Raw genomic sequence first — 56,476 nt, forward strand, 5'->3', positions numbered from 1 at the left:
CTCCAGGCGGACCATTTCGATGATCTGATGGACCGCCTTCTCCTTGAACTCGACGGAATACTTTCTAGGCATAGTTCAATCCTTCCTTAGCTGAGGTAGGAACTAAACCCAGGACGCTTCAGTTGGGGTAAGCCACGGCTAGTTGGTTGATGGCTTGTTTCCATCCGGTGGCTTTCGCTCCTTCAATATAGCCGTTGCACTCAATGTTGCGCTTTGCTTTCTTCGCTCGCTGGGCAGCGCGCTTGTCTTCGATGTTGCAGATCATCAGCCACAGCGTCTTTAGTGCGGCTGTATCGTTCGGGAATTGGCCCCGGTTACGGGTAGCTTTACGCAGTTCGGCGTTGAGCGATTCGATCGAGTTGGTGGTGTAGAGCACCCGGCGTGCCGCCGGTGGGAACTGCAGAAACGGTACGAACCGCTCCCAGGCGTCGCGCCAGACTTTGACCGACTGGGGGTATTTCCGGCCAAGTTCACTGGCCTCGAAAGCATCCAGGCTGGCACGTGCGGTGTCCTCGTTAGCGGCTGTGTAGACCTCACGCAGCGCGCGGGAGACGCCTTTGCGGTCCTGGTAGGACACCCACCGGTTCGCAGCCCGAATCAGGTGCACGATACAGGTCTGCACCATGGAATTCGGCCAGGTTGCCTCCACGGCTTCCGGCAGGCCTTTGAGCCCGTCACAGCACACGATGAACACGTCTTGGACACCGCGGTTGGCCAGATCCGCACACACCGATGCCCAGAATGCGGCGCCTTCATTGTCCGCGATCCACAATCCCAGGATGTGTTTGATGCCGTCCATATCGACACCAACCGCCATGTAGCAAGCCTTGTTGACCACGCGGTGGCCGTCACGGATCTTGACGCGTAGCGCGTCGAGGAAGATCACCGGGTAAAACTCGTCGAGCTGGCGGTTTTGCCAGATCATGACCTCGTCCAAGACCGCATCGGTAATGGTGCTGATCGTATCCGGACTCATATCCACCCCAAGGGTGGTTGCGAGATGGTGCTGAATATCGCGCACGGTCATCCCACCGGCGTAGAGCGAGATAATCATGTCGTCGAGCTCTGTGAGCCGACGTGCACCCTTGGGCACCATCCGGGGAGTAAACGTGCCGGCACGATCCCTGGGCACGGTCACCTCAACTGCGCCGTAGCCAGAATTGACGGTCTTGGTGTACGACCCGTTACGGTGATTATTCTCCTGTGTGGTTTCGACCTGGGATTTCGCTTTGCGGTCGCAAAGGCCGTAGCCCAAGTGCGCATCCATCTCCGCCTTAAGACCAGCGTTGATCGATGCTTGCAGCAAGCCTTTGACCAGCTCGCTTGCATCATCAGCGGAGCTCGACAACTCGCTGATCAAGCTGGCGAGCTCAGGGGTTTCCATCAGCTTCTCGCTGATCTCGTTGACCCTCGCCGGGTCATGGTTTTTCTTCGGTGACACCGTAGTCATTATCGGTGAAACTCCTTCTAGATCAGAGCCTCACACACAAACTTCCTGACACCCTCCTAAACGGCGCCCAATCTCACGCAGTGGCACATCTTCGCGGAGAAGATCGGCGATAATGACGCGTTCTTCGAAGCAAATGTAGCGATTGCTGATGCGTTTATACGGATCTACCCCGCTAGGTAAGGCGGGAGGGGCAAGCCTTCCGGATTCGATGACATCATGGCGTTGGCGCAGCGCTTTCATAAGTCTGTTATACGTGCTGGCGTCTTCGCCGACGGGTATGAACTCTTCTCGTCGACCCTGGGATTTGGTGAGTCCTTTTTCGAAATCTAAACGCAGTCGACGATCAATTCCTACTGCCGCGCCAGCATCACCACCAGGCAGGCTCGCCAGCCGAAGGCGCAGATATTCCACTCTTAACTGCGTCTGGCGGACTTTCCGAGCATACTGACTCAACCGGATATGGCACCCAGCTTCCGTAGCTACGGCATAAGCCGCAGAAAGATGCATCCCACATCTTTTAGCAGCTTGGCGTACCGACAGTCCGCTTCGGACTAGCTCTACAAGCTGGAAAGCCTGGCTACCGCGGCGATCAACTCGTTTGGCTTTAAACACGACTGGCAATCCAAAGGCATGACAAAAATTCAAAGCATGCCCGTAATGACAACCAAGCTCACCAGCCGCCGAACGGACACTACGCCCACTGCCAACCAAGGCAACTAAGCCACGACGATCCGATTCAGACAACGAATGAAACGGGCCAATAATCTCAGACACAACAACACCCTCCTAAGGGAAAGTGTTGCAACGACCCTCTGAACTCAAGGGCCGGCGGAACCGGCAGGCAGGGCCGGTGAGACTTAGGCGGGGTGCTTAGGCCAGTTCGTCGTTGAAGTAGTCTTCGAAGATGGCGCCGGCGTTGTGGAAGGCGTCGGCAAGCGAAGTGCCGCCACGGGTTTCCACGAAGGTCTCAAAGGCGGTCACGAACTGGGTGTGGATGATATTGACGGTCGGCGTGAGACGCGGATCGGAGGACTTCCAGCCCTCGCGGGCCTGCACCGCCTGGCGGACGCGCTGAATGATGCGGCTATTGCGCTGACAGTACAGGGCGCGCAGCTTCGCGTCCTTTGCCAGCGCCTGGGCCGTAAGCTGGGAGATTTCGGGGAAGAACTCATCTCCTACGGCACGGTTAAACTCGGCCATCGCCATAATTTCGGAATCTTCGCGCAGGCTTCCGGTGGGCAATCCTGCGGCGAAATTTTGGAGTTGGTTCTCCACTTCCTCCGACATTTCGGGTCCTAAAACTGCCGATTCTTTGTCTTTTATGTAATTAAAAAGCGTACGACGGGAAACGCCCACTTCGTGAGCGAGCTCTTCCATGGTGAACCCGTCATAACCGTTCTCGATAACGAGGTTGAGCGCAGCGACTCGGATTTTTGATATACGCGGCATAAATGCCCCTTTCTGTCCCGACGCTCTTCAAGCTTCAGTTTCTTTTCTTTCTCCCTAAGAAATTGTGAGGAAATTATATTTTGTCTACAAACTAAGGGATTTTGAGGCGATTTTATTACCTTATATTCGGTCAGAGAAACCGCCATGCACACCACGGGAATTCCCCACCGACACGTCTGCGCATTTTCGCCCGTCATAGCACCATTCGACAAAACTGTGACGTTAGACAACCAAGGCGCTAAGCTCGCCCGGCCGCGCACTCGATTTATCCGCTCGCACGTTCGAAAGCCCGATGGTGCTTGTGTCCGGTAGGGCGGCTAAGATGAGTCAACGATGAAAAACGTTAAGCCACTGGTGAAATGGGCGGGCGGGAAGCGCCAGCTCTTGCCGCATATCCACGCCGCCCTGCCGGCGGAGAACCCGCGGCGTTATTATGAACCCTTCATCGGTGGCGGCGCGGTGCTTTTCTCTCTCGAACCGGCCAGCGCACGGGTCAACGATCTCAATAGTGAGCTCATTAACCTCTATGAGGTGGTGCGCGGCGGCGTCGATGAGCTCATAGAGGAACTCGCGGGCTACCCCAATGAGGCAGAGTTTTTCTATGCGCTTCGCGCAGTGGACCGGGATGCCCACGAGTTTGCCGCCCTCTCCCCCGTTGAGCGCGCCGCGCGGACGCTTTATCTCAACCGCACCTGCTATAACGGCCTGTATCGCGTGAACGCGGCCGGCCAATTTAATGCCCCGTTTGGGCGTTATAAGAATCCCACCATCTGCGATGAAGACACGCTGCGCGCGGTGCACCGCTATTTTGCGGATAATGATGTGGCCTTCTCGCAGGGTGATTTCGCCGCGGCGGTAGTAGAGGCGCGCGAAGGGGACTTCGTGTACTTCGACCCTCCTTATGACCCGGTGAACGTGACAAGCTCGTTTACCGGCTACCAAAAGGGCGGCTTTGACCGTGCGGAACAACAGCGCCTCAAAGAGGTCTGCGATGACTTGGATAGGCGCGGGGTGAAGTTCCTGTTGTCTAATTCGGCCACCGAGTTCATCCGCGAGCTTTATGCGGACTATGAAGTAGGAATCGTGGGGGCAACGCGGGCGATTAACTCCGTTGGTTCGAAACGCGGCAAAGTCGACGAGGTCCTGGTGCGCAATTACGAGGTCCGCGGTGACTAGCGGGCCGGAAGCGCCGGAGCTGCGGGCGCGCTTTGGTGTGCCGGAGTCGGTGAAGCTCGGCGTCAATGACTGGGGGTGGCTGCGCATCCTGGCGGCGGGATACGACGCGGAGCTGGAGCGGCGCGGGTATTTCTATATCGGCGCGCGGGAGCTAGAACGGCTCTCGGGCCGGCAGCCGCGGCTGATGGCCAAGCATGATTTTTCTACGTCGCGGCCGTGGATTTTTCAGCGTCTCCAACTGGGAATCTTACCGGTCAGCCGCAGCGAATATCTGGTGGGGCGATTCAACCTGTACGAGCAGTTTCCACAAACGCAGCGCGGCGAGGTACGCACGCTGGAGCTGCCGGCGGGTCTGGACACTCTTTCGTTGGAGGGGGTGAGCTCGGAGGCGGTGGCGTTAAATGGGGCGTCGGCAAGCGGGATGCTAGAGGATTTCCTGGGGTGCGGGCCGTTGCAGGCGACGGTGGCGGGTCGTATGTCCACGCGCGGGCTTAAGGTGCGGCTGCCGGACTTGGGTGTAGATGTGGCAGTGGACCGCGCGCAGATGGAAATCGACGGCGGCTTTGAATCGCTCGAGCACCTGGTGCTGGTGGAGGCGAAGAATCACCTTTCGGATGATTTCAATATCCGGCAGCTATATTTTCCCTACCGGCGCTTCCAGCAGCGCCTGGCCAAGGATGTCGTGCCGGTCTACCTGGTGTATTCCAATGGTATTTTCCACCTGTACCGCTATGAGTTTCGGGACCCGGCGGATTTTCGCAGCATTGCGCTGGTGGATAGCGCCCGCTACGCGCTGTCCGCCTCGCATCTGGACCCCCAGGCGGCGCTCGACATTGTGCGGGCGGTAGAGCCCGAACCCGAGCCGGCCGTGCCCTTCCCACAGGCTAATAGCTTCGAGCGGGTGGTCAACCTGCTCGAGCTCATGGCGCTGCAGCCGCTAAGCAAGGCGGAGATTACCCACCGCTATGACTTCGATCCGCGGCAGGCGGATTATTATGCCAACGCCGCGCGCTACTTGGGCCTGGCGGAGCCGGTGGAGGACATGTGGGAGCCGACGGAGCACGGGCGGCGGGTTATCGAGCAGCCGCAGCGCGATGCCCGGAATGCGGCGCTCATACGGGCGCTGGCGGCGCGGCGGGTTTTCCGCGAAGTCCTAGAGCTCAGCTTGGCCCGCGGCGCGGTGGCCAGCACCGCGGAGATTTGTGCGGCCATGGAGGGGCTGGGGCTGAGCTTGGCGACGTCCCGGCGGCGTGCCTCCACCGTCGCCCGCTGGACCCAGTGGGTGCTAGACACGGTGGCCGAGGGCACGCCGCGCCTGTTTTAGGCAAGCAGGTTCTGCCCGCCGGAGATGATGAGGACGATGCCGGCGATGATGAAGAAGAGGCCAGAGCCGATGTCGATCCACGGGCCGGCGGCGATGAGCTTGCGGCGCACGGCATTGGTGGAAATTACTGTGGCGACGACGAGGAAGAAGAGGAAGGCCGACAGCGAGAGCGAAAGTGTCAGCGCAATGGCCAACCATGCGGGTGGGCTGGCGGGAAGCAGCGGGGCGATCATCGCGGCGAGGAAGAGCACGATTTTCGGGTTGGACATATTCGTGGCCAGGCCGACCTTGAAGGCGGTGCGCAGGCGGCCGAGCTGGGCGGCGGCGTCTTCTAAGTCCACGGGCGGGTTGGCGCGCTGGGCGATGCCGCTGCGCAGCGCGCGCGAACCCATAAATACCAGGAAGCAGCCGCCGACGGCTTGGACCGCGCCGAGGATTTCCGGGAAGGCCGTCAGCAGCGCGGCGGCGCCGAAAACGGTGGCGGCGCACCAAAAGAGCACGCCGATCTGAATGCCGGCGGCCGCCGCAATGGCATGGCGGCGCGAGCGGGTGGCGTAGCGGGTCACCAAAATGATGTCCGGTCCCGGCGAGGCGACGCCCACCAGGTTCATCAACAAGAGGGTGAAAAAGGATGTCCAGGTCACTCCCCCGCCTCGCTTTCGAGGCGCGGGATGAGGTCCTCGCGGCCGAACAGGCGGGCGGAATCCAGCGCGGAAGGCTGGCCGACGGTGGGGTCGGCGTGGGCGGAAAGGAGGGCGTCGATAACCGCGTCTTCCTTCTTAAAGATGGCACCGGCCAGTGGGGACTGGCCGCGATCATTGAGCAGGTTGACGTCCGCGCCGGCGCGGGCAAGTGCGGCAACTAGCTCGGCGTGGCCATGATAGGCGGCGAGCATGATAAAGGACTGGCCTTCGTGGTTGACGAGGTCGATATTCACGCCGTGGTCGATATAGGCGAGGAGGTCTAGGTCGCCCTCGCGCGCCATGTCAAAGAGCCGACCGGCGAATTCTTGCACTTGCGTCTCAGACATGGTTTCTAGCTTATCGCGCCAGTTCCGCGACGCGTTTGACGGCCGCTTCTATGGCGAATTCGGGCTCACCGCCTTGGCCTTTGACGGCGGCATCGAGCTCTGAGACGAGGATGACAGCCTTGGTGACATTATCGGCGGACCAGCGGCGGGCCACCGGCTGGGTCATTTTGACCACGTAGGGTGCTAGGCCGGTTTGGCTCGCCAGCGAGTATTGGTCCCCGCGCGCGGAGTAGAGGCGGGCGACGGCGCCGACCTTATTGGCTAGCGCGGCGGCAATCGCTACGGGGCTCGCGCCCAGTTGGAGGGCGCGGCGGCAGGTGGATACGGCGGCTTCGACGCGGCCGGCGACGGCGGCGTCGGCAATGTCCCAGTTGGCCACCTCGGCCACGCCGACGTAGTAGTTTTGCACCGCCTCGCGGGTGACATTGCCGCCGGTATCGGAGACCAGCTGGGAGATGGCAGAAGCTAGCTCGCGCAGGTCAGAGCCCACTCCCTCGAGCACGGCGTGGATAACGTCCGGGGTGGGGCGCACGCCGTGGCTGGAAAATTCGCGGGTGGCCCATTGGCCCAGCTCATTGGGGTAGAGCGAAAAGACCTCGTGGACCTCGGCAATCTTGCGCAGCTTGGCCACGAGCTCGGGCTGTTTCTTCTTTTTCTTCAGAGTCTTGGCCGTCACGGAGTAGATGATGACCATGGTCATGCCCGGCGCGGGATTGGCGCAGGCGCGCAAGATGATATCGACTACTTCTTTGCCGGCGCGCTCGCAGTCGCTGATGACGATGACGCGGTTATCGCCAAACAGCGACGGGCTGGTGGCCTCGAGGATTTCGCCCTCAGAGACCTCGGAGGCTTTTAGCTTCGTCAGCTCGGGGCGGGCACCGGTGGGTCCGCTCTCCTCGGCCGCGGCGCGCTGGATGTGCAGGCGGGCGCGTTCGGTGAGGAATTCATCGTCGCCGAGGATGAGGTGTACTGGAGGCATGCCCGCCATTCTAGCCTGCGGCCAGGCCGAGCCAGGCGATGCCCGCCAGCGTCAGCACCAGGGTGAGCCACGGGCGGTGATAGAGGAGGCCGGCGATAATCCAGGCGTAGGCAAGCAGCGTAAAAAGCGGGTTGGCGGGGATGGTGACCACGGGCAGGTGGGCCGCGCCGTGGGCGATGGTATTAATCCACCACGAGAAGGGCTCAATCAGGCGGAGCAAGCCGGCGCCCAGCACGTCCAGCGGGCCGAGCTGGGCAAAGATGGCGGCGATAAGCCCCACGATGGTAATCGGCACGGTGGCAGGCTCGACGAGGATATTGGCCGGCACGGAAACGACGGAGACCTCACCGGACATGAGCGCGACCAGCGGGAGGGTGACGATATCGGCGGCGATGGCCACGGCGACCGCGCGCAGAAAGATGGCGGGCCAGCCGGTCACGGCTAAGTGCTTATAGATGAGCGGGCTCAGCGCCACGATGCCGAGCGTCGCCGCGCAGGATAGGGCGAAGCCGAAGTGCACGGCGAGGTCGGAATCCACAAAGAGCAGCGCGATGATGCCGAGGCTGAGCGCATGGATGGGCTCCATGCGCGTGGAATTGAGCACGGCAAGCAGGCCTACTACCCCGGCGACGGCCGCGCGTTGGACGGAGGGCTCGAAGCCCACAAGCAGAACATAGGTAGCAAGGGCGCACAGGGAGGCGGCCACGCGGGTGCGGGGACCGAGCGCGAAGGCGGCGCAGACCACGGCCGCGGCGGAGCAGACGATGGCCACATTGGCGCCAGATACAGCGCTCAAGTGCGAGAGCCCAGTGGCGATATACAGGTCGCGCTCGGCGGAATCTTGCAGCGCGGTATCGCCGAGCACCATGCCGGGGATAAGGCCCTGGCTGGAAGGACCGACGGTATCAAGGACCAGCGCGCGGAAATTCTCGGCCACGCTGGCCGCCCAGCCGTCCAGGCCTTCGGGCTCGGCGGTCACCTGCACCTCGGTGGCATTGGCGCTGAGGTTTCCGACGCCCGCCCTATCCGACTCCCCTACCCGCACCCCGACCGTAAGTTCGGCGCCAGCAGCCGCCGGGACTGGTTCCGGGCTAAAGACCGGCAGCTGGGTGGGGTATCCCGGAACCTTGAGCTTGAGCAGCCAGCCACCCGTACTCGTCTGCGTCGGTGCAGTGACAAGGCGCCCGGTGACTTCGGTGCCGAGGTCGAAGGCGGCAGCACGAGCCTGGCGCACCGCGGCGACGAACGCCGCACCCCCAGCGACCGCCCCGCAGAAGAGCGCTTGGCCCCACTGACGGGCAATGAGGCACAGCGCGACGACGACTGCGATGAGTGCGATAGCCCAGCCGCGGCCGGCAAGCAGTACGGCGATGACGGCCAGCCAGGCGGTAGCCGCGCCGGGGACGAGCCGCAGTTCTCGCATCGCACGCTCGAATACGAACTAGAGCTGGACTTGGTCTTTAAGCTGCGCCAGCTTCGCCGGCCCGATGCCGGAGACCTCTAGGAGCTCTTCCACGTCCTTGAAACCGCCGTGCTCCTCGCGGTAGGCCACGATGGCGTGCGCGGTCACCTCGCCGACGCCCTTGAGTTCGGTGAGCTCCTCGGCGGTGGCGCTATTGAGACTCACGCCGCTGCCGCTAGCGCTGCCGCCGGGGCTGCTGGAGTTGTCGCTGGCTGGGGCAGGTTCGCCGGGTGCGGGAGGTGGAGCGGCGCCGGAGGGCAGGATGTGGAGCTGTTGGCCGTCGGAAAGCCGCTGCGCATGGTTGAGAGCCATAGTCTCGGCGCCTGGTAGCGGCTGGGCGGCGTCGAGGGCATCGGCCACACGCGCGCCGGGCTCGAGTGTTTTCAGCCCGGGCTCTGCAACTTCGCCGATGACCGAGACGATGATTTCGCTGGGCTCCTCGCTAGGGGCATCGCTTAATGCCGCGGGCTCGGGCATGCCGGAGGATTCGTCCGAGCGTGCATTGATGCCGAGCCAGACCACCACGCCGATGACAAGGAGGACAGCCATGGCGCAGGCCTGCCAGGAGCTGATGCGCAGTCGCGGGCGCGGGTAATCGACGGCGAGGAGCTCTTCCTCGCCGATGGGTTGGGTAAATTCGCGGAGTCGTTCGCTGATCTTGGGTGCCGCCATGGCGCTGAGGCTAAGCGCAGGCGCAATTTAGCGGTAGGTCAAGCGAAGGTAGCCTGTGGATAACTTGTTGTGGGCATCAACGAACCCGGCGCGGTGGGCCTAGTTATCCACAGATCGGCGCGGCGGGAAGGCGCGGGGTCGACCACGTGTGTGAGAATGCACAGGTTCCACGGGCGGCTCGGAGCTAAACACGGCGGAGACGCCAATGGCGGAGGGGCCGGCGTGGACAGCGAGGACGTCGTTAAGCGGAGTGCAGATAAAGGACGAGCCCTGCGGCAGCGCCGCTTCAAGGAGCGCCTCCAGCTTGGCAGCCGCGTCTTCGGCCTGGTTGTGCTGAATGGCGACGAAGGCCGGCTCGCCGTCCGCGCGGGAGGCGATGAGGTCCACCAGCTTGGTAAAAGCCTTGGTCTGGGTGCGGGTCTTGCCCACCAGCTCCAGCTTGCCGCGGGTAATCGACATAATCGGCTTGGTGGCCAACAGCGCCGTAGACAGCACTGCCGTGGCCGGGGAAAGGCGGCCAGAGCGGCGCAGATCCTCCGTGGAATGCAGGTAAACCCAGGTAGCCGCGCGTTTGAGGGTATCGATGGCCGCTGCGTAGCACTCGTCCAAGCTGGCGCCACGGGAGGCGAGCTTAACCGCGGACATGGCGGCCGCGCCCATGGCCATACCGGCCGAACCGGAGTCAATCACCCGGACCGTGTGCGGAAAGACGCCGGAGGCCGATACCGCGGCGGAATAAGTGGAAGATAGCTCTTTGGACAGGTGAATGGCCACCACTCCCTCATCTTGGGCGCGCTCCATTTCGCGGCCGTAGGCGGCGGCCAGCTCCAGCGCGCTCAAGCCCGAGGTGGAGCGCTCCAGGCCATCTTTGCCGTGGCTTTCCATGAGGTGGAGGTCAACGACCGTGATGGATAGCTGCTCCGCCAACTCTGGCGGCAGGCCTGCGGAGGAATCCGTAATGACGCGAACCGTCACTAGATATCCGCCCCGCCGTCCCCGGTGACCTCGCCGCCCATATTCCAGCCGTCGAAATACCACTGGGCGCTGCCCACATTGTCTGGGGTGAACTCCAAGGAAGATAACGGCGTTTCCGGGTTAAAGTCCGGGCGGGCGGTCAGCTGCGACCAGTGGGTATTTTTCAATCCGGAAAGGATCCCGTACTGCGCATGGTCAAGGCCCAGCAGGTGGCAGGTCAGCGCCGAGATAGCGCCGCCATGGGCCACGATGAGGACGGGGCCTTGGTCCCAGCCAGCGAAGTCTGCCATGAGCTCATCGACGACAGGCCGGGCACGCTCGGCCACGTCCACGCGGGATTCGCCCTGCGGCGGGGCCCAAGTGGGGTCGTGGCGCCAGATGGCGCGCGCGCCGGGGAACTCGGTATCTACCTCGGCGGAAGTTCTGCCCTGCCACTGGCCTAGGTGCGTCTCGCGCAGGCGGGCATCCGTGGTGAAATCCATGCCGAGGGCCTCGGCGACCACGCGCGCAGTTTCGCGCGCGCGGAGGAGATCGGAGGCGACGATTTTAGACACGCACTGATCCTGCAGCAGGCGCGCGGCGGCGCGGGCCTGCTCATAGCCCAGCTCGGACAGCTCGGTATCCAAGTGGCCCTGCATGCGGCCGGTGGCGTTATAGGTAGTTTGTCCGTGGCGGATCAGGATCAGGCGGCGGCTCATGCGGGTTTAAAGCTCCTCGTCCTCACCAGGGACCTTATCGGCCAAGGGGAGCTCGTCGATGGAATCAACTTCACGCGGGTTAACGCCATTGGTCCATTCGCCCGGACGCTCTGGGGCCTCGATGCCCTCGATCTCCAGTGCCGGGCAATCGTGGTACAGGCGGTCTAGGCCGTAGAACTCGCGCTGGTCATTGCGCTGAACGTGGACGACGATATTGCCATAGTCCAGCAGCACCCAACGGTTCTCGCGGTTGCCTTCGCGGCGCTGCGGCTCGAAGCCTTGCTTAGTCATTTCGTCTTCGACTTCATCCACGATGGAGGCCACTTGGCGCTCGTTGTCTGCAGAAGCGAGTACGAAGACCTCGGTAATGGCGAGGACATCGGAGACATCAATGGCCGCGATATTGGTGGCCAGTTTTTCTTGCGCGGCGTGGGCCGCGGTTTCTGCCATGCGGCGGGCGAGATCAGAAGTAGACAATGTGTAAAAATTCCCTTTTCGCGTCTGAATATATTCGGTATGAACTATCTCTATTGAGAGTCTATTCTTGCACGTTTAGCAGGCCCGTGCCCAAAATCTGGGGAAGGCTGCGGAAGTTTCTACAGGGGCTTATCTGGGTTAGGCCCGTAGAGATTGTTCTTGGTGATGTACTGCACCACCCCATCCGGAACTAGGTACCACACGGGCTGGCCTTGAGCGGCGCGTTCGCGGCAAGCGGTAGAAGAGATAGCCATCGCGGGAATGTCGATAAGATCGATATCCTCCTGCGCATCGGCGGGCAGCATATCTGCGCTTAGCTCATAGCCGGGGCGGGTCACGCCCACAAAGTGCGCCATCTCCAGCATCTCTTGCCAGTTATGCCAGCTCATGATGGAGGCCAGCGAGTCAGCCCCGGTAATGAAATAAAACTCCGCCTCCGGGAAGAGTTCGCGCAGGTCGCGCAGCGTATCGATGGTATAGGTGGGCCCCTCGCGGTCAATGTCTACGCGCGAGACGGTAAAGCGCGGGTTGGATGCGGTGGCCACCATCGTCATCAGATAGCGGTGCTCGGCCGCCGTGACGTCGCGGTGGGACTTTTGCCACGGCTGGCCGGTGGGAACAAAGACGACGGTATCGAGGGCAAACCGGTGAGCGGCCTCGCTGGCCGCTACCAAGTGGCCATTGTGGATGGGATCAAAAGTGCCACCCATGATGCCGATGCGCTGTGGGCTAGTCATGGGTGGTGATTATAGTCGCACTACTAGGGGCGGGTCTGACCGGTACCCTGCAGGATCCACTTGGTAGAGGTCAGCTCCGGCAGCGCCATCGGGCCGCGGGCATGCAGCTTCTGGGTGGAAATGCCGATTTCCGCACCCATGCCGTAGACCTCACCATCGGTGAAGGCGGTAGAGGCGTTGAGCATGACTGCCGCGGCATCCACTTCGTTGCCGAACTTCACTAGGACGTCGGCGTCTTGCGCGGCGATGGCCTCGGTGTGGCCAGTGGTGAACTCGGCGATGTGGGCGATGGCGCCATCGACGCCGTCGACCACCTTGGCGCAGATATCCATGGACAGCGACTCCTCGCGCCAGTCCTCATCGGTGGCTTGCACGGCATCCTTGACGCCGAAGGCCTCGAGCTCAGCGACGTCGCCGTGGATGGTCACGCCCGCCTCCTGCAGCGCGGTGATGATGCGCAGCTTGGCGGAGTCGTCCAAGGCGGCGTCGATAAGCACGCACTCCGTGGAGTTGCATACGGAGGTGCGGCGGGTCTTGCCGTTGATGACCATGTCGATAGCCTTGTCCAGGTCCGCAGAGGCATCCACGTAGAAGTGACAGTTGCCGGTGCCGGTCTCAATGGCCGGGACGGTGGCGCCGGTGACCACGGCTTCAATAAGCTTGGCGCCACCACGCGGAATGACCAGGTCCACCAGGCCACGAGCGGTGATGAGGTCCTGGACGGAATCGTGGGTCTCGCACGGCAGGAGCTGCACGGCCTCACGCGGTAGATCGAACTCGGCGAGGGTATCCTGCAGGATTTCTACCAGCTTGGCATTGGAGTTGCGGGCAGACTTGGAACCGCGCAGCAGCGGCACGTTGCCGGACTTGATGGCCAGGCCAAAGGCGTCCACGGTGACGTTCGGGCGGGCCTCATAGACCATGCCCATCACACCGAGAGGGACGCGCACCTGCTTCATCTGGATGCCGTTGTCCATGGTGCGGCCCTGCAGGATCTCCCCTACCGGGTCCTGGAGGCCGGCAACCTGGCGCAGGCCGCCAGCGATGCCCTCCACGCGGGCGGCGTCGAGGGATAGGCGGTCAATGAGGGACTCGGACATGCCGCGCTCGCGGCCAGCATCGATATCTTGCTTATTAGCGGCGAGGATATCCTCGGTGTGGGCGATAAGGTTTTCGGCTGCGCGCTGCAAGATTTCGTTCTTGCGCGGCGTGGAAAGCTGCGCCACGACGGGCGCAACATCCTTGGCAGCACGGGCTTTGGACAGAACTTCTTCGCGTTCAGTGTTGCTCATGCCATACCAGCCTAACGAAAGGCCACGCGCATTTCAGCGACCTCAGCCGCGGTGGGGTTAAGCTGGCCATCGTCAGCGCGGCTACCGGGACTATCCATCAGTAGCCGGCTTCAGTATCTACTTCCGTGGGGATTGCCTCACCAGCGGCAAAGCGCTCCATGGCCTTTGCTGCATGCGCGCCGATGCGGCGGCGCACCGAATACGGCGGATTGGCAAGGTGCGGGGTAATGACCACGTTGGGCATCTCCCATAGCGGGTGGCCATCAGGCAGCGGCTCGGGGTCGGTGACGTCCAGGCCGGCTCCGGCGATCTGGCCGGCGCGCAGGGCGTCGACCAGCGCATCGGTATCCACTAGCGGGCCGCGCCCAACGTTAATGACCACGGCGTGATTGGGCATGGAGCGGAAAGCGGCGGCGTTAAAAAGCTGACGGGTCTGTTCCGTGAGCGGAGCGAGCGCCACAAAATAGTCGGCGGCCGGCCACACGCGCTCGATATCGGAGGTGGAATAGGTTTCATCGGCGCCTTCAACCGGGTTACCGGAGCGATTGACCGCAATAATGCGTGGGCCGAAGCCTTCTAGCATGCGGATGAGCCGCTTTCCGATGCCCCCGGCACCCACCACCGCCACCGTCTTATCCTCAAAAAGGAAGCTGGTGTGGGCCTCGACCTCATCGCGGTTATCCCAGCTGTTCCCCACGCGCTTGTGCGCGTGCAACTGCGCGAGTAGCAGCGCAATGGTGGATTCGGCCACGGTGGCGTCATACAGCCCTGCCGCGTTGGACCAGCGGGCGGTGGTATCGCGCATGACCTCGAGCAGGTGGTCCACCCCGGCAAAGGGAACCTGCACCAAGCCGACGCTTGGCGGGAGGGGCTGCGGGAAATCATCGGGACCGCCGTTGAAGATGAGCACCTCGGCGTCGTCCAGCGAGACACGCTCGTGGCCGGCAGCATCGAGGGCCTGCAGGGTTTCCTCCCACGGGGTGGGCGACATTGCGTACTTCATTAGTAGCCAGCCTCCGCATCCACGCGGGTGGGCATGGCCTCTCCCCTCTCCCACGCCGCAGCATTGGCGTTGAAGATGGCGCCTAGGTGATATTGAGCTACGTGCGCAGAGGCGGCCATGTGGGGCGTCATGGTGCAATTGGGCAGGTCATAAAGCGGATGGCCATCGGGCAGCGGCTCGGGATCCATAACCTCCAAGCCGGCGCCGGCGATGTCGCCGCTGCGCAAGGCTTCCACGAGGTCATCGGTTACTACGGTGCTGCCGCGGCCGACGTTGATGAAGATGGCGGAGGGCTTCATGGCGCGGAAAGTGGCGGCATCGATAAGCCCCTCCGTGTCTTTGGTCGCCGGGAGGATACAGAAAATAAAATCCGCCTCGCTCCACACGTGCTGGGCTTTATCCATGGGCACGACCTCATCGGCGCCTTCCACCGCGCGGCCGGAGCGATTGACCGCAGTAATGTGCACGCCAAAGGGCTGCAGGAGCTTAATGAGCTGCTTGCCGATGCCCCCAGCGCCAAAGATCGCTACCCTCTTCGGTCCTTGCTGGTTATAGAGCCAGGCCTGGGATTCATCCAGCTCCTTGGCCACCGACCAGGTAGCAGTTTGGGCGAAAGCCTTGTGGTGGTGCGCCTGGGAAAGGGCTAACCCGAGTGCGGACTCGGCCACGGGCTGGGCAAAGGCGCCGGCGGAGTTGCACCATGGCACGCCGTCTGGGGTAATGACGCCTGCATCGATGAGCTGATTGACGCCGGTATAACAATGCTGCACCCAGCCGATATTCGCCGGCATCTCCGGGATGCGGCGCGGGTTGGGCGCATTATTGATATAGACCTCGGCGTCCTCGATGCTGCTTACGCGTTGGTGCCCGGCAGCCTCGATGTCTTCTACCATCGGCTGCCAGGTTTCCGGTCCCATGAAATACTTCATGCCCCAACCATACGGGGAATCTCGGACTCGGGTTTAGATGCGGGAGGCGAAATTGGAGAGATAATCCGCGTGGACGACGGAACGGCGCTGCTCCTCAGGAAGCTCTTCCATCTTCTTGCCCTTAATGGCGTGCAGCTCCTCGGAATCGAAGCGCACTTCACCGCGGCCGATGACCTCACCATTCGGGCCCAGGATGTCGATGATTTCTCCCTTGTTGAACTCGCCTTGCACATCGGTAATACCAACGGCGAGCAGCGAGGTGCCGCCCTTGGTGACGGCCTCCTTGGCGCCTTCATCGAGGCGGACGGCTCCACCGGTATCGGCGCAGTAGAGAGCCCAGAACTTCCAGGCAGACAGCTGGCGTTCCTCGCGGGTGTGGAAGACGGTGCCCACGGAGGCGTCGGCAAGCGCGGGCCCAATATTGTCCGTGGAGGTCAGCAGCACTGGAATGCCGCCGCGGGTAGCCAGGCGGGCCGCGGAGACCTTGGTGGCCATTCCGCCGGTGCCGACCTTGCCGCCATCGCCAGCAACAACGCCCTTCAAGTCCTTGCCGGTGCGCACCTCATCGATGAACTTGGCATCCGGCTCGGCCGGGTTCTTATCGTAGAGGCCGTCCACGTCGGAGAAGAGGAAGAGCGCGTCCGCGCCCACCAGGTTGGCCACCAGCGCCGAAAGGCGGTCGTTATCGCCAAAGTGCATCTCGGAGGTCGCCACCGCATCGTTCTCGTTCACGATAGGGATGGTGCGCAACTGGCGCAGGCGATCGATGGTGCGCTGCGCATTGCGGGCACGGTCGCGGTGGCCGGTATCGGACGCGGTGAGGAGAACCTGGCCGATGGTGCGCTTATAGCGCGCAAAGGACTGGCCCCACACAGAGGCCAAGTGCACCTGGCCTACGGACGCAGAGGCCTGCTTGGTAGCCAAATCGGTGGGGCGCTGGTGCAGGCCGAGCGGGCCCATACCGGCGGCAACCGCACCGGAGGAGACGATGATGACATCGGAGCGGCCCATGCGCGCATGGACGGCATCAACGATGTGATCGATTTTTTCTTGGGAAACGCGGAAATTTTCATCCGTGAGGGAAGAGGAACCAATCTTGACCACTACGCGCTTTGCCTGCGCGATGTCGCGGCGGAGATCCGATTCAAAACCGGACGCCACCGGATTTTCATCGAGCGGTTCCGGGAAAGGGGTATCAGCGGTAGGACCGGCAAACGGTTCTACCGGAAGCGGAAGGATGGGCTCATTCTGTTGATCAGAAGACATAATTTCATAGTCTACAAAGGTTCCGAGCCCAGCACCCCGACTTTGGGGGCGCAGCGCACAAGGCCCGCGGCGGCGGGGCGGCTTTAGCCCTGCCACCTATCCCGATTAGCGCCCTCGCGAGTTACCTCTTCATCGGTGCCGTAATCATACTCATCGACAAGACCACGGCGCGCCTGCGAGGCGCGCTTGCGTTCGGCGGCGGAAACGCGGCCGGTGCCCTTCAGGCGGGCGTCCTCGCCACGGCTTGCCATTGTCGGATCACCGCCGGTCATCGGCTCCCACTCGAAGGTGATGCCACCGATGGTTACCGGGCAGCCCTCCACTGCGCCCTGCTCGCGCAGCTCATCCTCCACGCCGGCCTTGGCCAAGCGGTCCGCCAAGAAGCCCACTGCCTCATCATTTTCAAAGTCAGTCTGGGTAATCCAGCGATCAATCTTCTTGCCCTCAACAATGAAGCCACCCTCGACCTCAGGATCGGGCTTCACGGTGAAATCAGCAAACGCGCCGGTATGTTTCTTATGGCCCTGCGCCTTGGGATGGATAACGGTGTGGTTCTTATCCTTTTTCGGCAACGGCTGGGTCTTGCGGTGCTCGGTCACCATATCCATGAGCCGGAACTTCAGCGGGTCCAGACCCTTGCGAGCGACTGCCGAAATAATAAAGACAGGCCAGCCAAACTTCTCTTCCAGATCATCCTTGACAAATTCCGCCAGCTCTTCGGCCTCAGGCACATCTGCCTTATTCAAGATGATGACGCGGGGGCGCTCACGCAGATCCCCCAAACCAGTATCTTCCTGCAAAGCCTCCTGGTACTTTGCCAACTCATTTTCCATCGCCTCAATATCAGAGACCGGATCACGGCCGGGCTCAATGGTGGCGGTATCCACCACATGGGCAAGCACCGCCGTGCGTTCAATATGGCGCAAAAAGTCTAGGCCGAGCCCCTTGCCATCGGCCGCGCCCGGGATAAGCCCGGGCACGTCCGCGATAGTAAAGGAGCTATCTCCCATATCCACCACGCCAAGGTTCGGCTGCAGCGTGGTAAAGGGATAATCACCGATCTTTGGCTTCGCGGCAGAAAGAACCGAAATCAACGAAGACTTACCCGCCGAAGGGAAACCCACGAGCCCGACGTCCGCCATGGACTTCAGTTCGAGGATTAAATCGTGCGCTTGGCCCGGCTCGCCCTGCAAAGCAAAGCCGGGCGCCTTGCGGTTCTTGGAGGCAAGCGCCGCGTTGCCTAGGCCACCGAAGCCGCCTTCCGCAGCAACAAAGCGGGTGCCAGGCACCGTCAGGTCAGCCAGGGTATCGCCCTTTTCATTGCGCACCACCGTGCCGGCGGGCACCTCGAGAATCAAATCCTCTCCGCGGGCGCCGTTGCGCATATCGCCGGCACCGTTGCCGCCGCGCTGGGCCTTAATGTGCGGACGGTAGTGAAAGTCCATCAGGGTATGGATCTGCTCGGAGACCTCGAGGACAATATCGCCACCGTGGCCGCCATTGCCGCCATCTGGGCCGCCCAAGGGCTTAAACTTCTCGCGGTGGACAGACACACAGCCGTGTCCACCGTCGCCTGCTTGCAGGTGCAGGACAACGCGGTCAATAAAACGTGCCATGGTCAAACCCTCCGTAAGTTAAATCTTTGTCCCCGCCAGTGTAATGCGTGTCTTGGGCTGGACTCCAACCGCAACCGGATTGAATCCGCCTACCTAGTCGGCCATCCCATCGGTTGTGTCCGCTAGCGTGGTGTATCTATTACCCGGGTGGAGCCTCGTTTCGGTATCCACAAAACCAGAAAATCCTCGAGCCTCCCTCACCGGGGCAGACTCGAGGATTAACCTCATCGGCCTTAGTTAGGCAGTTGCTTCTGCAGCAACCTCTTCAGCCGGAACAATGTTGACCATGCGACGGCCACGCTTGATACCGAACTCAACGGAGCCAGCTGCAAGCGCGAACAGGGTATCGTCGCCGCCGCGGCCTACGTTCTCACCTGGGTGGAACTTGGTGCCGCGCTGACGCACGATGATCTCGCCGGCATTAACCTGCTGACCACCGAAGCGCTTGACGCCGAGACGCTTGGACTCGGAATCGCGACCGTTGCTGGAGCTGGAAGCACCCTTCTTGTGTGCCATGTGGTTTTCCCTCCTTTAGGGATAATTACAGCCGGTTAAGGCTTACTTGATACCGGTGATCTTCAAGGTGGTCACAGGCTGACGGTGGCCCTGACGCTTCTTGTAACCAGTCTTGTTCTTGTACTTCAGGATATCGACCTTCGGGCCCTTACCCTGCTCAACGATTTCTGCGGAGACAGAAACCTTCTCCAAGTCGGAAGCCTTGGACTTAACATCGGCGCCATCGACGAGCAGAACCGGGGTGAGAGCTACGGCAGAGCCTGGCTCACCCTCGATCTTCTCGACCTTGACGAGGTCACCTTCAGCAACCTTGTACTGCTTGCCGCCGGTCTTGACGATCGCGTACATAGAGGGTTACCCCTTATCTAAACTCGCTCGGAAGCAACCGGGTAGGCCGCGTTCCGAATGGACACTTACACATTGCGTTTAGTTCCCGCGCGAACATGCCCGCACAGCTCACTAAGTGAGTGTCGGACTGATCCAGCGCCGTGAGTACTAAACAGCGACTGTCAAAGACTACCCCGTAGCGGGCACAAAATACAAACCACGCTTTTTGTGCCCGCGTGGCGTAGCCCTAAGACGTGCTTCGCCGTGCTACGCGGCGTCGGCCGCGCCCTGACTTTGCGGGCGACTTGTCCTGGTGCGCACCGCTCGCGGAAGCCTGCTTCTGCACTGCATTATGCTGCGCCTTTGAGGCCTTAGCGCTTGCCGACGCCCCCTTCTTGCGCACCGCCCTCTTCTTTCCGCGGCGCAGCACCTTGGTATCGCCCGTTGTCGCCCGCTGGCCAGCACCAGAACGCTCCGGCGAACCATCCTCCTGCGTCGAACGACCATGGGTAGACTTCGTTACCTTCGGATTCTCTGCTACCGCCTTTTTAGGAGCGGCATGGCGCACGGCACGGCGACGCCCACGGCCCTTGCCACCGGAACGCTCCGCGCGTGCGGCGCCAGCTGCCTTTTCATGGCGCTGCTCGGCGGACCCGCCCGCCTGCTTGTGTCCGTGCTCCTGTGCCTTTTCCTTGACCTCGTGCGGCACGCGCGAGGTGCTCCGGCGCTTGGCCGACTGGGTGCGCACTGAACGACGGCGGCCACGCCCGCGAGCCTTGCGCTCTTCGCGCGAGGTCTTCTGTCCGTGCTGGGATTCAGCGCCGCTAGCGTTACCGTCGCCGTCGGCAGAGTCCTGCTCACCGGCGGCCGCGAAATCCTGCGGCTGCGGGCGCCTATCGGAGCGCGAATTTCCGCGGGTGCGGCGCTTGCGACGCGGGGAAGCCTCAAACTCGGCTACTGCCTCGTCATAGGTCTTTCCAGTCGCTTTCTCCGGAGCTATTTTCTCCGGAGCGACTTCCTTCTCCGGTGCCTTCTGCTCGCCGCCTGTAGCCGCGCGGGTTACCTTCGAACGGCGCGTCGCCCGGCGCGGCTTTTTGCCGCGCTTGGAGCCGGCCCCTGCACCAGGGTGTGCCTGAGCAACGGCACCCGAGTCCGCGTCCGTATCCGCATCGGGGACGTAGGAATTAAATTCCTGCACCTCATCGCTCTCGGCGGCATTATCCGCCGCGGCGTACGCGATGGCCTCGATATCGGATACCTCAGTCTGAGTGCGCTTGCGCGCGCGGCGGCGACCGCGTCTGCGTCCGCGCTCCTTGTTGCGGTCGTGGTCACCACTCTGCTCTTCCGATCCAGCGTGGGACTCAGCCGGACCGCGCTCGTCAACAACGACGTTTGCGACGAGATCTTCCAACGACGTCTTGGCAGATTCCCGTGCGGCGTCCTCGCTCTCGGTGCCGTAGACCGGCGCCTGGGTCTTCTTGAAGCGCTTAGGCTTGGAGGAGTTTTCGGGGGCGTCGTCAAGTTCGTGCTTATGCATTGCCACAGCAGTCGGGTGCTGCTGCGGATCGTGGTGCTGCTTCTTGTGCGCCTTGGACTTGCGGCCAGAATGCTTGGAGCGCTGATCGTCCTCGGCCTCGTCCACCGGATACTGGTGAATGATAATGCCGCGACCGTTGCAGCATTCGCACTCGGTGGAGAAGGTCTCCACCAGGCCGGTACCCAGGCGCTTGCGGGTCATCTGTACCAAACCGAGCGAGGTGACCTCGGAGACCTGGTGGCGGGTGCGATCGCGGCCCAAGGCTTCCTTCAGGCGGCGCAGCACCAGATCCTGGTTTTCTGGCAGGACCATATCGATAAAGTCCACGACGATCATGCCGCCAAGATCGCGCAGGCGCATCTGGCGCACGATTTCTTCGGCCGCCTCGAGGTTATTGCGGGTAACGGTTTCTTCCAGGTTGCCGCCGGAACCGGTGAACTTGCCGGTGTTGACGTCAATGACGGTCATGGCCTCGGTGCGGTCAATAACCAGTGTGCCGCCCGAGGGCAGCCATACCTTGCGGGAGAGCGCCTTATGCAGCTGCTCATCAATGCGGTAGGCCTCGAAGGCATCCTGCCCGCCGTGGTCCTTGGCACGGTAGCGCACCACGCGGTCCGCAAGGTCCGGCGCCATGGAATCTACATAGGCGCGGACGGTATTGAAGGAACGCTTGCCATCGACGATGAGCTCGGTGAAGTCCTCGTTGAAGAGATCGCGCACCACCTTGATGAGCATGTTTGGTTCTTCATACATGGTCACCGGCTTGGCACCCTTGGAGGATTTTTCCTTCTTAGCGTGTGTCACGATGTCCTCCCACCGGCTGTGCAGGCGGTTGACGTCGGTAGCTATTGCCTCTTCTGGGACGTTTTCGGCGGCGGTGCGGATGATGGCGCCGCCATCGCCCGGCACTACGCGGCCGAGGATATCCTTCAAGCGCTTGCGCTCTGGGGCGGGCAGCTTGCGGGAAATGCCGGCGCTGCGCCCACCCGGTACGTAGACCAGGTAGCGGCCAGCGAGGGAAATCTGGGTGGTAAGCCGCGCGCCCTTGTGACCGATGGGATCCTTAGCCACCTGCACCAGCACCTGGTCACCAGACTTCAGGGCGTTTTCTACCTTGCGGGCGCGCCCGTGCAGCTTGGTCTTGCGCCAGTCGATTTCGCCGGCGTAGAGCACGCCGTTTCGGCCCTGTCCGATGTCCACGAAGGCCGCCTCCATGGACGGCAGCACATTTTGGACGCGGCCCAAGTAGATATTGCCAATGAGCGAGGCCTGGGACTCGGTGGTCACGAAGTGCTCGACCAACAGGTCATCTTCTAATACGCCCACCTGGGTGATGATGCCGGCGCCGTCCTCGCGCTCCTTATCGCGCACCACCATGGTGCGCTCCACGGCTTCGCGGCGGGCAAGGAACTCCGCCTGGGAGACGATGTGCTGGCGGGTGCGGCCTTTTTCGCGCAGCTCGGCACGACGGCGCTTCTGCGCCTCGATGCGCGTGGAGCCGCGGATCGCCTTCGGCTCTTCAATGTGCTCGGGCTCGTCTGCCTGCCCTTCACGCTTCGAACCCGCGCCGCGTCCACGGGATGCGCCGCGGCGCCCACGGCGGCGGCCCTCAGACTTTCCGGAACCACGGTCGGAGCCGGAGCCGGAGCGCTCACGGCTTTCGTCGGCGGAATCCGCAGCGTCCTCATTGTCATCGCGTGCGGCATCGTCGGCGGAGAAGTCCTCCTCCTCTGCATCTACAGCCGGCGCGAATGCCACTGCTTCGTCCTGCTGCGGGGCCATGAAGATGGGCGCAAAGTCATAGTGCCCGGAGTCTTCCTCGGACTCGGCGCGCGGGACGATGTGCGGGGCGTAGTAGTCATCCTCGAAGTCCTCACCGGCCTCGGCCAGCACCTCGTGCAATTTCGCCGCATCAACCGTTCCGGTATCGAGGGCACTAGCCGGTGCTTCGTCCGCCTCATCCGTGGGTTCTGCTGCTTCGGGGGGTGCCGTTTCAGCGTGCTCGGCGTCCTCGGCGGCTGCGCCAGTTTCGGCTGCGGCCTGGGCGAGAGATGCTTCTACCTTGTCCTCGATCTGGGAGATCTCATTGTCCACGTTCTTGCGCACGCGGTGGCGCAGGTGCTCTTCATCTTCTGCGGACTGCTCCCCTTCCCCTGACTCGGCGGCATCTGCCGGCTCTTCAGGCGCTACAGCGGCGGTCTTACGGGTGGCCTTGCGGACGCGCTTGGCGCGCTTTTTCGCCGGCTTCCTTTCCTGCTTCTCGCCCGCGTTTTCTTCCGGTTGCGCAGCGGCCTTGTCCTCGGGATCTTCAGCCGGTGCTGCGGTGGTGTCGCTCGCGGGGGCGTCGGCAACCGCGGCGGCGTTCGCTACAGCGTCCAGCACCTGGCCTGCTTCCTCGCGGGAAAGGGAGCTCTGCGCGCTCTTTTTCAGGCCCATATCTTTAAGCTGTGCCACCAGCTCGCGCGAGGAAAGCCCCAGCTGCTTGGCCAGGGAATACACGCGGGTTTTGTCCTTGAGCTGGCTGCGATCCAGGTTCTGGGCCAAAGACGCCGCTGCCTTGAGGCTTTCAGTTGTTTCTTGAGAGTTCTGTGCCACCATGTTCGGGCTTACTCCTGTACATCGTCTGTATTTGGCGCGGCCTCGGGCGCAGGCACGGCCGAAGACCGTACCGCCGCCGCACGAGGCATAGTGCGCGCTATAAAAGTTTGTGGGATATGAAGTTATGCCGCGTCTCGTACGCGCTATCCCCCATTGTGTCACAGAACCGCGGCCAAGCTGGCAGGCGGTGTTATGTTGGCGGGGTGGCAGAACTAGCACGAATCCCCGCTCGCGAACTGGCGCAACATCGGCAGCGCAATGAAGTCCCGGTGCGCTCGGCGCTCTATTTTGGCGTGCCGGCCGGCTTTGCCATTGGCTTCGCCAACACGGGCGTGGATTATATGTTGATGGGAGCCGGTGTTTTTGCCATTTTTGCGGTGCTGGGGTTGGTGCACCTCATCCGCAATTACCCGCGCGGCATCAACGCTGCGCAAGAGGAATTCCGCGATGGCGACTATCCCACGATTGCCTATATCGCCCCGTTTATCCCGATAGCTGCGCCATTGATCATGGCACCACTGAGCGCGGCCAACCTGCTTCCAGAGGTAGAGCTGGCCCCGCCCGTTGCCGGAATTCTGTCCGGGGCATGGTGGGCCTTTGGCTTGCCGCTGGGCATATGGGGCATGTTTTCTCAGTCCTTCCGCATCGGCCGGCGCCGCATCAACAAGATTTTGGAAAAGGACCCGCTCGACGGGGTTACGGAGGCTCGTTTGCAGCTTGCCGACGCCCACTCGGACATCCTCACCGCCCTCGTCGCCACCGGCGCGGTGCAGGGAAACACGATTAATTCCACTGCCCTCTCGAAGTTCATGCGGGTAGACCTCGACCCTCTATGCGAACACCTCGATGCTTTGGCAAAGGCGGACCTGGTGAAGCTAAGCCGAATGGGCCTGCGCACCGCGCCCGCAAAGTGGACCATCACCATCACGCCGACTGGGGTTCGCTGTTTGTATCAAGTGGGCCGGCGTTAATTTGGCAAGCTTTTGTCTCCGGGGAAAAGCTTCGGCCCTATCCAGAGCATTACGTACACGAGTCCGACAAGTACCGGAATTTCAATAAGCGGCCCGATGGTACCGGCGAGAGCCTGTGCCGACGCCGCCCCAAAAGTGCCAATGGAAACCGCGATGGCTAGTTCGAAATTATTACCAGCTGCGGTAAATGCTACGGAAGCGGATTGCGCGTAGTTCATTCCCACGACCTTTGCTACACCCAAAGCTAGGAAAAACATTCCAACGAAGTAAATAACCAGCGGAATCGCCACTCTCACCACGGCTGTCGGCTGGGCTACCAGCTGCTCGCCTTGCAGTGAAAACAGCAGCACGATGGTGTAGAGCAAACCAATCATCGCCAAAGGCGAGACTGCCGGGAGAAAACGGTCTTCGAACCATTCGCGTCCTTTGACCTTTTCTCCCCACACCCGTGAGAGCACGCCAAGCAGCAGGGGGATTCCTAGGAACACAAGAACCGCAGTGACGATGGACCAGAAAGAAAATTCAACAGAGGTGGTGTCTAGGCCTAACCATCCAGGTAGAACTTGCAAGTAGAACCAACCCATGACGCCAAACATGGCTACTTGGAAAATCGAATTGATAGCCACAAGTACCGCGGTGGCCTCTCGATCCGCGCAGGAAAGGTCGGACCATACCAAGACCATGGCGATGCAGCGCGCCAATCCGACGATGATTAAGCCGGTTCGCAACTCCGGCTGGTCTGCCAGAAAGATCCACGCCAAGGTAAACATCAACGCGGGCCCCACCACCCAGTTCAGCACGATAGATATCACCATCAGGCGACCATCGGCAGCAATGTCTCGAGTCTTTTCGTAGCGAACTTTAGCCAAGGGCGGGTACATCATGACTAGTAGGCCGAGAGCGATGGGAAGGGAAATACCGCCGACCTCTAGAGCAGACAGTGCTTCTCCAATGCCTGGCAGGAAGTGGCCTATCAATAGCCCCACAGCCATGGCCATGATGATCCAAACGGGAAGGAATCTATCGAGAAATGACAACTTTGGGCGTTGCGTAACGGCCATGGCTCTCCTTGTGCGACGAGGAACTCAACATTCGAGCAGTACTTTAATCGCCCATATTGATACTCGTCAATATAACGGAGTGGGAGGCAGACTCCTTATACTGTGTGCATGGACTCCTCCCCTAGCAATGCCGATAGCACCCCGGATGCACAGTGCTGTTCCCTGAGCAGTGGCCCGCTCAGCCAGGGCGACTCCCTCCGCTTTTCCCAGCAATTTAAAGTACTTGCTGACCCAGCCCGCCTGCGCCTGCTATCCATATTGTGCGACGAGGGCTGCGGCCCGATGAGCGTTACGGAGCTGACCGCGCTTTCCGGCCTGAGCCAACCGACGGTATCTCATCACCTCGGCAAGTTGAGGGAATCCGGTCTCTTAATCAAGCAACAATCGGGCCGTACCGTTACCCATCGAGTGCAAAAGGAAGCCTTCCGCACACTGCGCCAGTTACTCTCCTTCGATTAGGAGAACTCCAGTCCTAGTCTGAGAGGTGAATGACCTCGCGTGCATTATCCTCAGCAATGATCTGCCGCGTTAAGCACCTTCGACCCCGGAACAAACGCCTGCTCAAGTTCTGCCTCTATACGTATTTGCGGCTTTGCCGTTTCAATACTTGTTCAGGGTAGGGCCGGATACTCGGTATGCGACTCTACGCCTGGGCTTATGGGTCAAGCAATAAATAAAGCCCGAGCCTACAGGCTCGGGCTGAATGATGCGCTAAGTGCGCAGAAGTTTAGAGGTTCGGGAACCAGATAGCGATCTCGCGCTCTGCGGACTCTGGGGAGTCAGAGCCGTGGACGATGTTCTCGCCAACGGTCAGGGCGAAGTCACCGCGGATGGTGCCCGGGGTGGCCTTGGAGACTGGGTCGGTGCCGCCAGCCAGCTGACGCCATGCCTCGATGGCGCGCTCGCCCTCAACAACACCAGCGATAAGCGGTGCAGAGGTGATGAACTCGACAAGGTCACCGAAGAATGGCTTGTCCTTGTGCTCCTCGTAGTGCTTCTCCGCGGTCTCGCGGTCAGCAACGCGCAGGTCGAGCTCGGCCAGCTTCAGGCCCTTGCGCTCGATGCGGGAGATGATTTCGCCTACGTGGCCGTTCTTTACGCCGTCCGGCTTGATGAGAATCAGTGTACGTTCAGTCATGCCCCACACTGTACCGAAACCGCACGCATGCGTCGCGCGCTGGGGTATTCCTTTGGGGTAAAAGGTGGGGGTCTAGGGCTATGCGAGTTGTTTAACTATCTCTTCGGCACGCTCCTGCGAGGTGCCCCGAAACCACAGGCGCACTTGGCCTACTGCGGCGCCAAACTGGCCATTGGCCAGCAAGCGTTGCAGCTCCGCGCGCTGTTCCTTATCCAAATCCTCGAAGGTGGCTTCTTTGGCCGGTTCGAAGTTGCTCCGCAGGGCCAAAACCAGAAAAACACCGCCAATAATGAGGGCGACTAGCGGTAGCCACGGCGTTCCCGTAGCGGCGCGGGCTACCACTGCGGCGACGCAGGCGAGTGCGGCAAGGACGAGATAGAGAGTGCGCATGGCCGCCAGTCTATCGCGTCTTGCCCACTCGCCGAAGGCGTCAAGGCTACCGTGCTATTTCTCGTTGAGGTGCTGCGTGGTGAGGTAACCGCGCTTCATGCGGGCGATGAGGTTGCTGCGCAGGTAGACGGCCAGCAGCCACTCCATGCCAAAGATGATGAAGATGGCGGCCACCGCCCAGTGGACCATAAAGCCCACAATGACGCACAACAGCTGTGCCCACACAATGACGGACAGCGCCCATTTCTTATTCATGAACGCGATCATCACGAGGTGGAATACCACTGCGGCAATGACGAAACCGTAGTTGAAAGGGGTCCACAAGGTGCCGTCATAGAGCTTGTACAGCATCGGCAGTGCGAAGGATAGGGCAAGCGCCTCCATGGTCAGGGAGCTGGCAATGACCATCCCGTTAAAGCTTTTGAGCGGATCCTTGACTGGGGCTTGGCCCATGCCGAGGGGGCCGATCTCGCTTTCCGGGATCTGTTCTTCGCGGCCGCGGGTGCGGCGGGGCGGGCGGGGTTGGTGCTCTCCGCGCGGGTGGTGATTGTCGCGGCTCATGCAGGTTCCTTTCCAAACATCGCGCGGGCATCACCAGCGGTGACGACCGAGCCGGTGATGATGATGCCGGAGCCGGATTGGACCTCGGCGTCCTCGGCAAGCTCCACGGCCTGGGCATAGGCACCCGGCAGGTTATCGGCTACGTGCACGCGCTCCTCGCCAAAGATATCGCGGGCAGTCTCTGCCAAGTCGTAGGCATCGAGGGCGCGCGGCGAGGAGTTTTGGGTGATGACTACCTCGGTGAGGTAAGGCTCAAGTGCGGTGAGGATGCCAGTGGAATCCTTATCCGCGAAGATCGAGAGCACGCCGATGAGGCGGGCGAAGTCGAAATCGCGGTCCAGTGCAGCCCCTAGTGCCTTGGCGCCATGTGGGTTATGGGCGGCATCAATAAACGTCGTCGGCGAGGTGCGCACGCGCTCCAGGCGGCCGGGCGAAATCGCTTGGGCAAAACCATTGCGCACGGTCGCAACATCCAGCGGGTGGCCGGCCGAGGCGCCGAAGAACGCTTCCACCGCGGCAAGGGCCACGGCCGCATTCTTTGCTTGGTGCTCGCCGTGCAGGGGCAGGAAAATGTCCTCGTACAGGCCGCCAAGGCCCTGGATGTTGACCTGTTGACCGCCGACGGCGATGCGGGACTCGAGGGCAGCAAATTCAGAGCCGGAGCGGGCCACGCCCGCCTCCACGTCCACGGCCTGCTGCAGGATAACCCGCATTGCCTCAGGGTCCTGTTCCGCAACAACCACAATGTTTTCGTTGGGAGTCAGCGGATCATCGGCGTCCTCGCGCGGCTTGATAATGCCGGCCTTTTCACCGGCAATCTCTGCGAGGGTATCGCCCAAGTAGTCCGTGTGGTCCAAGCCCACCGGGGTAATAACGGAGACATCCGCATTGACCACGTTGGTGGCATCCCACCGGCCGCCGAGGCCGACTTCAACAACGGCGACGTCCACGGGGGCGTCGGCAAACGCGGCATAGGACAAGCCGACAAGGACCTCGAACTTGGACATGGGAACGTCCGACTGGGCATCGACCATCTCCACAAAAGGCTTGATCTCGTGCCAGATGCGCACATAATCGCGCGGGTGGATAGGCTGGCCATCGATGCCGATGCGCTCCGTGACGCGCTGCAGGTGCGGGCTGGTGACAAGGCCGACGCGGCGGTGGAAGGCACGCAGGAGCGAATCCACCATGCGCGCGGTGGAGGACTTGCCGTTGGTGCCGGCAATGTGGATGACATCGAAGGAACGCTCAGGGTGACCAAGCAGATCCATGAGCATCTCGATGCGGTCGAGGGAAGGCTCAATCTTGGTCTCCGGCCAGCGCTCATTGAGCTCGTCTTCTACCTCCGCGAGGGCGCGCAGCTCCTCGGCCGACACCTCTTGTGGTGCAGCCTCGTTGTACTCGTCCTCGCTGCCCATGCCCAAGTTGAGAGTCAGGCCGGACTCGGTGATTTCCACCGGGCCACCATCGGTGCCTTCTTTGAGGGCATCGACGATTTCGAAGTCCTCAGTCTCCTTGTCCTTGTCCGCCACTACTTCAGGCCCTCCAAACGGCTGGTGATGCGCTCGACCTCTTCGCGGGCGACCTGCTGGCGCTCCTTAATCTTATTGACCACTTCTTCCGGCGCCTTGGACAAGAAGTTCTCGTTGCCCAGCTTCTTGCCGGTCTGCTCCAGTTCCTTATTCGCCTTGGCCAGGTCCTTTTCCAGGCGCTTGCGCTCGGCTTCCACGTCCACCGCGCCGTGGGTATCCAGGGTGACCTCCACGGTGGCCTGGGAAAGGCGCACCTCGATGGAGGCGGAAGGATCGAAATCCTCGCCCGGGGCGGTGGTATTGGCCAGGTTGCGCACCAATTCCTCTTGGCCGGCGAGATCCGCTGCGGCGAAGTCGAGGCGGCCCGGCACCTTTTGGGAAGGCTTTACACCCTGGTCGGAGCGGAAGCGGCGCAGCTCGGTGATGAGCTTATCGGCGTCCTCGATGCGGCGGGCGGCCACCTCATCCTTGGTGGCGCCACCATTGGTATCGGCAACGGTAGGCCACGGTGCAACGACGATGGACTCGCCGCCGGTCAGCGCCTTCCATAGCACCTCGGTGACGAATGGCATGGTCGGATGCAGTAGGCGCAGGACGACGTCGAGCACGCGGCCCAACACGATCTGGGTATTGCGGCCCTGCTCGCTTACGCCATCGCGCGGGATCTGGGTCTTGGCAATCTCCAAGTACCAGTCACACAGCTCGTCCCAGGTGAAGTGGTAGAGCAGCTCGTTGGCCTTAGCAAACTGGTAGTCATCCAGGTAGTCATCCACCTTGGCACGGACTTCTTCGGCACGGTCAAGGATCCACCGGTCGGCGTCGCTAAGCTCCGCACGGTTCGGCAGCGTGGCCACTCCAGCGCCGTTCATGAGCGCGAACTTGGTGGCGTTGAACAACTTGGTGGCAAAGTTGCGGGCGGCCGCGGCGGCATCGGAGCCAAGCGGCAGGTCCACGCCGGGGTTGGCGCCGCGGGCAAGGGTAAAGCGCAGGGCATCCGCACCGTAATCGCGCACCCAATCCATCGGGTCAATGCCGTTGCCCAAGGACTTGGACATCTTGCGGCCCTGTTCATCGCGGACCAGGCCGTGCAGGTAGAGATCCTTGAACGGCACCTGCGGGCGACCATCGGTGCCCTCGCCCAAAAGCTCTGGGGTATGGGAGCCGGCAAAGGTGCCGAACATCATCATGCGGGCCACCCAGAAGAACAAGATGTCATAGGCGGTGACCAGCACGTTGGTGGGATAGAACTTCTCCAGATCCGGGGTCTTTTCTGGCCAACCCAGGGTGGAAAATGGCCACAGCGCGGAGGAGAACCAGGTATCCAGCACGTCCGGATCCTGCTCGTATCCTGCCGGCGGCTCCTCATCAGGGCCGACACAGACGATGTCTCGCTGGCCGTCCTCACCTTCTGGCCCGTACCAGATAGGAATGCGGTGGCCCCACCACAGCTGGCGAGAGATGCACCAATCGTGCATGTCATCGACCCACTCGAAGTAGCGCGGCTCGAGCGACTGCGGGTGCAGGGTGGTATCGCCCTCGCGCACGGCGTCGCCAGAGGCCTTGGCCATCTTGGCTACGTCCACAAACCACTGCAGGGACAGGCGCGGCTCGATAGGCTCGCCGGAGCGCTCCGAGTGGCCCACGGAGTGGACGTACGGGCGGATTTCCTTGACGATGCGGCCCTGCTCGCGCAGCGCTTCGCGGATCTCCACGCGGGCTTCCTCGCGGGTCAGGCCGTCGAAGCGGGTGCCGGTATTGGCAATGTGGCCGGTGGTATCGATAACGGTGGGCATATCCAAGTTGTGGCGGGTGCCCATCGCGTAGTCATTCGGGTCGTGCGCCGGGGTGATCTTCACCGCGCCGGTACCGAATTCCATGTCCACGTAGTCATCGGCGATGATCTTGAGCGTCAGGTCATCGCGGAACGGGTGCGGCAGCTCCTTGCCCACCAAGTCAGCATAGCGCTCGTCGTCTGGGTGTACGGCAATGGCAACGTCGCCCAGCATGGTTTCTACACGGGTGGTGGCCACGATGAGGTGCGGTTCATCGTCATTGAGCGAGCCATAGCGGATAGATACCAGCTCGCCCTCGACGTCCTTGTACACGACCTCGATATCGGAGACGGCGGTCTCTAGCACCGGCGACCAGTTCACCAGGCGGTTGGCCTGGTAGATCATGCCCTCATCGTAGAGGTTCTTAAAGATGGTCTGGACGGCGCGGGAGAGACCATCATCCAAGGTGAAGCGCTCGCGGGACCAGTCCACGGAGTCACCGATGGCGCGCATCTGGTTCTGGATGGTGCCGCCGTACTGCTCCTTCCACTCCCAGACCTTGCCAATGAATTCTTCGCGCTCATAGTCCCAGCGCTTTTTGCCCTCGGTCTCCTTGAGCTTGGCCTCGACCTTGGTCTGGGTGGCAATGCCGGCGTGATCGGCACCGGGCAACCACAGGGTGGCGTAGCCCTGCATGCGCTTGCGGCGGATAATGGAATCAATCAGCGTGTGGTCCAGGGCGTGGCCCATGTGCAGCTGGCCGGTCACATTTGGCGGCGGCAGCACGATGGAATAAGGCTCGGCCTCCGAATTCGCATCCGGAGTGAAGTAGCCCTTTTCTACCCAGCCCTCATAGAGGTCCTTCTCTACGGCCTGCGGCTCCCACGACTTAGGCAGCGCATCGGCGCGGTTGGTACCAACTAATTGCTCATTATTTTGCTCAGTCACCTGGCCGATTCTACCTTGCACGTCAACCGGCTCAGCCAGGCAGGGTGCGCACCGAGTATAAGGTGCGCACCGAGCGGGTTCTAGAGCAGGTCCGCCACGGCCTTGCGCTCCTCACGCAGCTCGGCCACGGAGGCCTCGATGCGCTCCTTTTGGAACTCAGTGAGCTCCAGTCCCTGCACGATCTCCCACTGGCCATTGCGGCTGACCGTGGGGAATCCGCAAATAAGGCCCTTGTCGACGCCGTAGGATCCGTCCGATGGCACCGCCGCGGTGCGCCAGTCCTCGGTGCCATGAATCCAGTCATGCATGTGGTCCACGGCTGCCGACGCCGCCGAAGCAGCCGAGGAGCTGCCGCGAACCTCAATAATCTCCGCACCGCGCTTGGCCACCTTGGGGATCATTTCTTCGCGGTACCAGTCCTGGTCCACCTCAGCGTTGGAGTAGGTAATATCCGGGAATTGGCTAGCAGAATGGTTGCCCCATACCGCCACCTTGTTGAAATCGGTGGTGGACTTTCCGGTCTTCAGTGCTAGCTGGCTCAGGGTGCGGTTGTGGTCCAGGCGCATGAGGGCAGTGAACTGGGAATCATCCAAATCCGGGGCATTATTCGCCGCGATGAGGGCATTGGTATTAGCCGGGTTGCCCACGACTAGCACGCGGACATCGCGCGCGGCGTAGTCATTGATGGCCTTGCCCTGCTTGGTGAAGATGGCGCCATTAGCCTCCAGCAGGTCGGCGCGCTCCATTCCCTTGCTGCGCGGGCGAGCGCCTACAAGAAAGGCGGCGGAGGTGTTCTCGAAGGCTTCTTTGAGATCATCAGTAACCGTAATGGAGTTAACCAACGGCAGGGCGGAGTCATTGAGCTCCATGGCTACGCCTTGGGCCTTTTCCACCGCAGCGGGAATTTCCAGCAATGCTAGGTCTACCGGGGTGTCTTTTCCGTACACATCGCCGGCAGCGATGCGCCACAGCAGCGAATACGCGATGTTGCCGGCGGCGCCGGTGACAGTGATCTTGACGGGCTGAGTCATGATGTAAAGCCTCCTCAATGGCTGCGACATGGGCGGCACACGCGAGCCAGATTGCTCGCACCGCCACGGAATGTAATCCACCACCGAGCTTAGCCCCACCGCCAGCATTCGCGCTGTGAATCTAGCCCCCTCTTTTGGAGGGAAAATCTAGGGCACTTGCGTTAAATCACCCCCATTTACCTCCAAATTAGCGCCCCCAATGGGCCAGAAACTCCCCCACGGGGTGATTAATCGGGCATGATAGGAAAAGGAAATGCGGGACACTCCCCCGCGCTGCACACCCAATATGCAGAGGGATGGCCTACTCCCGCACTATTAGACATCAGTTCACCGCGCCACCGCCGCGCCGCAAAGGATTAAGGACTTACGCAATGAGCACTGAGAATACTGACCCACTGCAGGCTGCAGACCAGGCGGATTCTCCTCACGCTGCCCACGCGGAATCCGTCAGCATTGACTCCGTGGTGGACGTTGCGATCAAGCAGTTTTCCCGCTTTGGCTTTACAGAAACCAAGCTAGAGGCCATCGCCCAAGAATCCGGCATGTCCAAGCGCATGATTCACTACCACTTTGGCGATAAGAAGGGCTTGTACCTGCGTGCGCTGAGCACCGCCGCGCAGCGTCTCAATCCGCCTGAGAATGCCCTGGAAATCGATACCGCAGTTCCGGTCGAAGGCGTGCGCAAGTTGGTGGATTGGCTTTTCCGCGAGCGCGTAGCCAACCCGGAGGCCATCCGCATGCTGGTATGGGAAACTAACCAGCAGATTGTGGACCCAGCACAGCAGGCTATTGCCGACGTCGCCGGAGTGGCCCTCCACCTTGACCGCTTGCTGCTCTTGGGCCAAGACGCCGGCGCCTTCCGCCCCGGCATTTCCGCCAATGACATCTTCACCCTGATTTCCTCGTTGACGGTCTACCGCGTGACCAACCAGGTGATGGTGGAAAACATGCTGGGCGTAAACTTCAATACCCAAGAAAATATCGACGGCATGCATAGGCTCACCGTCGATGCAGTGCTGGCGTTTTTGACCGCCAATATTCCGGACTCGGGCCACGAGTCCTACCTCACCTCGTCCTCGTTCGATACAGAGGAAGGCGACGAGGCCTCCCCGCAGGATATCTACAACGAGGAGTAATAGCGCGGGCCTTCCGGTCCACGCCCTACCCTGCCACAGCCCGACAGTAGGCGCTGTGGCAGCTAAGGCCTAGGCAGATTCTTTTGCCTCATCCGTATAGCTAAACTGCGGCTCCGCGCCCTCGGTCACGCACTCCGACGTAATGTGCACCGTGGCAATATCCTCGCGGTCCGGCAGGTCGTACATGACCGGGACCAAAAGCTCTTCCATGATGGCGCGCAGGCCACGCGCACCCGTCTTGCGCTCCAAGGCGAGCTCCGCGATGGCATCCAAAGCCGCAGGCTCAATCTCCAATTCGCAGTCATCCATCTCGAAGAGGCGGCTGTACTGCTTAACCAGCGAGTTCTTTGGCTCGGTGAGCACCTTCACCAGGGATTCACGGTCCAGGTTATCCACCGTGGCCACGACAGGTAGGCGGCCGATGAACTCTGGAATAAGGCCGAACTTCACTAGGTCCTCGGGACGCACCTGGGAGAAAAGGTCAACCTTTTCGCGCTCGTCCTTGGTATCCAAGTTGGCGCCAAAGCCCACGCCTTTCTTGCCCACGCGATCCGCAATGACCTGATCCAGGCCTGCGAAGGCGCCGGCCACAATGAACAAGATATTGGAGGTATCCAGCTGGATAAACTCCTGATTCGGGTGCTTGCGGCCGCCTTGCGGCGGAATGGCCGCCACGGTGCCTTCTAGAATCTTCAGCAGCGCCTGCTGCACGCCCTCACCGGAGACATCGCGGGTAATGGACGGATTTTCGGACTTGCGGGAAATCTTGTCCACCTCATCGACGTAGATGATGCCGCGCTGGGCACGCTCCACGTCAAAGTCCGCGGCCTGAAGCAGCTTCAGGAGGATATTTTCCACATCTTCGCCCACGTAGCCGGCCTCGGTGAGGCTGGTGGCATCGGCGATGGCAAAGGGGACATCGAGAAGCCGGGCCAAGGTCTGCGCTAGGTAGGTCTTACCGGAACCGGTGGGGCCCAACATCAAGATATTGGACTTAGAAATCTCCACCTCATCGCCCTCGGCCTTCTTGCGGCGGGCCTCCAATGCGGCCGACTCTTCGGCCTTGATGCGCTTGTAGTGGTTATACACTGCCACAGACAACACGCGCTTGGCCTTGTCTTGGCCGATGACGTACTTATCAAGGAAGGCAGAAATCTGCGAGGGTCGAGGCAGGCGCACCTCCGCATCGGAGGATTCCTGCGCCTGCTCTTGGCCCAGTTCCTCTTCGATGATCTCATTGCATAGCTCGATGCACTCATCGCAGATGTAGACACCGCCGCCGGCGATGAGCTTTTTCACCTGCTTCTGACTCTTGCCACAAAAGGAACACTTGAGCAGGTCAGCGCTTTCTTGCATACGTGCCATTAAGTTCTTTCACACTCGCTTTTCGTACCGCTATCCACAGTTGGAAGGATGATTCTACCCTTCCGAGCGGCTTAATCTTCATCTGTTTCTACCTTAGTAAATCAACCCGACAGGCCCTTCATCCATTCCCTCCCGCGTGGCGAATTTCCCAGGCCTTTCCTGCTCCTGCGGCCTAAACTAGAAGGTGAAATCACCCTCATCCCACCCCTTTTAGGAACAGGAGCATAATGTTCGATCTCACAGGACGAGTAGCCATTGTCACCGGCGGCGCCTCCGGCATTGGCCGCGGCATCGTCGCCTCGCTGCGGGAGGCCGGCGCCACCGTTGTCATCGCCGATATAGACCTCGACCACGCCACCGCTACCGCTAAGAAGTTGGGTGCCAGCGCCATTCGTGTGGACGTCACCGACCGCGCTTCGGTTAAGGACCTGTATCGCCAGGTCACTGCCGAGCACGGCGGCTTCGACATTGTGTGCTCCAATGCCGGGGTCTTTCCCAACTGTCCGCTGGCAGAGATGACCGATGAAAAGTGGGAGGCGATGTTTGCCATCAACACCCACGGCACCTTCAAGGTGGTCCAAGAGGCACTCCCCTACCTCAAGCAACGCCGCTATGGGCGCATCGTCATCACCACATCTATCACCGGCTCACACACGGGCTTTCCGGGTTGGGCCCACTACGGCGCCTCCAAGGCCGCCCAGCAGGGGTTTATGCGTTCAGCCGCGCTGGAAGTGGCCCGCGATGGCATCACCATTAACGGCGTCCTCCCAGGCAATATCCTCACCGAGGGCCTCGAGACCCAAGGCCAGGAGTACCTCGATCAAATGACGCGGTCAGTACCGCTGCACCGCCTGGGCACCCCGCGCGATATTGGCACTGCGGCAGCCTTCCTGGCCTCGGAAGAGGCAGGCTACATCACCGGCCAAACCCTCGTCATAGATGGCGGCCAGCTCTTGCCTGAGACTCCCGAGGCCATACTGCCGCCGTGCGATTAGCCGCGCTTGCCGACGCCCCCATGTACACAAAGCACGAGGCCCCTTGCTACACAGTGTGCGGCAAGGGGCCTCGTGGGGATTTCATTCATTTGCTGCTTACTGCAGCCAGTCGAAGTCGAGCAGGAAAAGTTCTGCATCGAGCATCTCAAGTTCATCCGGTGCATGACCGGTAACGGTTTCTAGTGCCTCTGCAACGTCTTTGGTCGTAGCAGGGGTCTTATCAGCGTCAAGCAGGGTTTCTGCCACCAAAGCACGAACTGGAGCTTCCGAAATGGTGTCCAGGCCGGTACCAGTGGTGGAGCTCTTGAACGCATCAGCGATGCCGTCCATCAAAGAACGCATCATGTTCATTTCTCACACCTCCATGTGGCTTTCTCTCTGTTTGATACAGAGGAATATACGCGACATACCCTCGTTAGGCAACCCTTTGGTCGCTTTAAGTTAACCTTTTGTTAACTTAAAGAAAGTGTGTCGCACGCCACATTAGAGGTTTACCCCCAAGGAAGGACAATGACTTAGAGGTCACCAAACGGCGTGAAGCCAAAGTAGTGGTCCAGCGTATCGCGGGCAATCCACATGATGGCCACCAGGATAACTACGGCCAGCACCGCATAGACAGTCCAGCCAAGCACCTTCATCTGAGGGCTTGCAGGGGTATCGCCAACAACGACGCCGTTGTCGTCGCGAATGGGGTCACCGGTCATACACCGCATGCCCAAGGAGAAAAGTAGCGGAATGCCAGCGCCGAAGACCAACGCCAAGCCTGCAACGTGAATGAGGGACTGGAAGATTTCTGCAGCAGTCATGGTTTAGCGCTCCTCTTGAACAGTAGACGGCGCGGAGGCATCCTCCGCATTGGTAGCGGACACTGGTGCGGCGCCGGCAGCAACTGGCTCCTTGCGGTCAGAGCCCGCACCCATGGAAGAATCCACGGACTCGGAGTTTGGTTCCCAGTCGTTGTTGACGTTGGAAGCATCCACCGGGTTCATGCGGGAACGGATGACAATGAGCGCGGCCATTGCCAGCAGCAAGACGAAGTCCACGATGGCACCGGTTGCGACGTTGGTGAAGGAGGAGACGCCGTGTGCCAACCACCAGGTAGCAAAGCCCACGAACGCAGCGCACGGCAAGGTGATGAGCCATGCGGACACCATGCGCATGGCAACACCCCAGCGAACCTCAGCACCGCGGCGCCCCAGGCCGGTACCCAGAATGGAACCGGTGGACACGTGGGTGGTGGACAGTGCCATACCACCGGTAGCAGAGGTGAGGATGATGGCTGCAGAAGTAGCTTCAGCGGCCATGCCCTGTGGGGACTCAATCTCCACCAGACCCTTGCCCAGGGTGCGGATAACGCGCCAGCCGCCGGACAGAGTGCCGGCCGCGATAGCCACAGCACAAGCAACGATAACCCAGGTTGGAATGCGGGCGTCTGCAACCGCATGCCCAGAGGCAACCAGCGCCAGGAAGATAACGCCCATGGTCTTCTGTGCATCGCCAGCGCCGTGCGCCAGGGACACCAGGCACGCAGTGACGATCTGACCGTGGCGGAAGTGCTCGTTCTTAGCCTTATTCGGGATGGTGTTGGTTACCCAGTAGATAAGGAACGTGGCACACGCCGAAACCAGCGCCGCGATGATAGGCGAGGCAACGGCCGGGATAATGATCTTGCCGGCAATGGAGGACCACTCCACGCCAGCCGAGCCCATCGCAGCGAAGGCGGCACCAATAAGGCCACCGAACAAGGCGTGGGAGGAACTGGACGGCATACCCAGCAACCAAGTGAACAGGTTCCAGATGATGCCGCCGATAAGGCCAGTGAAGACGACCATCAACAGTGCCTGGCCGTCGGTATCAGCGGCGGCGCCAGACAGGTCGTAGGAATCAAGGTTAACAATGCCCTTTGCCACGGTCGCAGCAACATTGACCGAAAGGAAGGCACCCACAAGGTTAAGCGCTGCGGAGATGGCTACCGCGGTAAAAGGCTTCAAAGCACCAGTGGCAATGGACGTAGCCATCGCGTTGGCAGTGTCATGAAATCCGTTCGTAAAGTCAAAGGCAAGGGCGGTCACCACCACAATGCCGAGGATAATCAGAGTCGCTGTCACAGCGTTGGCCCCTTGGAAAGAAAAGATGAACACGGTACGCATCTGCGGCGCCTTCACACGTCGCGGACGAAATGCAGATTACTCCTGCACCTATCCGCAGACAATTGCTTTTCTTTAACATTTCCTTTGGTTAACCTTTTGTTAACCTGCTGGGGCTCAGAATCGAGCCCAAGAGAATTCCAAAGGGATAAAATTTCCCCAGCTAATGCCAATTAAATGCCCCCACCTCCCCTGCTTAACCCGAGTGATAAAAACCACTTAGGGAGTTATGCCAACATCACGCCGACATACCTCCCACTTAAGGGTGTTTTACAGCATCTAGCGGAAGGTAGAGAACTTCTTTACCACCCAGCGGCTTAGAACAAGCAGGATGGCACCCAACACGATGGATACAACACCAAGGGAGATGAAGAAGGTATTCTCCGCGCCTGCATCATCCGGGTTATAGAAGCTAGCCAAGGAGCCGGCCAGCGAGGTACCCATAGCCACCGCCATCATCCACACCGCCATCATGCGGGACGGGAATGCCACCGGCGCCACCTTGGTGGCAAGCGCATTGCCCACCGGCGAAAGAAGGAGCTCCGCCATGGTGAAAAGGAAGAGGATGAAAACGATGACAAACATCGGGGTGGAGTTCGCTTCCGCACCCGAGAAAGGAAGGAAGAAGAACAAGGAGATGCCGATGACGATATTGGCTACGCCGAACTTTACTGGGGTGGACCACTGCCTATCCCCTAGCTTCGTCCACATCGTTGCGAAGACAGCGGAGAAAATAACAATAAAGATCGGGTTAATGGACTGTACCAGTGATGGCGGGATTTCCCAGCCAAACATGTGGCGGTCCAGGCGCACATCCGAATAAATCGTCATCACCGTAAACTGCTGCTGGAAGATTCCGAAGAACAAAACACCGGAAATAAACATCGGAATAAACCCCAACAGGCGGTTCTTTTCCTCACGGGTCACCAACTTCGAGGTATACATCTGCGCCCACAGATAGATTGCAGCAACCAGAGCAACCGCGGTGACAATATTGGACAGCCAATCAACCTGAATAGCGCCGGTAGCCACTGCCACCACCATAACCACGATAATGGCTGCAACTACCACCACACCCATGAGCAATTGCTTCGGGCTAGCCGGGTTTGGAACCTCGTGCCCCGCATCCTTAATGGTGGTCTTGCGCATGAGCGAATACTGGATCAGGCCGAGCGCCATGCCAATTGCTGCAATACCGAAACCCCAATGGAAACCCTGCCAGCCCCACAGCGCGGTGGTGAGCAGCGGACCAACAAGCGCGCCGATATTAACGCCCATATAGAAGATGGAGAAGCCACCATCGCGGCGCGGGTCATCGCGACTGTACATAGCACCAAGCACGACCTGCGCGGTGGTCTTAACACCGCCGGAGCCGATGGCAATAAGGACGAGGCCAATAGCCAAACCAGTTATTTCGGGAACAAATGCCAAAGCAATGTGGCCAAGCATCACCATGCTGGCCGAGTAAAACAGTGTGCGTTCTGCACCCAAGACACGGTCAGCAACAAGAGAAGCCAATAAGCAGGCCATGTAGACCAAGCCACCGTAGGCTCCCACAATAGACGTCGCGTCCGCTCGGTCGAGGCCGAGACCACCATCGGTAGTGGAGTAATACATGTAAAGCAAGACAAGAGCTTGCATGCCATAGAAGCTAAATCGCTCCCACATTTCCACGCCAAAGAGGTTGGCCAAGCCCCATGGGTGGCCAAAGAATGTACGTTCGCCGCTCTGCGGCGTGGGCGTAGCAGCCTGGGCCACCGCGTCAGATGTGTGTTTCTCCATAAAAATATCTGACCACTTGGAGGCCTAAATCACAAATCAGTCATTATAAGTTTAGTGTCGCACGATAGAAATAAACCTAACGACCTGCAGATATTGCGCAGAGAGACTTACCCCATTCGGGTGCAGCAAGAATTACCGGGCATTGCCCCTTCCCTGCCCTACAATGCTGAAAGCCCCTGCCTCACAACCGGAATTCGGTTGAGCGGCAGGGGCTACCTAGAATGAGTTATTCCAAATTAAGCGTTGAGCTTGCGGTAATCAAAGACCGTATCGATAATGCCATATTCAACGGCTTCCTGAGCGGTCAGAATCTTATCGCGATCCGTATCAATGCGGATCTGCTCAGCGGTACGACCGGTGTGCTCAGACAGGGTGGTTTCCATCAGCTTGCGCATGCGCTCAATCTCGGCGGCCTGAATCTCCAGATCAGAAACCTGACCCTGAGTACCCTGAGTTGCCGGCTGGTGAATGAGCACACGGGAGTTAGGTAGCGCGGCACGCTTACCCGGCGCACCCGCAGCCAAGAGCACAGCGGCGGCGGAAGCAGCCTGACCCAGGCACACGGTCTGCACATCGGGACGAACGTAGCGCATGGTGTCATAGATAGCCATCAACGCGGTGAAGGAACCACCGGGCGAGTTGATGTACATGGTGATATCGCGGTCTGGGTCCTGGCTCTCCAGAACCAGCAGCTGGGCCATAATGTCATTTGCGGAAGTGTCATCCACCTGGGTGCCCAAGAAGATAATGCGCTCTTCAAAAAGCTTGGAATATGGATTGGTTTCCTTAGTGCCCTGTGCGGACTGCTCAATGAAGGACGGCAGAACGTAGCGGGAACTTGGCATCTGGGACTGATTCATAGTGATTTTCTCCTTATTCCCTAGTTACTCAGCGGGCCGTTGACGGACTCAATGACGTGGTCAACAATGCCGTAGTCCTTGGCCTGCTGGGCGGTCATCCAACGGTCACGGTCGGAGTCCTTGGTGATCTGCTCAAAGGTCTGTCCGGTGTGCTCGGCAATGAGCTCGGCCATCTCGCGCTTGGTCTGAGCAAATTGCTCAGCCTGAATGGCGATATCCGCAGCGGTACCGCCAACACCGGCAGAAGGCTGGTGCATCATGATGCGTGCGTGCGGCAGCGCGAAGCGCTTGCCCTTGGTGCCGCCGGAAAGCAGGAACTGACCCATGGAGGCAGCCAGGCCCATGCCGTACGTGGCAATATCGCACGGCGAGTACTTCATGGTGTCATAAATAGCCATGCCCGCAGTGACAGAGCCACCCGGGGAGTTGATGTAGAGCGAAATGTCGCGAGTGGGGTCCTCGGCGGACAGCAGGAGGATCTGGGCGCACAGCTTGTTCGCAATCTCATCATCGACCTGGGTTCCCAGGAAGATAATGCGCTCGCGCAACAGGCGCTCGTACACGCTATCGCTCAGATTCATACCCGTAGACGACGAGTTCATTGAAATCTTCTCAGACATTAGTGGTTCTCCTTCAAGTGAAGAATGCTTTAACTGGCCCCACCTTACCGGCATTCCTCTCAAACTTGGCCTCTGTTCGCTATGAGCGTTGGGCCACAGCGCCAAAGGCGCACACGGAAGCTGGGTTAACATTTACTCATGTCTGTTTCCGAGCTGTCCACCAGTACCCAGAACTATTTGAAAGCTATCTGGGGGCTAAAGGAATGGTCATCCGAGCCCGTTACCGCCACGCTTATAGCGAAACAGCTGGGACTCAAGCTCTCCTCGGTTTCCGATGCAGTGCGCAAAATGGCGAAGCAAGGGCTCGTGTCACACACGCCCTATGGCTCTGTGGAGTTAACCGAACTTGGCAGGCAGTACGCATTGGTCATGGTGCGCCGTCACCGATTGCTTGAGTCTTTTTTGGTTCAAGCATTGGGCTACACCTGGGACGAAGTCCATAATGAAGCCGAAAATCTCGAACACGCGGTGTCTGACATGCTCATAGAACGTGTGGATAAGTTCCTTGATTACCCCACTAGGGATCCGCACGGCGATCCTATCCCTACGGTTGATGGACAGATCACCATCCCCAGTGCGCATCGCCTCACCGACAGCGGTGCACAATCGCGGGTGACCGTGGAACGCATTTCTGATTCCGACCCACAACTGCTGAAGTTCCTTGAAGAGCGCGGCATTGTCACTGGGGCTGTTCTTAGCACGCGCGAGGGAGCGCCCTTTTCAGATTCTCTCGAAATACAGGTGGCCGGCGGCACTCAGTGGGTAGTACTTGGACGCCCAGCTACCGACGCAGTGTTTGTAGCACACCACAACCTTTAGACATTCCCCTTTGCATTAATCCTGCTCTCACCTGCCCTTTTCAAAACTACGTTAGACCGTAGTTGCAACTACGGCATTGCGTAGTTAGTCTTTTCGAATATCACCTACCCCACTTATGGCTAAGGCCAGGATGAGCAGGATTGCCATGTCAGACTCACCAGATTTGGTGTACTTTTCCAGCGTTTCAGAGAACACGAAAAGATTCGTCGAACGCTTAGATAGACCCGCGGTGCGCATTCCACTGCGCCCCAAGAAAACCGGGATGATCCAGGTTTCACACCCGTACGTACTCATCGTTCCCACCTACGGCGGCGGCTCGCTCAAACGCGCAGTCCCCAAACAGGTCATCGACTTCCTCAATGACCCAATCAACCGCTCCTTTATCCGGGGCGTTATTACCTCAGGGAATACCAACTTCGGAAGTGCTTACTGCGTCGCCGGACGCATCATTTCCGCCAAGTGCCACGTACCGGAGCTGTATCACTTCGAGCTTCTCGGCACCCAGAAGGACATCGCCGCCGTAAAGCAGGGCCTTCAGAAGTTTTGGGAGCAGCAAAAGCAGCTAACGATGACACCCCATTAATCCCCCACAAGATGAAGAACACATCCGCATCACACAGATTGGAAAACACAATGTGGCCTCTTGATGCCACCCCCACACAGACTATTGGCGCTACGCCCCGCACCGCTTCAGCAGACAATGCCGGCGGTGTCGGCAAGCGCAAGAGCTACCACGCACTCAACGCGCAGCTGAACTTGTTCGACGCTTCTGGAAAAATCCAGTTTGACAAGGACATTCAGGCAGCACAAGACTATGTCACGCACCATGTCGCTCCCCGCATGCATCAGTTCGATTCCACCAAGCAACGCTTGGAATGGTTGGTTGATAACGAGTACTACGAGCGGGATTTCCTTGAGCTTTATGATGACGCCTTTCTGTGCGCCATGTACGACAGAGCACATCGAGTTAAGCATCAGTTCCGCACCTTCCTCGGCGCATTTAAGTTCTTCACTTCATATGCACTGAAAACCTTTGATGGCTCCCGATTCCTAGAAGGCTACGAAGAACGCGTCGCCACCACAGCTTTATACCTTGCACAGGGCGACGAAGAGCTCGCAGAAAAGCTGGTGGATGACATCATGACCGGACGCTTCCAGCCCGCCACCCCTACTTTTCTCAACGCAGGCAAAGCCCAGCGCGGCGAAATGGTCTCCTGCTTCCTCCTGCGAATCGAAGACAATTTGGAGAGCATTGGCCGCTGCGTGAACTCTGCACTGCAACTATCAAAGCGCGGTGGTGGAGTGGCCCTGTTGCTGAGCAATCTGCGCGAATCCGGAGCCCCGATCAAAAAGATTGAGAACCAGGCTTCCGGCGTAGTCCCAGTCATGAAGATTCTCGAAGATAGCTTCAGCTATGCCAACCAATTGGGCTCCCGGCAGGGCGCTGGAGCCGTCTACCTGCATGCGCACCATCCAGATATTCTTCGCTTCCTGGATACCAAGCGGGAAAATGCCGATGAGAAAGTCCGCATCAAGACTCTTTCGCTGGGGGTTGTTATTCCAGATATAACCTTCCGTCTGGCCAAAGAGAACAAGGATATGCATCTTTTTAGCCCGTATGACATCGCTCGCGAGTACGGCGTAGCCATGTCTGACATGTCCATCACCGAGTACTACGACGAGCTGGTTGCCAATCCGCGAATCTCTCACACGACCATTAAGGCCCGCGAGTTTTTCACCACGCTGGCTGAGCTTCAGTTTGAATCCGGATACCCCTACATCCTCTTTGAGGATACGGTCAACCGCGCTAATCCCCTCAAAGGGCATATCAATATGTCCAACCTGTGTAGCGAAATCCTCCAGGTCAACACGCCATCGACCTACGGAGCTTCGGGTGACTACACCACCGTTGGCCAGGATATTTCCTGCAATCTAGGTTCGCTCAACATTGCGAAGGCTTTTGAATCGCCGGACTTCGGGGAGACCGTCGAAACCGCAGTGCGTGCCCTCACGAAGGTTTCAGACCTGACGAATATCGAAGCTGTTCCCTCCATCGCTCACGGAAATGCTTCCATGCATGCCATTGGTCTGGGCCAAATGAATCTCCACGGCTTCCTTGCTTCACAGCGTATTCCTTATGGCTGCGCCGAGGCACTGGACTTTACAAATATCTATTTCCTCACGGTGACCTACCATGCGCTCCGCGCATCCCATGCACTCGCGGTTGAAAAAGGTCAACGATTCACAGGCTTCGAAGAATCCACCTATGCCACTGGCGCCTACTTTGACAAATACATCGACCAAGACTGGGCGCCAGCCACTGAACACGTAAAACAGCTCTTCCACGAAGCAGGCGTGCAGATCCCTCAACGCGAGGATTGGCTACGGCTCAAGAATCAAGTGATGCAAGACGGCATCTACAACGCCTACTTGCAGGCAGTTCCACCCACTGGATCAATTTCCTACATCAATGACTCCACCGCGTCCATCCACCCAATTGCCTCCAAAATTGAAATACGCAAGGAAGGCCGCTTGGGGCGCGTGTACTACCCCGCGCCGGAAATGACCAACGACAACCTGGAGTATTTCGATGACTCCTACGCCGTGGGATACGAAAAGATCATCGACACCTACGCCATGGCCACCCAACACGTGGACCAAGGGCTTTCCCTGACCTTGTTCTTTACCGCTGATACCACCACGCGGGACATCAACAAGGCACAAATCTATGCCTGGAAAGCCGGAATCAAGACCCTCTACTACATCCGTTTACGCCAATCCGCGCTCCAAGGAACCGAGGTCGAAGGCTGCGTCTCCTGTGCTTTGTAGGAGCACGGTCCTCCCCCTTGTCCACAACCATTCACTCAGAAAGAAAGAAGCTATGTCGTCAACATCGAATAGTGCTGAACTAACCAGCATTTCAGTTACTCCGCCGAGCTACCGGCATGATCCTTCAGCCCGCATCCGCGCCATCAATTGGAACCGGGTGAGCGATGACAAGGATCTTGAAGTGTGGAACCGTCTAACCGCCAACTTTTGGTTGCCAGAGAAGGTCCCGCTTTCTAATGATCTCCCGGCGTGGCAGAAGATGACACCCGAGGAACGCAACCTCACCATGCGGGTGTTCACGGGACTCACCACCCTGGATACTGTCCAGGCCACCGTGGGTGAAATCTGTCAGATTCAAGATGCCCGCACCGAACACGAGGAGGCCGTGTATACCAACATCGCCTTCATGCAGTCAGTCCATGCCCGTTCATACTCTTCAGTGTTTTCTACCCTGAGCAGTACAAAGGAAATTGATGAAGCATACCGCTGGGCGGTGAATAACGACCTTCTCCAGGCACGCGCTAAGAAAGTTCTCGCGCACTATTTTGGGCCGGATCCACTCAAACGCAAGGTGTCATCGACGTTGCTTTCCTCGCTGCTTCTCTACGCGGGTTTCTATCTTCCCTTGCACTTTTCTGTCCACGCCACCCTGACAAATACGGCAGACATGATCCGCCTCATTCTGCGTGACAAGGCAGTGCACGGCTACTACTCGGGTTACAAATATCAGCGCGGTCTGGAATCCACGACCCCGCTACGGCAGAAGGAGATGCATGATTTCACCATTTCTTTGCTCGAAGAGCTTTATGCACTAGAGCTGGACTATTCCGGCGAGCTATATGAGCCTTTGGGACTCATGGATGATGTAGCCGTGTTCGTTCGCTATAACGCCAATAAGGCACTCATGAATTTGGGCTACCCGGATTATTTCCCGCCCGAAGAAACGGAAGTGAACCCAGAAATCCTCGCGGCCCTAGCCCCCGGAGCAGATGAGAACCATGACTTCTTCTCCGGATCTGGTTCCTCCTATGTCATTGGTACTGCTGAAGAAACGAGTGATGATGACTGGGATTTCTAAACCTTTTCCGCGACCGGACCAAGGAAGCTGGCTTGAGACCATCGCGCTGTTTGAAGCCATCCGCGAAGGAAACCAACCCGCAGCCATGCGGCTGTTGAATACATCCGCCGCACGAGAGGCCGTCCTCGGGGGGCTTCTAGGACTCATCGAACTGTACTTCCGCCATGAAGAAGGAAACAAAGTAGATGGCTTCCTCACCGCCGCCCACGCTGCCGGCCCACCACCGGCCTTTGGCTGCAAGCCTTTTCTCCCTTGACCACGTCTCCCTACACCCAACTAAGAAAGAAGGTTTACCATGACCACCCCACGTATCAGCGTTATCGTCGGCAGCCTGCGCCGAGAGTCATTTGCACGCAAGATTGCACACGAGGTGCTCACGATGATCCCTGAAGGCTACGAGGCAAACATCGTGGAAATCCGTGACTTGCCGCTCTATGACTTCGACTACGATGACCCCGCCGTCACGGACAAGCCCACTCCGGCTGAGTACACCACCTTTCGCGAGACCATCAAGAACTCGAGCGGGATCCTCTTCATTACGCCAGAGAACAACCGCACTATCCCTGCCTGCCTCAAAAACGCAGTGGACATCGGCTCTAAACCCAACTCAGATGTGGCGTGGAAGAACCTTCCCGCAGGTATCATTAGCCACTCTGTAGGCCGCATGGGCGGCTACAGTTCACAGAAGAACCTTCGCCTCGCTCTGTCCTACTTCGACATGCCGCTCCCTGGTCAGCCCGAAGTATTTCTGGGCCAATCCCCCACCCTTTTCGAAGAGTCCGGACATCTCAATCAACGTACCGCAGACTTTGTCAAGGATTACGTTATGCGCTTCCTGCAGTTGACCGACGAGGCCTTTAGAGCCAAGAACGGCTAGCGGTATCCCCAGCCAACACACATCACATCACGCCCTCTTCGAAGTACTCAAAGACTCCTAGAGGGCGTCCACAATGACACAAACCCCGGATTCAGGCTCATCCTTGAGTTACCTGAATCCGGGGTTTCATGCGCGCTCGCCACCACACATGTGGCAGCAGCGCGTTACAAGTGGGAGATTACTTCTCCTCGGAAGCTTCTGCAGCGTCCTCTTCTTCGATTTCACCGAAGTACTGGTCAACGTCTACGTCATTGCCCTCTTCATCCTTGACGGTGGTGCGGCAGATAGCGGCAGCCAGTGCCTTGCCACGGCGCACGTCAGAGAAGAGGTTAGCGATCTGGCCGTTGGACTGCAGCTGCTGGATGAACTGGTTCGGGTCCATGCCGTAGGACTGAGCGGTGAACAGGATGTGGTCGGTCAGCTCCTGCTGGGAAACTTCCGGCTCTTCCTTCTCTGCTACAGCGTCGAGGAACAGCTGGGTGCGGACGGACTCTTCTGCCTGCTCGCGGGTCTGCTTATCAAACTCTTCGCGGGAGGTGCCCTGTGCCTCAAGCAGCTGAGCCAGTGCCTTCTCATCGTGAGCCAGCTGGCCCAGGATCTGGTGCAGCTGGGAGTGTGCCTGCTCGTCCACTACGGACTGCGGCAGTTCGAATTCAACCTCAGACAGTGCGGACTTCAGAACCTCATCGCGGATCTGTGCAGCCTGCTCAGCCTTCTTGGTCTCCTCCACCTGGGTCTTGGTGGACTCACGCAGCTCGTCCATGGTGTCGAACTCAGAAGCCATCTGAGCGAACTCATCGTCCATAGTCGGCAGCTTGCGCTCCTTGGACTGCTGGACGTGGACCTTGATGGTGGCCTCTTCGTCCTTGTGCTCACCGGACTGGATGGTGGAGGTGAACTCGTTATCCTCACCGGTCTTCATGCCGCGCAGGGCAGTGTCCAGACCCTTGATGAGATCATCGTCGCCGATGCGGTAAGACAGACCCTCGGTGGAAGCGTCTTCAATCTTCTCGCCGTCAATCTCAGCGGTGATGTCGATGATGGCGTAGTCGCCGGTCTTCATTTTGCGCTTGGTGTCCTTGAGCTCACCGAAGCGCTCTGCCAGCTCCTCCAGAGCCTTGTCGACGTCCTCTTCGTCAGCCTTCAGGGCCGGGACGGTAACGGAGATCTTGGAGAAGTCCGGAATCTCAAACTCAGGGCGGATATCAACCTCTGCGGTGAACTCCACGAAGTCCTTGTCCTCGATCTTGGAAATGTCAACGTCCGGCTGGCCGATGACCTTCAGATCGTTTTCCTTGACTGCCTGCTCGTAGCGGGAAGGCAGCATGTCATTGACAACCTGCTCCAGGATGGGGCCGCGGCCGAAGCGAGCATCAATAAGCTGGCGCGGTGCCTTGCCCTTACGGAAACCTGGAATAGAAACCTGCTGCGCGATTGCCGCGTAAGCTTGATCGATTTCCTGGTCCAGCTCCGCAAACGGAACGTTGACGGTGAGCTTAACGCGGGTATCGCTCAGCTTGTCTACGGTGGTCTTCACGAGTGAATCTCCCTGGCTTCATTGTTTTACGTACATAAACTTAAAGGGGGTCCGGAAATCCTTATTAGGGCATTTCCAGACCCCCATACGTCGGGGCGACAGGATTTGAACCTGCGACCCCCTGCTCCCAAAGCAGGTGCGCTACCAAACTGCGCCACGCCCCGTATGTAGGCCACCAAGTTGCCTTGGCTGCGTTGCATACCTGAGACAGTGTACCGTGTCCGTTTTAAATCTCCTAAACGGACCCCCACCTAATGGAATCAACGCAGCACAGAGGCCACTTTTGACAGCCATGCGGCTAGAAATCGAAATCAAACATTCCGTCAAAGAATCCGCCGCCATCACCATCGCCAAGGCCATCAAACAGGCCGCCGCCGTCATCGCCGCCGCCCATGTCACCGGCGCCGCCAGCATCGCCAGCGTCACCACCCATGTCGCCAGCATCGCCTATGCCTTCACCGCCACCCCAGTCGCCGCTTTCAGCAGCGGCCGCGGAATAGCCAATGCCAGACATACCGGAGAATAGGGCATTAAACATCATGGAGTAGCCCACCATCCACACGCCGGTCTGCAAAGCATCCGCCCACCACGGACGGGAATACCAACCCGCCGGAACCGGACGGCCGGCCACGGTTCCGCCTGGGTAGTAGTTCGGGGTATCCGCGGAGGCGTACGGCGAAGCAGTGATCTGCTGGCCATTCGCTTCCACCGTGCGCTTTTCCGTCACCTTGCCGGCGGCGCGCTGCCCCTCGAGCGGTGGCAGCTCTGGGCCCGGGTTCATGCCCATAATCTCGCGCGCGGCATTCACATAATGCATGCCTTCCAAAGCGGACTCACGCGCTAGGTTCGCCTGCTTTGCGGTGGTGGCGCGTGAAATCGCCGAGTTAGCTGCCGTGAAACGCTCGGACGCATCGGCCATTGCCTGTTGGGAGGCAGAGTCTGTGCCTGAAATCTGCATTACTTGGCCACCCAGGCGTTCAATCCACCGGCGAGCGTCAGCTTGTGCATCAGCCAATTGCTGCGCTTCTCGTTCCTCGCGGCGTTTTTGGGAGTTGCGCGAAGACATAAACCACGCGCCTCCGCCCACTGCCAGCACAAGGAGCAAAATTTCCACTACGATCATCGCTTTCTATTGGTAGGGCCATTCCTCTTGTAACAACGGCTCAAGCGCCACCCTAGTTCCCTATTTTCATTTTTGCCCCCGCGTGCGCTAAAGTATGGCCCAGCGTTTCAATAGCGCGCTGTGGGAATGTCGTATAGTGGCTAATACCTCAGCCTTCCAAGCTGAAGACGCGGGTTCGATTCCCGTCATTCCCTCCACTTTCGCCCATCGTCCAGGTGGGCGATTTTTTCGTTTTACCTACCCCAGACCCGCTCACCCGCGCTGGCCACGCTTGGTTTAAGGCGGACACATACGCCGATGTGTAGGGTGGCGCGCATGACTTCAACCAATAAGTATTCCGAATTTATCCGCAACCGCCATTCTCCCCGTGCGTTCCTGTCGGAACCCATGCCGGTAGAAGACATCAAGCAGGTCTTGGAGGATGCTCAATCCGCACCGTCCAACTCCAATACCCAGCCGTGGCACGTGCACGTGGTGGGAGGGGAAAAGCTCAAGGAGCTCAGCGCTGCGCTGATTAAGGAATTCGATACCAACGGCCTTAGCCCAGGCTTCACCACCGATTACGGTGAGGGCATCCACCCCCAGCGTTCCCAAGAACTGGCCGCCAAAATGTACGGGCTGCTTGGCATTAAGCGCGAAGATAAAGAAGGCCGCGTAGAGTTCATCCGCGAAAACCTGCGCTTCTTTGGCGCACCCCATGCGGTACTGCTTTTTATCCCGCCGATGGGCGACCGCATCCGCGCCGCCTTTGACCAGGGAACCTACACCGAAAACTTCCTGCTTTCCCTCGAGGCACATGGTTATCACGGCATCCCGCAAGGCATGATTTCCCTGATTGCGCCAACCGCACGTAAATTCCTCGGCGTGGACGAGGACTACAAGCTGGTCACCGCCATTACCTTTGGTACGGCCGATGAATCTAGCCCAGTCTTTAACACGGCTCCGGGCCGCGCGCCGCTCTCAGAGACCGTGACGGTGCACGGCATCGAGGGACTAGAGCTCGATTAATACCGCGGCGGTGATTTGTGTGGGCAAAGTTGGCCGAAGGGGGCGTCGGCAAGCATAGAATTGAGTCCATGGATATCACTCTTGCGACCTTTGACCATGCGCCTGAGACCGCACTGCGCGGCGTTCGGTTTAAAAACACGTGGGTGCCTTCGGAAACGTATGCGGACTCCCGCCGCGGCACCCTGACCGGCCAGTACCCGCAGCGCCAGGCCACCACGCGCATCAGCGAGGTTTTTGCTGGGGTGGGCTATGAGGTCCGCGAAGACACGCAACCGGCCGGTGAAGACGTCTTTCGCCTCCTAGAACAGCCCAGCCTGGAGGAACTCGACCAGGTTGAAGGCGTCATTGCCGTCTGCTCCCTGCTGGGCGGAAATGCCCCAATGTCGGTGCTGTGGCCGGGTGTGGCGGAAAGCGGGGAGAATAACGAGCTGGTCTCCCCTATTGACTTGGCTCCCACCCTCGCCGCCATTGCCGGGCTGGATGTGCGGCCCAATGCGCGCCTGTCCTTCGATGGGTTGAACTTGGTTCCGGTACTGCGCCATGGTGCCTCGGGGCACGCCGCGTTGTTCTTTGACAATGGCGTGCGCATGATAGATGCCGCGCTTATCGACGACACCGCTACCCCACCCCATGAGCGCGCCCGCCTGCAAGATGAGTGGGAGACGTGGAATAAATTCATCACGCTCGGCCCGCTGCAGTAGATAGGTAGTCTGGGGCGCATGAGCGTACCTAACATCACCCTGAATGACGGCAATACCATCCCGCAGCTGGGCTTCGGCGTATTCCAGATGGACCCGGACAAGACCGAAGCGCTGGTAGCCGAGGCCCTGCGGGTGGGCTATCGCCATATCGATACCGCCGCTATCTATGGCAATGAAGAAGGCGTAGGTAAGGCTATTGCCAAATCCGGCATCCCTCGCGAGGAACTTTTTGTCACCACCAAGCTGTGGAATGACCGCCAGACCGATGCCGCCGCAGCACTCGATGAGTCTTTGGACAAGCTCGGCCTAGAGTATGTGGATCTCTACCTCATCCACTGGCCTACCCCGGCGAAGGGAACCTACGTCGAGGCCTGGCAGCAGCTCATTGAGCTGCAGAAGCAGGGCAAGGCAAAGTCAATCGGCGTCTCCAACTTTGAGCTGGAACACTTGGAGGAGCTGGAGCTCAAAACCGACGTCAAGCCGGCGGTCAATCAGGTTGAGCTTCACCCTTACCTGCAGCGGTGGCGCGAGCTGGATGCTTTCCGCGCCCACACCGTAGCTATCGAGGCATGGGGGCCTTTGGGCCAGGGCAAGAGCGACATTTTGGACGCGCCCGAGGTCACCGACGCCGCTGCGGCGCACGATGTCAGCCCAGCGCAAGTCGTCATCCGCTGGCACCTGCAGAATGGCGTCATCCTCTTCCCCAAGTCCGCCACGCCATCGCGCATCGCGGAGAATTTCGACGTCTTTGGCTTCGAGCTCACCGAGGACGAGATGGCTGCCATTACCGCCCTGGATGAGGGCGAAGAGGGGCGCGGCGGTCCGCACCCGAATGACATGAATGACGCTTAAGCCTTAGCGCCTCGGCCGAGCCGGCCGAACCACACAAATAAACGCCGCGGAACCAGCTTTGGTCCGCGGCGTTTATTCCTCGTGGCTTAGGCCTCCGGCAGCTCCGGAGCGATGCCGGTGCGCTCGTATTCCGCCAAGATGTCAATGCGACGCTGGTGGCGCTCCGCGCGGGACCATTCTTGGTCCAGGAAGGCATCGACGATTTCCAGTGCCTGCTCCTCGGTGTGCATACGACCACCGATGCCGATGAGCTGGGCATTGTTGTGTTCGCGGGCAAGGCGGGCGGTCTCTGCGGACCACGCCAGTGCGCAACGAGCACCCTTGACCTTATTGGCGGCAATCTGCTCGCCGTTGCCGGAGCCGCCAAGCACGATGCCCAGGGAGCCTGGATCATTGACGGTGCGTTGTGCCGCTTCGATGCAAAATGCCGGGTAATCATCCTCGGCATCGTAGGTATGGGCGCCGCAGTCAATGACTTCGTGGCCCTGCTTGGTGAGGTGTTCAGCAATCAGGTTCTTGGTTTCGAAACCTGCGTGGTCTGCTCCTAGATAAACGCGCATGGCCCACATCCTACCGGCCCGGCGCGCCTTGAGGAGGCTTAGCGCCCACCCTGTTTCGTATTACATTGTCTTGATAAGCTCGCGAGCAACCACTATCGCTATAAAGGAGGAAAGTCATGCCTATAACCAAACCAGTCCTCGCGCTCTGCGGCGGGAGCCTTCTCGCCTGCATCATCCTGCTTGGTGTTCAGGTTTCCGGCGCCGGGGGCTTCCTCCTCCCGCTTATCACGAGCATTCTTGCCACTTTGGCTCACCTAGGCCTGGGTGTGTGGTGGATTGCACAAAAGGTGCGCGGGAACCCGCGGGCCAACGGGGGCGCGATTGCGGCCGGCATTATCGCGCTTCTCGCTGGAGCCTCGTGGGCATCCTGGGCGCTAGTCGCGTGGGACGACTTTCGGGCCGGCATGGAACTTCCCTCTATCAATATCGCAGGTCTGCCGGCATTCATCTTGACCCCACTGACCATCGCACTGTGTGTCGGCGCCGCAATTCAGCTGCGCCGACGTAAAAAGACCGCTTAGTTTTCCTCCACCTGCGGCATCTCGGTGCGGGAGCGCTTGAGCTCGAAGAAGTAGGGGTACTGGGCAAGGCGCAGGGAGGCGTCGAAAAGCTCGCCTGCTTCTTCACCGGTAGGGATACGGGTAATGACTGGGCCGAAGAAGGCGGTATCACCCAGCTTGATAACCGGGGTACCCACCTCATCGCCCACAGAAGAAATGCCGTTGTGGTGGTACTCGCGCAGCTTTTCGTCATAATCCTCGGTATTGGCTACCTCGGCGAACTCTGCTGGGAGGTCCACCTCCGCTAGGGCCTGAGCGATGATGTCATCATAAGCGCCAAAGCCGGTGCGCCCGCCATTGCCCTTGGCGTGAACCAGGGTTCCCATCGCAGTGTAGAGCTCGTCTACCTTCTCAGGGCGTTCGGCCTTGACCTTGGCAAAGACGCGGGCTGGACCCCAGTTAGCCTTCATCATGTCCATGTAGGTGGAGTCAAGATCGCGGCCGTCATTGAGCACGGAGAGGGACATCGGCTCGAACTCGACCTCGATGTCGCGTACCTTTTCCACTTCCTTAATCCAGCGCGAGGTAGCCCAAGCGAAGGGGCAGGATACGTCGAACCAGAACTTTACTGCGTCAGCCATAAATACTCCTCTGATTGAAAAAGTTTGCCCCACCAGCCTAGGTGCACGACTACTGTGGATGCAGAACTATTTTTCAGCTTAGAAGGAGAATATAGGCTATGACCTCTATAAACCTGACTCGCGAGGAAGCTGCCCAGCGCTCCCGAATGATCGAGGTAGACCACTACGATGTCACTTTAGACCTCAAGTATTCAGACACCCACTTCCTGTCCACCACGAAGGTGAGCTTTACCTCGCGAGAGATCGGCTCGACCTTTATCGATCTGCGCGCCGAGGAAATCCAGGAGGTACGCCTCAACGGCAACCCGCTGCCCACTGATTCCTATAACCCCACCTACGGCATTCCCCTGTCTGGCCTCCAGGTAGCCGATTACACGCTAGAAGTCACCGCTACGATCCCGTATTCCCGCACCGGCGAGGGCCTGCACCGCTTTGTGGACCCCGCCGATGACAAGGTCTACCTTTATACCCAGTTTGAAACCGCCGATGCCAAGCGAGTCTTCGCCTGCTTTGACCAGCCGGATATGAAGGCCACCTACGCGCTGCATTTCAAGGCGCCCGAAGAGTGGACCATCATTAGCAATGGCCCGGTGAACTGGGAAGGCGATGTAGCCAGCACGGCTATTGACTATCCATTGTCCACCTACCTGGTAGCCCTGTGCGCCGGCCCGTACCACGAGGTCACCGATACCTGGCACGGCGAGCTAACCGCGCACCCAGAGGGCAAGCCGGCCCAAAAACTCGAGGTGCCACTCGGCATCTACTGCCGCGCTTCGCTCGCCCACGCACTGGATGCCGAGCGCCTATTTACCGAGACCAAGCAGGGCTTTGATTTCTACCACCGCAACTTCGGTTTCCCCTACCCCTTTGGCAAGTATGACCAGATCTTCGTGCCGGAGTTCAACGCCGGCGCGATGGAGAATGCCGGCTGCGTTACCATCCGCGATGAGTACGTCTTTACTTCCCAGGCCACGCACTACAAGTACGAGCGCCGCGCCGATACCGTCCTACACGAGTTGGCCCATATGTGGTTCGGTGACTTGGTCACCATGCAGTGGTGGGACGATTTGTGGCTCAATGAGTCCTTCGCCACCTGGTCCGCCGCCATCTCCCAGGCGGAGGAAACCGAATACGATACCGCGTGGGTGACCTTTGCCAATGTGGAAAAATCCTGGGCCTATCAGCAGGATCAGCTGCCGACCACCCACCCGATTTCCACCGACGCCAGCGATATCGAAACGGTGGAGCAAAACTTCGATGGCATCACCTATGCCAAGGGCGCTTCGGTGCTCAAGCAGCTGCAGGCTTATGTCGGCCGCGACAACTTCCTCGCCGGTGTGCGCCGCCACTTCGCCGCCCATGCATGGGGCAATGCCACCTTTGATGATCTGCTGCGCCACCTAGAAGAGGCCTCCGGCCGCGACCTTTCCTTCTGGGCGCAACAGTGGCTCAAGACCTCCGGCATCAATACGCTCAGCGTGGCGCTCAATGCGGATGAGTCTGGCACGATTACCCATGCTTACCTCACCCAGGCCGGCGATACCCTGCGCACCCACCGCGTGGCGGTAGGCCTGTATAACCTGCAGGATGGCAAGGTGGTGCGCACCGATCGCATCGAGATGGATATTGATGGCGCTTCCACCGAGATTCCAGAGCTCATCGGCCGCCAGTTGGGAGACATTGACTTCCTCCTACCCAACGACGATGACCTGACCTATTGCCTCATCGAGCTGGACGCGGGTTCCCTGCAATTCCTGCTGGACAATATTGATAAGTTCGCCGATCCCATGGCCCGTACCCTGTGCTGGTCTACCGCGTGGGAGATGACCCGCGCCGGTACTATGCGCGCCCGCGATTTCATCCAACTGGTTGCCCGCGGCATGCAGGCGGAGACGGAGCTCGCCGTCCTCGAACGTATTGTCTTGCAGGCGTCTAGCGCGCTGAAAAACTATGCCGATCCGCACTGGGCCGCCCAGAGCACCCTGCTTGCCGACGCCCTCCTCGACGGCGCCCACAGCCCCGATGCCCAGCGCTCCATCATCTGCACTCAAGCATTGGCGAAGGTTCGCCTGCACGATAGCGCGCGCGACTATCTGCGCGGCGTACTCGAGTCCTCTGAGGACGCGGGA

At 59.8% G+C, this 56,476-nt stretch carries 55 protein-coding genes and 2 tRNA genes (1 of these 57 cut by a window edge); 18 read left to right on the forward strand and 39 right to left on the reverse strand.

Going from position 1 to position 56,476, the window contains the following annotated elements:
* Positions 1-118: 118 nt before the first annotated feature.
* The 3 genes from MHY22_RS04835 to MHY22_RS04845 all read right to left on the reverse strand — a co-directional run bounded on the left by MHY22_RS04835 (position 119) and on the right by MHY22_RS04845 (position 2,899).
* Positions 119-1,450, reverse strand: coding sequence for an IS256 family transposase (locus MHY22_RS04835; RefSeq protein ID WP_239278298.1), 1,332 nt, complete (start codon positions 1,448-1,450; stop codon positions 119-121).
* Positions 1,451-1,480: 30 nt separating this feature from the next.
* On the reverse strand, positions 1,481-2,224 hold the full coding sequence (locus MHY22_RS11615; RefSeq protein ID WP_239278299.1) for a helix-turn-helix domain-containing protein: 744 nt from the start codon (positions 2,222-2,224) through the stop codon (positions 1,481-1,483).
* A 96-nt stretch (positions 2,225-2,320) separates the two neighbouring features.
* Positions 2,321-2,899 carry a TetR/AcrR family transcriptional regulator gene (locus MHY22_RS04845; protein ID WP_239278300.1) on the reverse strand — a complete coding sequence of 193 codons (579 nt, stop codon included), beginning with the start codon at positions 2,897-2,899 and terminating at the stop codon, positions 2,321-2,323.
* Positions 2,900-3,232: 333 nt separating this feature from the next.
* On the opposite strand from MHY22_RS04845, the gene MHY22_RS04850 reads away from it, so the two are divergent.
* Positions 3,233-4,075, forward strand: a complete 843-nt coding sequence (locus tag MHY22_RS04850; protein WP_239278301.1) for a DNA adenine methylase — start codon at positions 3,233-3,235, stop codon at positions 4,073-4,075.
* Complete coding sequence (locus tag MHY22_RS04855; protein ID WP_239278302.1) at positions 4,068-5,399, forward strand: hypothetical protein; 1,332 nt, start codon at positions 4,068-4,070, stop codon at positions 5,397-5,399. The genes MHY22_RS04850 and MHY22_RS04855 overlap by 8 nt, the downstream gene beginning before the upstream one ends.
* On the opposite strand, the gene MHY22_RS04860 is transcribed toward MHY22_RS04855, so the two are convergent.
* The 17 genes from MHY22_RS04860 to MHY22_RS04940 all read right to left on the reverse strand — a co-directional run bounded on the left by MHY22_RS04860 (position 5,396) and on the right by MHY22_RS04940 (position 23,513).
* Positions 5,396-6,043 carry a LysE family translocator gene (locus MHY22_RS04860; protein ID WP_239273945.1) on the reverse strand — a complete coding sequence of 216 codons (648 nt, stop codon included), beginning with the start codon at positions 6,041-6,043 and terminating at the stop codon, positions 5,396-5,398. The genes MHY22_RS04855 and MHY22_RS04860 overlap by 4 nt on opposite strands.
* A complete protein-coding gene (locus tag MHY22_RS04865) occupies positions 6,040-6,429 on the reverse strand; it encodes an ankyrin repeat domain-containing protein (RefSeq protein ID WP_239278303.1) in 390 nt (129 codons plus the stop codon). Before MHY22_RS04865 ends, MHY22_RS04860 begins: the two co-directional genes overlap by 4 nt.
* Positions 6,430-6,439: 10 nt before the next feature.
* Positions 6,440-7,417, reverse strand: coding sequence for a DNA polymerase III subunit delta (gene holA / locus MHY22_RS04870; protein ID WP_239273947.1), 978 nt, complete (start codon positions 7,415-7,417; stop codon positions 6,440-6,442).
* A 1-nt stretch (position 7,418) separates the two neighbouring features.
* Complete coding sequence (locus MHY22_RS04875; RefSeq protein WP_239278304.1) at positions 7,419-8,831, reverse strand: ComEC/Rec2 family competence protein; 1,413 nt, start codon at positions 8,829-8,831, stop codon at positions 7,419-7,421.
* Between the two features lie 18 nt (positions 8,832-8,849).
* Positions 8,850-9,542, reverse strand: coding sequence for a ComEA family DNA-binding protein (locus MHY22_RS04880; RefSeq protein WP_239278306.1), 693 nt, complete (start codon positions 9,540-9,542; stop codon positions 8,850-8,852).
* Between the two features lie 99 nt (positions 9,543-9,641).
* A complete protein-coding gene (locus MHY22_RS04885) occupies positions 9,642-10,517 on the reverse strand; it encodes a DegV family protein (protein ID WP_239278308.1) in 876 nt (291 codons plus the stop codon).
* Entirely contained in the window at positions 10,517-11,215 is a 699-nt protein-coding gene (locus MHY22_RS04890; RefSeq protein WP_239273952.1) for a histidine phosphatase family protein, read from the reverse strand. Before MHY22_RS04890 ends, MHY22_RS04885 begins: the two co-directional genes overlap by 1 nt.
* A gap of 6 nt (positions 11,216-11,221) precedes the next feature.
* On the reverse strand, positions 11,222-11,665 hold the full coding sequence (gene rsfS / locus MHY22_RS04895) for a ribosome silencing factor (RefSeq protein ID WP_198493287.1): 444 nt from the start codon (positions 11,663-11,665) through the stop codon (positions 11,222-11,224).
* A 146-nt stretch (positions 11,666-11,811) separates the two neighbouring features.
* Positions 11,812-12,429 (reverse strand): nicotinate-nucleotide adenylyltransferase, encoded by a 618-nt coding sequence (gene nadD, locus MHY22_RS04900; protein WP_239273953.1) that lies wholly within the window; start codon positions 12,427-12,429, stop codon positions 11,812-11,814.
* Positions 12,430-12,452: 23 nt separating this feature from the next.
* On the reverse strand, positions 12,453-13,721 hold the full coding sequence (locus MHY22_RS04905; RefSeq protein WP_200435317.1) for a glutamate-5-semialdehyde dehydrogenase: 1,269 nt from the start codon (positions 13,719-13,721) through the stop codon (positions 12,453-12,455).
* Between the two features lie 97 nt (positions 13,722-13,818).
* A complete protein-coding gene (locus MHY22_RS04910) occupies positions 13,819-14,724 on the reverse strand; it encodes a D-isomer specific 2-hydroxyacid dehydrogenase family protein (RefSeq protein WP_239278310.1) in 906 nt (301 codons plus the stop codon).
* Entirely contained in the window at positions 14,724-15,653 is a 930-nt protein-coding gene (locus MHY22_RS04915) for a D-isomer specific 2-hydroxyacid dehydrogenase family protein (protein WP_239278311.1), read from the reverse strand. Before MHY22_RS04915 ends, MHY22_RS04910 begins: the two co-directional genes overlap by 1 nt.
* A gap of 33 nt (positions 15,654-15,686) precedes the next feature.
* A complete protein-coding gene (gene proB, locus MHY22_RS04920; protein ID WP_239273957.1) occupies positions 15,687-16,919 on the reverse strand; it encodes a glutamate 5-kinase in 1,233 nt (410 codons plus the stop codon).
* A gap of 83 nt (positions 16,920-17,002) precedes the next feature.
* Positions 17,003-18,535 carry a GTPase ObgE gene (gene obgE, locus MHY22_RS04925; protein ID WP_239278313.1) on the reverse strand — a complete coding sequence of 511 codons (1,533 nt, stop codon included), beginning with the start codon at positions 18,533-18,535 and terminating at the stop codon, positions 17,003-17,005.
* 237 nt (positions 18,536-18,772) lie between these two features.
* Entirely contained in the window at positions 18,773-19,051 is a 279-nt protein-coding gene (gene rpmA, locus MHY22_RS04930) for a 50S ribosomal protein L27 (protein WP_005324079.1), read from the reverse strand.
* A gap of 42 nt (positions 19,052-19,093) precedes the next feature.
* Positions 19,094-19,399 (reverse strand): 50S ribosomal protein L21, encoded by a 306-nt coding sequence (gene rplU / locus MHY22_RS04935; RefSeq protein WP_005324077.1) that lies wholly within the window; start codon positions 19,397-19,399, stop codon positions 19,094-19,096.
* Between the two features lie 226 nt (positions 19,400-19,625).
* Positions 19,626-23,513, reverse strand: coding sequence for a translation initiation factor IF-2 N-terminal domain-containing protein (locus MHY22_RS04940; RefSeq protein WP_239278314.1), 3,888 nt, complete (start codon positions 23,511-23,513; stop codon positions 19,626-19,628).
* Positions 23,514-23,716: 203 nt separating this feature from the next.
* Between MHY22_RS04940 and MHY22_RS04945 the strand changes: the two genes are divergently transcribed.
* Positions 23,717-24,484: a hypothetical protein gene (locus MHY22_RS04945; RefSeq protein WP_239278316.1), complete on the forward strand. Its 768-nt coding sequence runs from the start codon at positions 23,717-23,719 to the stop codon at positions 24,482-24,484.
* Here MHY22_RS04945 and arsB read toward each other — a convergent pair.
* Entirely contained in the window at positions 24,481-25,545 is a 1,065-nt protein-coding gene (gene arsB, locus MHY22_RS04950) for an ACR3 family arsenite efflux transporter (protein WP_239278319.1), read from the reverse strand. The genes MHY22_RS04945 and arsB overlap by 4 nt on opposite strands.
* A 108-nt stretch (positions 25,546-25,653) precedes the next feature.
* Here arsB and MHY22_RS04955 point away from each other — a divergent pair, with 108 nt between their 5' ends.
* Complete coding sequence (locus tag MHY22_RS04955) at positions 25,654-26,004, forward strand: metalloregulator ArsR/SmtB family transcription factor (protein ID WP_040425217.1); 351 nt, start codon at positions 25,654-25,656, stop codon at positions 26,002-26,004.
* A 268-nt stretch (positions 26,005-26,272) separates the two neighbouring features.
* Here the strand turns inward: MHY22_RS04955 and ndk are convergent, their stop codons facing one another.
* From ndk to MHY22_RS04985, 6 genes are all read right to left on the reverse strand, one after another.
* A complete protein-coding gene (ndk, locus tag MHY22_RS04960; protein ID WP_005324068.1) occupies positions 26,273-26,683 on the reverse strand; it encodes a nucleoside-diphosphate kinase in 411 nt (136 codons plus the stop codon).
* 78 nt (positions 26,684-26,761) lie between these two features.
* On the reverse strand, positions 26,762-27,073 hold the full coding sequence (locus MHY22_RS04965; RefSeq protein ID WP_225746550.1) for a hypothetical protein: 312 nt from the start codon (positions 27,071-27,073) through the stop codon (positions 26,762-26,764).
* A 54-nt stretch (positions 27,074-27,127) separates the two neighbouring features.
* A complete protein-coding gene (locus MHY22_RS04970; protein ID WP_200435305.1) occupies positions 27,128-27,634 on the reverse strand; it encodes a DUF4233 domain-containing protein in 507 nt (168 codons plus the stop codon).
* Positions 27,631-29,166 (reverse strand): folylpolyglutamate synthase/dihydrofolate synthase family protein, encoded by a 1,536-nt coding sequence (locus MHY22_RS04975; protein ID WP_239278320.1) that lies wholly within the window; start codon positions 29,164-29,166, stop codon positions 27,631-27,633. The genes MHY22_RS04970 and MHY22_RS04975 overlap by 4 nt, the downstream gene beginning before the upstream one ends.
* Positions 29,166-31,886, reverse strand: a complete 2,721-nt coding sequence (locus MHY22_RS04980) for a valine--tRNA ligase (RefSeq protein WP_239278322.1) — start codon at positions 31,884-31,886, stop codon at positions 29,166-29,168. The genes MHY22_RS04975 and MHY22_RS04980 overlap by 1 nt, the downstream gene beginning before the upstream one ends.
* Positions 31,887-31,966: 80 nt before the next feature.
* On the reverse strand, positions 31,967-32,917 hold the full coding sequence (locus tag MHY22_RS04985) for a malate dehydrogenase (protein ID WP_239278323.1): 951 nt from the start codon (positions 32,915-32,917) through the stop codon (positions 31,967-31,969).
* A 371-nt stretch (positions 32,918-33,288) separates the two neighbouring features.
* Here MHY22_RS04985 and MHY22_RS04990 point away from each other — a divergent pair, with 371 nt between their 5' ends.
* The gene (locus tag MHY22_RS04990; RefSeq protein ID WP_239278325.1) at positions 33,289-34,053 is read left to right on the forward strand and encodes a TetR/AcrR family transcriptional regulator; all 765 of its coding nucleotides are present in this window, start codon (positions 33,289-33,291) and stop codon (positions 34,051-34,053) included.
* Between the two features lie 69 nt (positions 34,054-34,122).
* On the opposite strand, the gene clpX is transcribed toward MHY22_RS04990, so the two are convergent.
* Positions 34,123-35,418, reverse strand: coding sequence for an ATP-dependent Clp protease ATP-binding subunit ClpX (clpX, locus tag MHY22_RS04995; protein WP_239278327.1), 1,296 nt, complete (start codon positions 35,416-35,418; stop codon positions 34,123-34,125).
* Between the two features lie 227 nt (positions 35,419-35,645).
* On the opposite strand from clpX, the gene fabG reads away from it, so the two are divergent.
* Positions 35,646-36,413, forward strand: coding sequence for a 3-oxoacyl-ACP reductase FabG (gene fabG / locus MHY22_RS05000; protein WP_239278328.1), 768 nt, complete (start codon positions 35,646-35,648; stop codon positions 36,411-36,413).
* A gap of 96 nt (positions 36,414-36,509) precedes the next feature.
* On the opposite strand, the gene MHY22_RS05005 is transcribed toward fabG, so the two are convergent.
* The 6 genes from MHY22_RS05005 to MHY22_RS05030 all read right to left on the reverse strand — a co-directional run bounded on the left by MHY22_RS05005 (position 36,510) and on the right by MHY22_RS05030 (position 41,822).
* Positions 36,510-36,764, reverse strand: coding sequence for a hypothetical protein (locus tag MHY22_RS05005; protein ID WP_049377223.1), 255 nt, complete (start codon positions 36,762-36,764; stop codon positions 36,510-36,512).
* A 164-nt stretch (positions 36,765-36,928) separates the two neighbouring features.
* Positions 36,929-37,219, reverse strand: coding sequence for a hypothetical protein (locus tag MHY22_RS05010; RefSeq protein WP_049377224.1), 291 nt, complete (start codon positions 37,217-37,219; stop codon positions 36,929-36,931).
* A 3-nt stretch (positions 37,220-37,222) separates the two neighbouring features.
* On the reverse strand, positions 37,223-38,521 hold the full coding sequence (locus MHY22_RS05015) for an inorganic phosphate transporter (RefSeq protein ID WP_239278329.1): 1,299 nt from the start codon (positions 38,519-38,521) through the stop codon (positions 37,223-37,225).
* Positions 38,522-38,839: 318 nt separating this feature from the next.
* Positions 38,840-40,342 (reverse strand): peptide MFS transporter, encoded by a 1,503-nt coding sequence (locus MHY22_RS05020; RefSeq protein ID WP_239278330.1) that lies wholly within the window; start codon positions 40,340-40,342, stop codon positions 38,840-38,842.
* 236 nt (positions 40,343-40,578) lie between these two features.
* The gene (locus MHY22_RS05025) at positions 40,579-41,202 is read right to left on the reverse strand and encodes an ATP-dependent Clp protease proteolytic subunit (protein ID WP_005324052.1); all 624 of its coding nucleotides are present in this window, start codon (positions 41,200-41,202) and stop codon (positions 40,579-40,581) included.
* 20 nt (positions 41,203-41,222) lie between these two features.
* Entirely contained in the window at positions 41,223-41,822 is a 600-nt protein-coding gene (locus MHY22_RS05030) for an ATP-dependent Clp protease proteolytic subunit (protein WP_049377226.1), read from the reverse strand.
* A gap of 138 nt (positions 41,823-41,960) precedes the next feature.
* On the opposite strand from MHY22_RS05030, the gene MHY22_RS11585 reads away from it, so the two are divergent.
* The 6 genes from MHY22_RS11585 (at position 41,961) to MHY22_RS05070 (ending at position 47,425) form a co-directional block, all read left to right on the forward strand.
* The gene (locus MHY22_RS11585; protein ID WP_284815160.1) at positions 41,961-42,641 is read left to right on the forward strand and encodes a metal-dependent transcriptional regulator; all 681 of its coding nucleotides are present in this window, start codon (positions 41,961-41,963) and stop codon (positions 42,639-42,641) included.
* Between the two features lie 115 nt (positions 42,642-42,756).
* Entirely contained in the window at positions 42,757-43,224 is a 468-nt protein-coding gene (gene nrdI, locus MHY22_RS05050; protein ID WP_005324049.1) for a class Ib ribonucleoside-diphosphate reductase assembly flavoprotein NrdI, read from the forward strand.
* A 50-nt stretch (positions 43,225-43,274) separates the two neighbouring features.
* A complete protein-coding gene (gene nrdE, locus MHY22_RS05055) occupies positions 43,275-45,470 on the forward strand; it encodes a class 1b ribonucleoside-diphosphate reductase subunit alpha (protein WP_005324048.1) in 2,196 nt (731 codons plus the stop codon).
* Positions 45,471-45,522: 52 nt separating this feature from the next.
* Positions 45,523-46,548, forward strand: coding sequence for a class 1b ribonucleoside-diphosphate reductase subunit beta (gene nrdF, locus MHY22_RS05060; protein ID WP_023020918.1), 1,026 nt, complete (start codon positions 45,523-45,525; stop codon positions 46,546-46,548).
* Positions 46,549-46,633: 85 nt separating this feature from the next.
* The gene (locus MHY22_RS05065; RefSeq protein ID WP_162837278.1) at positions 46,634-46,804 is read left to right on the forward strand and encodes a hypothetical protein; all 171 of its coding nucleotides are present in this window, start codon (positions 46,634-46,636) and stop codon (positions 46,802-46,804) included.
* Between the two features lie 39 nt (positions 46,805-46,843).
* Entirely contained in the window at positions 46,844-47,425 is a 582-nt protein-coding gene (locus tag MHY22_RS05070; RefSeq protein ID WP_005324045.1) for an NADPH-dependent FMN reductase, read from the forward strand.
* A gap of 178 nt (positions 47,426-47,603) precedes the next feature.
* Here the strand turns inward: MHY22_RS05070 and tig are convergent, their stop codons facing one another.
* The 3 genes from tig to MHY22_RS05085 form a co-directional block, all read right to left on the reverse strand.
* Positions 47,604-48,962, reverse strand: coding sequence for a trigger factor (gene tig / locus MHY22_RS05075; RefSeq protein WP_239278331.1), 1,359 nt, complete (start codon positions 48,960-48,962; stop codon positions 47,604-47,606).
* 90 nt (positions 48,963-49,052) lie between these two features.
* A tRNA-Pro gene (locus MHY22_RS05080) sits at positions 49,053-49,126 on the reverse strand.
* 134 nt (positions 49,127-49,260) lie between these two features.
* Positions 49,261-50,085: a DUF1542 domain-containing protein gene (locus tag MHY22_RS05085; RefSeq protein WP_239278332.1), complete on the reverse strand. Its 825-nt coding sequence runs from the start codon at positions 50,083-50,085 to the stop codon at positions 49,261-49,263.
* Positions 50,086-50,207: 122 nt separating this feature from the next.
* Here MHY22_RS05085 and MHY22_RS05090 point away from each other — a divergent pair.
* From MHY22_RS05090 to MHY22_RS05105, 4 genes are all read left to right on the forward strand, one after another.
* Positions 50,208-50,282 (forward strand) — tRNA-Gly (locus tag MHY22_RS05090).
* 118 nt (positions 50,283-50,400) lie between these two features.
* On the forward strand, positions 50,401-51,093 hold the full coding sequence (locus MHY22_RS05095) for a nitroreductase (RefSeq protein ID WP_239278333.1): 693 nt from the start codon (positions 50,401-50,403) through the stop codon (positions 51,091-51,093).
* 68 nt (positions 51,094-51,161) lie between these two features.
* Positions 51,162-51,794, forward strand: a complete 633-nt coding sequence (locus MHY22_RS05100; protein ID WP_239278334.1) for a hypothetical protein — start codon at positions 51,162-51,164, stop codon at positions 51,792-51,794.
* A gap of 18 nt (positions 51,795-51,812) precedes the next feature.
* The gene (locus MHY22_RS05105) at positions 51,813-52,646 is read left to right on the forward strand and encodes an aldo/keto reductase (protein ID WP_225746539.1); all 834 of its coding nucleotides are present in this window, start codon (positions 51,813-51,815) and stop codon (positions 52,644-52,646) included.
* 86 nt (positions 52,647-52,732) lie between these two features.
* Here the strand turns inward: MHY22_RS05105 and MHY22_RS05110 are convergent, their stop codons facing one another.
* Entirely contained in the window at positions 52,733-53,206 is a 474-nt protein-coding gene (locus MHY22_RS05110; RefSeq protein ID WP_005327249.1) for a ribose-5-phosphate isomerase, read from the reverse strand.
* 116 nt (positions 53,207-53,322) lie between these two features.
* Here MHY22_RS05110 and MHY22_RS05115 point away from each other — a divergent pair, with 116 nt between their 5' ends.
* Positions 53,323-53,727: an MFS transporter gene (locus tag MHY22_RS05115; RefSeq protein ID WP_239278336.1), complete on the forward strand. Its 405-nt coding sequence runs from the start codon at positions 53,323-53,325 to the stop codon at positions 53,725-53,727.
* Here MHY22_RS05115 and MHY22_RS05120 read toward each other — a convergent pair.
* Positions 53,724-54,347, reverse strand: a complete 624-nt coding sequence (locus tag MHY22_RS05120) for a disulfide bond formation protein DsbA (RefSeq protein WP_225746537.1) — start codon at positions 54,345-54,347, stop codon at positions 53,724-53,726. The genes MHY22_RS05115 and MHY22_RS05120 overlap by 4 nt on opposite strands.
* A gap of 98 nt (positions 54,348-54,445) precedes the next feature.
* Here MHY22_RS05120 and pepN point away from each other — a divergent pair, with 98 nt between their 5' ends.
* On the forward strand, positions 54,446-56,476 hold the 5' portion of the coding sequence (gene pepN, locus MHY22_RS05125; protein ID WP_239278337.1) for an aminopeptidase N. 486 nt of this gene lie beyond the right edge of the window; 2,031 of the gene's 2,517 nt are visible here — the first part of the coding sequence; it begins with the start codon at positions 54,446-54,448; its stop codon lies beyond the right edge, outside the window.

Origin of the sequence: Corynebacterium sp. ACRPO (genome assembly GCF_022347205.1) — a bacterium.
GTDB lineage: Bacteria > Actinomycetota > Actinomycetes > Mycobacteriales > Mycobacteriaceae > Corynebacterium.

What these genes read in the sequence shown, in the direction of transcription:
- MHY22_RS04835 (WP_239278298.1), bottom strand. Translation starts at nt 1,450, where the DNA reads ATGACTACGGTGTCACCGAAGAAAAACCATGACCCGGCGAGGGTCAAC.
- MHY22_RS04845 (WP_239278300.1), bottom strand. Translation starts at nt 2,899, where the DNA reads ATGCCGCGTATATCAAAAATCCGAGTCGCTGCGCTCAACCTCGTTATC.
- MHY22_RS04850 (WP_239278301.1), top strand. Translation starts at nt 3,233, where the DNA reads ATGAAAAACGTTAAGCCACTGGTGAAATGGGCGGGCGGGAAGCGCCAG.
- MHY22_RS04865 (WP_239278303.1), bottom strand. Translation starts at nt 6,429, where the DNA reads ATGTCTGAGACGCAAGTGCAAGAATTCGCCGGTCGGCTCTTTGACATG.
- holA (WP_239273947.1), bottom strand. Translation starts at nt 7,417, where the DNA reads ATGGCGGGCATGCCTCCAGTACACCTCATCCTCGGCGACGATGAATTC.
- MHY22_RS04875 (WP_239278304.1), bottom strand. Translation starts at nt 8,831, where the DNA reads ATGCGAGAACTGCGGCTCGTCCCCGGCGCGGCTACCGCCTGGCTGGCC.
- MHY22_RS04880 (WP_239278306.1), bottom strand. Translation starts at nt 9,542, where the DNA reads ATGGCGGCACCCAAGATCAGCGAACGACTCCGCGAATTTACCCAACCC.
- MHY22_RS04890 (WP_239273952.1), bottom strand. Translation starts at nt 11,215, where the DNA reads ATGAGCCGCCGCCTGATCCTGATCCGCCACGGACAAACTACCTATAAC.
- rsfS (WP_198493287.1), bottom strand. Translation starts at nt 11,665, where the DNA reads ATGGCAGAAACCGCGGCCCACGCCGCGCAAGAAAAACTGGCCACCAAT.
- nadD (WP_239273953.1), bottom strand. Translation starts at nt 12,429, where the DNA reads ATGACTAGCCCACAGCGCATCGGCATCATGGGTGGCACTTTTGATCCC.
- MHY22_RS04905 (WP_200435317.1), bottom strand. Translation starts at nt 13,721, where the DNA reads ATGAGCAACACTGAACGCGAAGAAGTTCTGTCCAAAGCCCGTGCTGCC.
- MHY22_RS04910 (WP_239278310.1), bottom strand. Translation starts at nt 14,724, where the DNA reads ATGAAGTACGCAATGTCGCCCACCCCGTGGGAGGAAACCCTGCAGGCC.
- MHY22_RS04915 (WP_239278311.1), bottom strand. Translation starts at nt 15,653, where the DNA reads ATGAAGTATTTCATGGGACCGGAAACCTGGCAGCCGATGGTAGAAGAC.
- proB (WP_239273957.1), bottom strand. Translation starts at nt 16,919, where the DNA reads ATGTCTTCTGATCAACAGAATGAGCCCATCCTTCCGCTTCCGGTAGAA.
- obgE (WP_239278313.1), bottom strand. Translation starts at nt 18,535, where the DNA reads ATGGCACGTTTTATTGACCGCGTTGTCCTGCACCTGCAAGCAGGCGAC.
- rpmA (WP_005324079.1), bottom strand. Translation starts at nt 19,051, where the DNA reads ATGGCACACAAGAAGGGTGCTTCCAGCTCCAGCAACGGTCGCGATTCC.
- rplU (WP_005324077.1), bottom strand. Translation starts at nt 19,399, where the DNA reads ATGTACGCGATCGTCAAGACCGGCGGCAAGCAGTACAAGGTTGCTGAA.
- MHY22_RS04940 (WP_239278314.1), bottom strand. Translation starts at nt 23,513, where the DNA reads ATGGTGGCACAGAACTCTCAAGAAACAACTGAAAGCCTCAAGGCAGCG.
- arsB (WP_239278319.1), bottom strand. Translation starts at nt 25,545, where the DNA reads ATGGCCGTTACGCAACGCCCAAAGTTGTCATTTCTCGATAGATTCCTT.
- MHY22_RS04955 (WP_040425217.1), top strand. Translation starts at nt 25,654, where the DNA reads ATGGACTCCTCCCCTAGCAATGCCGATAGCACCCCGGATGCACAGTGC.
- ndk (WP_005324068.1), bottom strand. Translation starts at nt 26,683, where the DNA reads ATGACTGAACGTACACTGATTCTCATCAAGCCGGACGGCGTAAAGAAC.
- MHY22_RS04965 (WP_225746550.1), bottom strand. Translation starts at nt 27,073, where the DNA reads ATGCGCACTCTCTATCTCGTCCTTGCCGCACTCGCCTGCGTCGCCGCA.
- MHY22_RS04970 (WP_200435305.1), bottom strand. Translation starts at nt 27,634, where the DNA reads ATGAGCCGCGACAATCACCACCCGCGCGGAGAGCACCAACCCCGCCCG.
- MHY22_RS04985 (WP_239278323.1), bottom strand. Translation starts at nt 32,917, where the DNA reads ATGACTCAGCCCGTCAAGATCACTGTCACCGGCGCCGCCGGCAACATC.
- MHY22_RS04990 (WP_239278325.1), top strand. Translation starts at nt 33,289, where the DNA reads ATGAGCACTGAGAATACTGACCCACTGCAGGCTGCAGACCAGGCGGAT.
- clpX (WP_239278327.1), bottom strand. Translation starts at nt 35,418, where the DNA reads ATGGCACGTATGCAAGAAAGCGCTGACCTGCTCAAGTGTTCCTTTTGT.
- fabG (WP_239278328.1), top strand. Translation starts at nt 35,646, where the DNA reads ATGTTCGATCTCACAGGACGAGTAGCCATTGTCACCGGCGGCGCCTCC.
- MHY22_RS05005 (WP_049377223.1), bottom strand. Translation starts at nt 36,764, where the DNA reads ATGAACATGATGCGTTCTTTGATGGACGGCATCGCTGATGCGTTCAAG.
- MHY22_RS05010 (WP_049377224.1), bottom strand. Translation starts at nt 37,219, where the DNA reads ATGACTGCTGCAGAAATCTTCCAGTCCCTCATTCACGTTGCAGGCTTG.
- MHY22_RS05020 (WP_239278330.1), bottom strand. Translation starts at nt 40,342, where the DNA reads ATGGAGAAACACACATCTGACGCGGTGGCCCAGGCTGCTACGCCCACG.
- MHY22_RS05025 (WP_005324052.1), bottom strand. Translation starts at nt 41,202, where the DNA reads ATGAATCAGTCCCAGATGCCAAGTTCCCGCTACGTTCTGCCGTCCTTC.
- MHY22_RS05030 (WP_049377226.1), bottom strand. Translation starts at nt 41,822, where the DNA reads ATGTCTGAGAAGATTTCAATGAACTCGTCGTCTACGGGTATGAATCTG.
- MHY22_RS11585 (WP_284815160.1), top strand. Translation starts at nt 41,961, where the DNA reads ATGTCTGTTTCCGAGCTGTCCACCAGTACCCAGAACTATTTGAAAGCT.
- nrdI (WP_005324049.1), top strand. Translation starts at nt 42,757, where the DNA reads ATGGCTAAGGCCAGGATGAGCAGGATTGCCATGTCAGACTCACCAGAT.
- nrdE (WP_005324048.1), top strand. Translation starts at nt 43,275, where the DNA reads ATGTGGCCTCTTGATGCCACCCCCACACAGACTATTGGCGCTACGCCC.
- nrdF (WP_023020918.1), top strand. Translation starts at nt 45,523, where the DNA reads ATGTCGTCAACATCGAATAGTGCTGAACTAACCAGCATTTCAGTTACT.
- MHY22_RS05065 (WP_162837278.1), top strand. Translation starts at nt 46,634, where the DNA reads ATGCGGCTGTTGAATACATCCGCCGCACGAGAGGCCGTCCTCGGGGGG.
- MHY22_RS05070 (WP_005324045.1), top strand. Translation starts at nt 46,844, where the DNA reads ATGACCACCCCACGTATCAGCGTTATCGTCGGCAGCCTGCGCCGAGAG.
- MHY22_RS05085 (WP_239278332.1), bottom strand. Translation starts at nt 50,085, where the DNA reads ATGATCGTAGTGGAAATTTTGCTCCTTGTGCTGGCAGTGGGCGGAGGC.
- MHY22_RS05095 (WP_239278333.1), top strand. Translation starts at nt 50,401, where the DNA reads ATGACTTCAACCAATAAGTATTCCGAATTTATCCGCAACCGCCATTCT.
- MHY22_RS05100 (WP_239278334.1), top strand. Translation starts at nt 51,162, where the DNA reads ATGGATATCACTCTTGCGACCTTTGACCATGCGCCTGAGACCGCACTG.
- MHY22_RS05105 (WP_225746539.1), top strand. Translation starts at nt 51,813, where the DNA reads ATGAGCGTACCTAACATCACCCTGAATGACGGCAATACCATCCCGCAG.
- MHY22_RS05110 (WP_005327249.1), bottom strand. Translation starts at nt 53,206, where the DNA reads ATGCGCGTTTATCTAGGAGCAGACCACGCAGGTTTCGAAACCAAGAAC.
- MHY22_RS05115 (WP_239278336.1), top strand. Translation starts at nt 53,323, where the DNA reads ATGCCTATAACCAAACCAGTCCTCGCGCTCTGCGGCGGGAGCCTTCTC.
- MHY22_RS05120 (WP_225746537.1), bottom strand. Translation starts at nt 54,347, where the DNA reads ATGGCTGACGCAGTAAAGTTCTGGTTCGACGTATCCTGCCCCTTCGCT.